Here is a 54,619-nt window from a genome sequence, read left to right on the forward strand (position 1 = left end):
TCCTGTCTCCTTTACTGGGCGGTGGGCCAGGGGAACGGCCGGGACGGTGCGGGAGACCATCCTGCCGGGGATAGAAAAAAAACCGCTTAGTCTGTATCTTATCAGTGCACGTGCATCGCAGGAACGGCTAGCCATCACATGACCCCTGGGGGGAGTTATGCCCGAAGCAGCAGTCTTGATCGATCCGGTGCCGGCTATGGATTCGGAGGCCGAGGTGGTGCATCCCGTGGGGATCGACATGGTGCACCGGACCAGGCCGGAGGACGCCTTTCCGCGTCATTGGGTGCGCCTGGCGAGCGATCGGTTCTCGGTGGCTGCGGTCCTGCCGCACGATCATCCCTTCTTCGCCCCGGTGAGCGGCGACCGGCACGACCCGCTGCTGGTCGCGGAAGCGATGCGGCAGGCGGCCATGCTCTCCTTCCACGCCGGGTACGGCGTTCCGCTGGGCTACCACTTCCTGCTGTCGGACCTGGACTACGTGTGCCACCAGGACCACCTGGGGGTCGGCGGCGCCCCGGTCGAGATCGACGTGGAGGTGTACTGCTCCGACCTGAAATGGCGGAGCGGCCTGCCCGTGCAGGGACGCGTGGGCTGGGCGGTGCACCGTGACGGGGAGCTGGCGGCGACGGGGACGGGGGCGACCCGCTTCATGAACCCCAAGGTGTACCGGCGGATGCGCGGTGACGTCCCCGCCGAGGGAATATCCATACCCGAGGCCGCACCGGTCGCCACCGCCCTGGCGGGCCGGCGCAGGGCCCAGGACGTGGTGCTGTCGGACACCGGCCGCGACGGCAGCTGGGAGCTGCGCGTGGACACCCGGCATCCGACGCTCTTCCAGCGCCCCAACGACCATGTCCCGGGCATGCTGCTGCTGGAGGCGGCCCGTCAGGCGGCCTGCCTGGCGGCGGGGCCGGGCGGAGTCGTCCCCGCGCAGGCGAGCACCCGGTTCCACCGGTACGCCGAGTTCGGCAGCCCGTGCTGGATCGGAGCGGCCGTCCTGCCGGGGGAGTCCGAGGACACGGTGACGGTCCAGGTGACAGGCCATCAGGACGGCGAGCCGGTGTTCTCCACGCTGCTGTCCGGCCCGCGGGCCGAGGGCTGAGAGGTTTCTCCAGTGATTCTCGTGACGGGTGCGACCGGAGCGGTGGGCCGTGAGGTCGCCGGACTGCTGGCGGCGGCCGGCCCCGTACGGATTCTCGCGCGCCGCCCCGAGCGGCTGACGGTGCGGGGCGCCGGGGTCGAGACCGTCCAGGGGGAGTACGGGGACCGCTCCGCCCTCGACCGGGCGCTGCGGGGGGTCACCTCGCTGTTCCTCGTGACGAACAGCCCCACGGAGCCCGACGACGAGCGGGTCTCCTCGGCGGCGGCCGCGGCGGGCGTCCGCCACCTCGTCAAGCTGTCCATGATGGCGGTGGAGGAACCGGGCGCCGACGACTTCATCACCCGGCGTCAGCGGGAGAACGAACAGGCCGTCAGGGAGTCGGGGGTCGCGTGGACGTTCGTCCGCCCCCGGACGTTCATGTCCAACACGCTGTCCTGGGCGCCCGGCATCCGGTCGGCGGGAGTGGTGCGCGCCCTGTACGGCGATGCGCCGGTCGCGTGCGTCGACCCGCGCGACGTCGCCGCGGTGGCCGTCGCCCTTCTCACCGGTACGGGGCACGAGGGCAGGGCGTACGCCGTGTCGGGCCCGGAGGCGATCACGGCGCGGGAGCAGACGGCTCAGCTCTCCCGGGTGCTGGGGCGGCCGTTGCGCTTCGAGGAGTTGGGCGTGGACGCCGCGCGCACGGCCCTGCTCGCGAAGTATCCGCGCCCCGTGGCGGAGGCCTTCCTCGAGAGCGCCGAGCGGCAGCGGACGGGAGCCAAGGCGGATGTGGTGCCCACCGTCCGGGAACTGACGGGCCGCCCGGCCAGGCCGTTCCGTATCTGGTCGTCCGATCACGCGGACGCGTTCGCGGCGGACCAAAGGATGTCCGGCCCGTCCTGACTCCTCGGTCCTCCTTCTTCTTCGCCCCGGGCCGAAAGTGCGACTACTGCGTCGACGCGTGTGGGTGGGGGTGGTGAAGAGGACCCACGGCATCCGTCGGACTCCTCCGTTTGCTGGAAATGAAACCGGTAAGTTGGTTTGATATCTCCATGATGCCGCTGTCCCGCCGCCCCGGCTGTTGCCGCCCCGCCCCCGAACGGAGGCCCCGGTGACCAAACAGGAGCGGGCCACCCGTACCCGCCAGGCGCTGATCCGTTCCGCCGCCACCGTCTTCGAGCAGCACGGCTACGCGCAGGCGCGGCTGGCGCTGATCAGTTCCCGAGCGGGCGTCAGCACGGGAGCGCTGCACTTCCACTTCGAGAACAAGGCCGCGGTCGCGGAGGCCGTGGTCGCGGAGGCGTCCCGAGGCCTGCGCGAGATGTCCAGCGCGATCCGGCGCAGGACGGACACCGCCCTGCAGGCGCTCGTCGACAGCTCGCACGCTCTCGCGGAGCGGCTGCGCGAGGATCCGGTGAGCCGGGCCGGATTCCGGCTGAGCTGCGACGGCGAGAGAGCCGGCGCCCCGGACCTGAGGGTGGAGTGGCACCACCGTGTGCGGGAACTGCTGGCCGAGGCGGCCGCCGCCGGCACGCTCGCCGAGGGCGTCTCCCGCGAGGACGCGGCGGCGGCCACCGTCGCTGCGACGGCCGGTTTCGAGGTGCTCGGCCGGCACGACCCCGCCTGGCTGTCCCCGTACACGCTCACCGGCTTCTGGCAATTGCTGCTGCCCCGGCTCGCCGCCGCGGAGGCCCTGGCGCTCATGGACCCGGCCGGCACGGACGCGGCGGCGACCCGGGGCCCCGCCCTCGCCGGATGCGCTGTCGGCGAGGGCGAGCCGACGGTGGAGGTGAGTTGACGGACCGTCGATCCCGGGGCGGGCTCAGCGCTCGTCGGCCGGGCCCCGCCGCGCCTCGCCGACCGGGTCCGTCCGGCCCGCGTCGGCGCCCCAGCTGGCCAGCAGGCGCAGGGCCTGGGCCGACTCCGACCCGGGCTCCGCGTGATAGGTCACCAGGTGCTGCTCCTCGTCGTCCGGGAGGTTCAGCGTCTCGTAGGACAGGGTCAGGTCTCCGGTGAGCGGATGCCGTATCAGCTTGCTGCCGTGGCCCTTCTCCTTGACGTTGTGGGTGGCCCACAGCCGCCGGAACTCCTCGCTCTTGACCGAGAGTTCGCCCACCAGCGCCGACAGCTCGGGATCGTCGGGGTGGCAGCCCGCGTACAGCCGCAGATAGCTGACCATGTCCGAGGCCTTGGAGTCCCACTTCACGAACAGGTCCCGGTAGGCGGGGGAGAGGAACACGAGCCGCGCCCAGTTGCGCTCGCCCGGCGGGAGGGCGCCCCAGTCGCCGAACACCGCGGCCGCCATCGGATTCCAGGCCAGGATGTCCGAGCGCGCCCCGGTCACATACGCGGGGATGCCGTCCATGCTGTCGAGGAGATACAGCAGCCCGGTCCGCACCCGCTGCACCCTGGCCGGGCGGCGCTTCTTCTTGTGCTGCGCCGGCCTGGCCAGGTGGGTCAGATGCGCGTGCTCGGCATCGGTGAGCCGCAGCGCGCGGGCGATCGCGTCGAGCACCTCGACGGACACATTGCGCCCGTTGCCCTGCTCCAGGCGCGTGTAGTACGCCACGGACACCCCGGCCAGCTGCGCCAGCTCCTCCCGGCGCAGACCGGGCACCCGGCGGGCCCGGCCGAACTCCGGCAGCCCCACGTCCTGCGGCTGGAGCTTGGCCCTGCGGGTGCGCAGGAATTCGCTGAGTTCGGCGCGCCGGTCCAGCGGCTCGGGAACGGCGGGCTCCGGCTGATGGTCCATGGCTTCCATTATTCCTGTGATTCCCGGTCGTGGGCGCCGGAGCCTGTCCCCGTCAGTGGTAGGACCGCTGGACGTAGGCAAAGCGGAGGCCTGGGTAAACCTCCGCTCCGGCGTGATGGTGGGAGACGTACCTACCGCATCACCCCTGAGGAGAACTCCGGCATGACCACCGTTGCCGCCTACGCCGCTCCCCGTGCCAAGGCCCCGCTGGAGCGCACCACCGTCGAGCGCCGCCCGGTGGGCGAGTTCGACGTCCTGATCGACATCAAGTTCGCCGGTATCTGCCACTCCGACATCCACCAGGCCCGCGACGGCTGGGGCGAGGGCATCTTCCCGATGGTGCCCGGTCACGAGATCGCCGGGATCGTCGCCGAGACCGGCTCGGGCGTCACCCGGTTCAAGGTCGGCGACCGCGTCGGCGTCGGCTGCATGGTCGACTCCTGCGGTACCTGCGACGCCTGCCTGATGGGCCGCGAGCAGCACTGCGTCGAGGGGAACACCCAGACGTACAACGCTCTCGACCGCGGCGGCGAGCCCACCTACGGCGGCTACTCGACGCACATCGTCGTGACCGAGGCGTTCGCCGTGGGCATCCCCGAGGGCATCGCCCTCGACGAGGCGGCCCCGCTCCTGTGCGCGGGCATCACCACGTACTCCCCGCTCAGGCGCTGGGGCGCGGGCCCCGGCAAGAAGGTCGCGGTCGTGGGCCTCGGCGGTCTCGGCCACATGGCTGTCAAGATCGCGCACGCGCTGGGCGCGGAGGTCACGGTCCTCTCCCAGTCGCTGCGGAAGAAGGACGACGGTCTCAAGCTGGGCGCCGACCACTACTACGCGACCAGCGACCCCAGCACGTTCCAGGAGCTGGCCGGCACGTTCGACATCATCCTCTCCACGGTCTCCGCCCCGCTGGACTTCGGCGCCTACCTCGGTCTGCTGCGCACCGAAGGCACCCTGGTCAACGTGGGCGCTCCCGAGGAGCCGATCTCGCTGAACCTCTTCTCCCTGATCCTGGGCAACAGGTCGATCGCGGGTTCGGCGATCGGCGGGATCAAGGAGACCCAGGAGATGCTGGACTTCTGCGCCGTGCACGGGCTCGGCGCGGAGATCGAGGTGATCGGCGCGAGCCAGGTCAACGAGGCGTACGAGCGGGTTCTCGCCAGTGACGTCCGCTACCGCTTCGTGATCGACACGGCGACCATCTGAGCCGCCGCCCGCCCGGCGGCCCCTCCGTCCCGGCGTCCGCCCCGAGCACCTCAGGTGCTCGGGGCGGACGCGTTCTCACACCGGGTCCGCCACGCCGGCCGACCGCCGCGCGCCCTCCAGGACGGCCGGCAGCAGCCCCGGGAAGCGCGCCTGGAGGTCGTCCTCGCGCAGTCGGCTCATGCGGGAGGTCCCCTCGTAGTGCTGGCGGATCACTCCGGCCTCGCGCAGCACCTTGAAGTGGTGGGTGGTGGTGGACTTGGTCACCGGAAGGTCGAACGCGATACAGGCCATGTCGCTGTGTCCGTCCGCCAGCTCGCGCGTGATGCGCAGCCGGATGGGGTCGGCCAGGGCGTGCAGCACCGCCTCCAGGCGGATCTCCTCCCGCTGGGGATGGGCGAGCTGTCGCCCGGACGCGGGTCCGCGGTCGGCGGTGGGCATGGGGGGCCTCCTCGGGGTCCGGTTCCAAAGTACGAAACTCGTCGTAGTTTGACAAGCGGCGTACTACGATGCCTATCGTACTGCCATCGGTGTCGCTGCCCCGCGGTGACGCCCCGACCTTGAGGAGACGTACCGGTGAGTGCTCTGTTCACGCCCCTGAACCTGCGGTCCCTGGAGATCCCCAACCGTGTGTGGATGTCTCCGATGTGCATGTACTCCGCGGCCTCCGACGGGCCGGAGGCGGGCGTTCCGACGGACTTCCACCTCACTCACCTGGCCGGCCGGGCCGCCGGGGGCGCCGGGCTCGTGATGGCGGAGGCCACCGGTGTGCGCCCGGACGGCCGGATCAGCCCGTGGGACCTGGGCCTGTGGAACGACCGCCAGCAGGAGGCCTTCACCCGGATCGCCGCGGCGATCACCTCGCACGGATCGATCCCCGCCATCCAACTCGCCCACGCCGGGCGCAAGGCCTCCACCGACAGGCCCTGGCTCGCCGACCGCCACGTGCCCGAGGCCGAGGGCGGCTGGACGGCCGTCGCCCCCAGCGCCGTCGCGTTCGCGGGCCTGCCCGTGCCGCACGAGCTCACCGAGGGCGAGATCCAGCAGCTGGTGCACGACTTCGCGGCGGCCGCCGAGCGGGCCCTCGCCGCCGGCTTCCGGGTCGTCGAGATCCACGGCGCGCACGGCTACCTGATCAACTCCTTCCTCTCCCCGGCCGCCAACCACCGCACCGACGCCTACGGCGGCAGCTGGGAGAACCGGCTGCGCTTCCCGCTCCAGGTGGTCGACGCCGTCCGCGCGGTGTGGCCCGACGATCTGCCGGTCCTCTTCCGCACCTCGGCCACCGACTGGCTGACCGAGAACCCCGAGGACCCGCGCGAGGGCTGGACCGGCGACGACACCGTACGCCTGGCCAAGGAGCTGACCGCCCACGGCGTGGACCTGCTCGACGTCTCCACCGGCGGCCTCGTCCGCGACGCCGCGATCTCCGCGCACCCCGGCTACCAGGTGCCCTTCGCCGATCAGGTCCGGCGCGCGACCGGCCTCCCCACCTCCGCCGTCGGCCTGATCCTGGACCCCGCGCAGGCCGAGGAGATCGTCGCCACGGGGCAGGCCGACGCCGTCATGATCGGCCGCGAGATGCTGCGCGATCCGCACTGGGCCCACCGCGCCGCCGACGCCCTGGCGGCCGGACCCCGCTGGCCCGACCCGTACGGCTACGCCCTGGTGCGCCGCACCGCCAAGGCCTGACCGCCCGCCGGGAACCGCCTCCCGCCCCCCCGCCTCGGGCGGTCCTGGCGGCTTCCCCTTGACGGGGACCCGGAACTACGGGAACGCTGACGAACTGCCGCACCCCCGGCGAAGGCCGAAGCCCGGCTCGCAGGGGGGCGGTTCGGCGCCCGCGGCCTGCCGGACGGATCCACGGGACGGGGCAGGGGGCGGGGGAAGACGTGGTGCGAGCGTGCTGGTTCTGCGGGGACGCGACCCCGGTGTCGTGGCACGACCGTCTTCTGGGCCTGCACCGGGGCGCCGACACCCGCATGACCCCATGGATCGTCGTCCTGCGCACCACCTGGCGCCGGGCAGTCGTGGAGGTGCCCCGCTGTTCCCGCTGTCACACCGGGCATCAGATCGAGCAGACCGCTGCGGGGCTCGCCCTCGCCGCCCTGATCGCCTACGCCGCCGGCGGGCAGCTGGACCGGCTCCTCGGCATACTCCCGGCCTCGACCGCGGAGCGGACGGGCGCGGCGATCTGGGCGGCCGTGGCCTGCCTGCCGGCGCTCACCTGGATCGCCATGAGGCACGGTCGGCTGCCGTGGCGGCGCCTGGCGCCCCACCGCCTGGGCCACGCCCGTCACCACCCGGAGTTCATCCGCCTCCGGGATGAGGGCTGGAAGCCCAGGCCGGGGCCCTTCCCCTACTGGGGAAACCCGTCGAGCCCCCATCGCCCTCCCACGCCCAGCCGCTTGCGACGCCTGGTCGGAGGCTTCATGGGCCTGGCCGGGGCGGCCTGCGCCGTCGCCGTCCCGATCAGCTACTTCCAGGGCTACGAAGAACTGGCCGGAGGGTTCATCGCGGCGACGGCGGGGCTGTTCTCCCTGGCCTCGAAGATCAAACCGGAGAGCTGACCGCCGCGGCCCGCGCCGATCCCCCTGCGGGCGAGGGGGGTTCGAGGGGCGAGCCGCCGCGCACGCCGGTCATCCCGCCGCGTCGAACAGCACGCCCGGATTGAGGATTCCGGCCGGGTCCAGGGTCCGCTTGGCGGCGCGCAGCACCTGCGCGAACGGCTCCGGGCGCTGCCGGTCGTATCCGGGCCGGTGGTCGCGTCCCACCGCGTGGTGATGGGTGACGGTCGCCCGGTGCTCGCCGAGCGTCCGCATCGCCGCCGCCTTGATCTCGTCCCACATGGCGACCTCCGACCCGCGCCCGCCCGGGGCGATCACCGTGAAATAGGGGGCGGGCCCGTCCGGGTAGACGTGTGTGAAACGGCAGTTGATCAGACCCTCCGTGCCGGTCGCCGAGCGGACGGCGGCCCCCACGTCCCGGCGCACCGCCTCGTACAGCTCCGGGAACCGGTCCCAGGTGCAGGCCGTCTCGAACGTCTCGCTGATCACGCTCATCCGGGCCAGCCCGTCCCGGACGTACGGCATCCGCAGGAACGCCGAACGCCAGACGCCCGCGGCGGAGCCGCCCGAGGCGGGGGATCCGTCGGCGGGGGAGCCGCCGTGGTCGCGGGCCAGGGCGACGAGTTCGGCGAGCCTGCCGTCCACCGGGTGGTGCGCCGACTCGACGCCCAGCACCAGGACGCTCCGGCCCCCGCCCGCCACCCCCGACAGCGCGGCCTCGCCCGGGTCGAGCAGACGGCAGTTGGCCGGGTACAGGCCCGCCTGCGCGATGGCGCGGACGGCGTCCACCGCGGCGGGGAAGCGGTCGAACACCACCGAGGCCGACGCCTTGTGGACGGGGCGGTCCTGAAGCCGCATCCACGCCTCCGTGATGATCCCGAGGGTGCCCTCCGAACCGAGGAAGAGCCGGTCCGGGGACGGCCCGGCCCCCGAACCCGGCAGGCGCAGCGACTCGCTCACCCCCGAGGGCGTGACCACGCGCAGCGAGGCGGTCAGGTCGTCGATGTGCGTGTGATGGGTGGCGTAGTGCCCGCCCGCCCGGGTGGCGAGCCAGCCGCCGAGGGTCGAGAACTCGAAGCTCTGCGGAAAGTGCCGCAACGTCAGCCCGTGCGGCCTCAACTGCGCCTCCAGGCCCGGCCCGAGGGCCCCCGCCTGGATCCGCGCGGACCGGCCGACCCGGTCGGTCTCCAGCACCCGGCCCATGCCCGAGAGGTCCATCGAGAGGACGCCGGTGTGGTCTCCGGCGCGGTACTCGACCCCGCCGACGACCGAACTGCCCGCCCCGTACGGGATCACGGCGACGTCCGACCCGGCTGCCCAGTCCAGGAGATCCACCACGTCCCGCTCGTCCTGGGGGAAGGCGACGAGATCCGGGGCCGCCGCCAGGTCGCCGTGCAGCGCGCGGACGACGTCGCGGAAGGCCTTGCCGTAGGTGTGGGCCGCGCGGTCGGCCCTGTCGTCGGAGACGAGATGGGTGAGCGCGCGGGGTGCGCTCACCCGGACGGGCGGCAGTTCCAGGGAGGCGATGGAGGGGACGGGCAGCGCGGTGCCGGCGGCCCCGGGAACCAGCGCCGCGAGCGCGAGGCACTCGGCGTCCGGCAGCGCCCGGCCGGGGTCGCCCCAGCCCCACCAGGACCGGGTGGGGGTGGCGTCGGCCCCGCGCGAGGGGGAGGTGCGGTCCGCCATGAGCGTATGACCTTCCAGTAATTTACCTCAGGGTAATTTACTGCAACGTATAGTCCAGGCATGAACACGGCAAGAGGTTCGTCACCCGCCGCTCCGCCCCCGTCCGAGTCCGTTCCGGCCGCGTCCGAGTCCGCTCCGCCCCCGTCCGGGCCGCGCCGGACCCGATCCGGCGCGGTCCCCGGCGCCGGGACGAAAGGGGTCCCCCGGGCGCGGCGCGAGGCGCAGATCCTCGCCGCCGCCATGGAGGAGTTCGGCCGGCGCGGACACGCCACCGCGTCGATGGCCTCGATCGCCCGGCGCGTGGGAGTGACCAAGCCGATGCTGTACACCTACTTCGGCTCCAAGGACGGGCTCTACCTCGCCTGCCTGGAGCACATCGCGCCCCGGCTCGTCTCCGCGATCGAGGACGCCATGACGCCGGATCCGCCCGGCGCGGGACCGGACGACGCGCGCGTTCCCCCGCGCGTGCTGGCGGCCGTCTTCGACGTCCTGGAGGAGCAGCGGGAAGCCTGGTTCGTGCTGTACGACCGGACCCTGGAGCCCGGCTCCGAGCTGCACACCGCCGCCCGCGCCCACCGCGCGGCCATCGACGGCCTCGCCGCGTCCGGCACGGCCCAGGTCCTGCGCGGACAGGGCAACGAGGACTCGCTGGACGCCGACGCGCTGAAGCAGGTGTGGACCGGCACGGTCGGCGCGCTCGTCGGCTGGTGGATCTCCCACCCGGAGCAGTCCGCCACGGAGATGGCCGCACGCTGCGCCAGGCTCCTGACCGCGATCCGCGCCCCGCACTGAACCCGCCCCGCCGGCCTCCCCCTGCTCCCGGGGGCGTACGGGCCGACTCCCCGCGGAGGATGCCGCCCGCCCGCCTCGCTCCGTACCGTCCGAATTCCCGGGCGAAGTCCGCCCGAGGGCGTCGGGAGGTTGTGGTGATGAGAGCTCTGCGAAGGGCGGTCGCCTGGGCCGTGGCCCTGCTGCTGCTCGTCCCCGGTACGGCGGCGGCAACGGCCGCGCACGGGGACGGGCCCCCGGGGATCAGGGTCACGGCGGAGCGCTGGATCGGCGAGCGGCTGCTCGAACTGACCGTGCGGTCGACGGCGTTGGACGGAACCGCGACCGTCCGGCTGCTCACCCCCGACGGCTGGGAAGAACGCGGGCGCGGCGAGCGGTGGCCGGTCCTGTACTTGCTGGCGGGCGGCCACGGAGACCCCGAGGCGTGGACCGAGGACTACGCGGTGGACCGGCTCCCGCAGCTGCGCGACGTGCTCGTGGTCATGCCGTCGATGCCGCTCTTCGGCTTCTACAGCGACTGGTGGAACCACGGCGAGGGTGGTGCGCCGCGCGTGGAGAGCTTCCATCTCGCCGAGGTGCGCCCGCTGTTGGAGCGCGGCTACGGGGCGGGAGACCGGCGGGTCGCGGCGGGGGAGTCGCAGGGCGGCTTCGGTGCCCTGGCGTACGCGGCCCGTCACCCCGGACTGTTCCGCGCGGTGGCGGGCTTCAGCGGCTACGTCCATCCGCTCCAGCACCCCCGCGCGGTCCGGGCGGGACTGGACTACCTGGGGCTCGACCGGCTGGCGCTGTGGGGCGACCCGGTGGCCCAGCGGCGGATCTGGCAGGACCACGACCCGTTCTACCGGCCGGAGCGGCTGCGCGGCGTCGAGGTGCACCTCTCCAGCGGCGACGGCCGGGCGGGAGTGCTGGACCCGCCGGGTACGGAGCCCGACCCGCACGTCCCGGGGCTCGAGGACCCCGGCGACCCCTTCCCGTCGGACGTCCTCTCCCCGACCGAGGCCATCATGGCGGCGGAGAACCGGGCGGTCGCCTCCCGGCTGCGGGCCCACGGGGTGCCGGTCACCACGCACTTCTACCGGGGCACCCACTCACCGCCGTACTGGGAGCGCGAGTTGCGCAGCGCGCTGCCGGCGCTGCTGCGCAACCTCGGGCCGGAGGGACGTCCAGGCGGGGGAGACTAGGCCGGGGCCGGCGCGCTGCCGGCCCCGTCGGCCGGATCCGCCGCCTCCGGCTGACGCGGCTCCTCCACGAGCTGCTCGCGGAGATAGTTCCAGACCACCCCGAGCAGCGCCGCCACCGGCACGGCGAGCAGGCTCCCCACCACGCCGGCCAGGCTGCCGCCCAGCGTCACGGCGAGCAGGATCGTGGCCGCGTGCAGCCCCAGCCCCCGGCTCTGGATCATGGGCTGGAACACATTGCCCTCCAGCTGCTGCACCACGACGATGATCGCCAGCACGATCAGGGCGTCCATCGGTCCGTTCGAGACCAACGCGATGACCACCGCCACGAATCCGGCGAACAGCGCCCCCACGATCGGCACGAACGCGCAGACGAAAGTCAGCACCGCCAGCGGCAGAACCAGCGGCACCCCCAGGATCCACAGGCCGAGCCCGATGAAGACCGCGTCCAGCAGACCGACGAACGCCTGCGACCGCACGAACGCGCCCAGGGTGTCCCAGCAGCGGGAGGCCACCTCGGGGACGTCGGTGGCGAGACGGCCGGGAAGCTGACGGGTGAGCCACGGCAGGAAGCGCGGGCCGTCCTTGAGGAAGAAGAACATCAGGAAGATCGCCAGAACCGCTGTGACCAGGCCGTTGACCACGGTGCTCACCCCGGTGACGGCGGTGGTGACCACGCTGCCGACACTGTCCTGGAGCTTGGCGGTCGCGGTGTCGAGGGCGCCGGTGATCTGGTCGTCGCCGATGTTCAGCGGCGGACCGGCCGCCCACGCGCGGACCTTGTCGATGCCCTCGATCACCCCGTCGGCCAGCTCCCCGGACTCACCGGCCACCGGCACCGCGATCAGCGCCACGATGCCCGCCCCCACGAGCAGGGAGAACACCGTCACCACCGACGCGGCGAGCGAGGGCCACCAGCCGAGCCGGCGCAGGAAACGGGCGAGCGGCCAGGTCAGCGTGGTGAGGAACAGACCGACTATCAGCGGCCATACGACCGACCACATCCGGCCCAGCACCCACAGCGCGACCGCCGCCGCCACGAGGACCAGCAGCATCTCTGCGGAGACCCGCGCCGACGTGCGGAGAGCAGCCGCGGTCTTTGTCGAACTCAATGGCGAAGACATGGCGTTACCCTATGGCTTCGCCCACCGTGTTCCGGCCACGGCCTCGGCCCGCCGACCACGGCGAGGGGGCCGCCCGGCTCCGTCAGCGCAACGCCGGGGGCAGTTCCTCCCGATGGACGATGCCCAGACGCTGGGTGGCACGGGTGAGCGCCACATACAGATCGCTCCTCCCGAACCCGGCGGGCTCCACCACCAGCACATGGTCGAACTCGAGCCCCTTGGCCTGACGCGGATCCAGCAGCACCACCGTCCGCGTGAGGTCGGGGGCCTCACCCGCGGCGACCCCGTCCAGCGGGGCGGCGATCTCCTCGTGCAGCGCACGCGGCGCGATCACCGCGAGGCGTCCCTCCCGGGGCGTCAGCTCCACGACCGCGCGGGCCACCGCGCCCGCCAGATCCTCCCCGGCGTCCCGCTTCCACGGCTTCTCGCCGGTCGACCGCACCGAGACCGGCGCGGTGAACGAGGGATCCCGCTCCCGCAGGACCCCGGCGGCCAGCTCCATGATCTCGGCAGGCGTACGGTAGTTGACCTCCAGCGTGACGTGCTCGAAGCGGTCGCCGACGTACGGCCGAAGAATCTTCTCCCAGGACCCGACGCCGGCCTCCTCGGAGGTCTGGGCCGGGTCGCCGACCAGGGTCAGCGAGCGGGTCGGCGCCCGGCGCATCAGCAGCCGCCACGCCATCGGCGAGAGCTCCTGCGCCTCGTCGACGATGATGTGCCCGAACGCCCAGGTGCGGTCGGCGGCGGCCCGTTCGGCGGCGGTGCGGTGGTCGGCCTCCTCGTGCCGCTCCGCCATCCGCTCGGCGTCGATGATGTCGTGGGCGGCGAGGACCTCGGACTCCTCGTCCTCGAACTCGTAGCTCTCCGAGCCGCGTGACAGCTCCAGCACACCCTGCGCGTAGCCGACCCGCTCCTGACGGGCGGCCTCGGCCGCGGCCCGCTGCGCACTGTCGTCGACGCCGAGCAGCTCGGCCGCCTCGTCCAGCAGCGGTACGTCGGCGGGGGTCCACGCCCCGGCGGCGGCCGGGCGCCGGATCGCGTCGGCGTCCTCGTCCGGTACGTAGAGGGGGTCGGCCAGATAGTCGGCGAGGAAGTCCTCGGGGGTCAGCGGCGGCCACAGCTCGTCGACGGCGGCGTGCACCTCCTGGCTCAGCGCGACGCCCCGGCCGAGCAGGGCCACGTCGTCGGGGCCGAGGAAGTTGGGCCCGCCGTAGGGGTCCGCGCCGATGCGCTCCACGAGCTGCGCGGTGAGGGCGTCGATCACCCGGAAGACGAAGTGCGGGCGGGCGAGATTGTGCGGCAGCCGGGTGTCCCGGGCCGCCTGCCGGGCCTCGTAGGCGATCTCCCAGTCCAGGATCAGATCCCCGCCGTCCTCGTGCGGGACGACCACGGCCGCCCCGGGCTCGGGCAGCCGCTGCCGGTCCCGTACGGCCAGGGCGAGCGCCTCGGCCATCGGCTCGCCGCCCTTGACGGCGGCGGCGCGCGGGGTGTCGGTGCCGGTGGCGTGCACACCGGGGAACAGCTCGGCCTGCGTGGCGAGCAGCACCCCGGTCTCGCCGAGCGCGGGAAGCACCTCCGCGATGTAGCGCAGGAACGCCGGGTTGGGACCCACGATGAGCACGGCGCGCTTGGCCAGCAGCTCGCGGTGCTCGTAGAGCAGGAACGCGGCCCGGTGCAGCGCGACGGCCGTCTTGCCGGTGCCGGGGCCGCCCTCGACGACGAGGACGCCGCGGTGCGGGGCCCGGATGATGCCGTCCTGCTCGGCCTGGATGGTCCGCACGATGTCGCCCATGCGTCCGGTGCGCGCGGAATTGAGCGCCGCGAGCAGCACCGCGTCGCCGTTCGGATCCTCGAAACCGGTGCGGTCGCGGTCCCCGATGTCGAGGATCTCGTCATGGAGCTCGGTGACCGTGCGGCCCTCGGTGGTGATGTGGCGACGCCGGCGCAGCCCCATCGGCGTGTGCCCCGTGGCGAGATAGAAAGGACGCGCCACCGGCGCGCGCCAGTCGATCAGAACAGGAGTGCGCTCGGTGTCGTCCTCACGGATCCCGATACGGCCGATATGGTGCGCGAGCCCGTCGGAGCGGTCGATGCGGCCGAAACAGAGCGATCCGTCCACCGCGTGGAGCGCGGCCAGCAGACCCGAGCGCTCCGCGACGAGGATGTCGCGCTCCAGCCGCGCCTGCTGGCCCGTGCCCACCGGCGTCAGCGCGCGGTCGACGCCGTCGGCCGCCACGCCGCGCAGGGCGTCGACCCGGGCGTGGAGCCGATCGATGAATTCCTGCTCTTCCCGCAATTCGTCGCTTTCCCGGTTTGACAAAACGGCTCCCCGCCAGATATATTCGTCCTCATAAGGCCCCCTGAGCGGGGCCTTTCTGCATGAGCGCAGAAGAATTCAATATACGCGGGATAATCCCCGGACCGCAATTGCGGTCCGGGGATTATTCGTTCCGCTGCGACTACCGCCCGGACGCGGCGGCCCGCGGCCGGGCGGCAGCGAGGAGCGGGGTGCCGGCCGCCAGGTCCCGCGGGGACAGCGCCAGCGACCGGGCCGCGGTCGCGCCCACGTCGGCGAGACTGCGCGCGTCCGGCAGCAGCTCCACCCCGGCCCCGTCGGGCCGGTGGATCAGCACCGGCACATACTCCCGGGTGTGGTGCGCGTGCCCGATCGCCGGGTCGTTGCCGTGATCGCCGGTGACGATCAGCCGGTCGCCGGGGTCCGCGAGCAGCGCCAGGAGCCCGGCGAGCCCCGCGTCCACCTGCTCCAGCACCTGCCCGTACCGCCCGGAATCCTGCTGATGACCCGCCAGATCCGTCTCCTGGACGTTCGCGACCACCAGCGCGTCGCCCCCTGCGCGCACCGCGTCCAGGGTGTGCGTCAGGACGTCGGCGGTGGCCACGGCCGGCCGCCGCTCCGCCTGTTCGCACACCAGGATGTCGGCGGCCTTCCCCACCAGGGTGACCGGGATGCCGGCCCGCGCCGCGAGACCGGGCAGCTGGCGGGTGTGGTCGAGCGGGGCGCCCAGATGCTGAACCATCAGGCCGCCGTTGCGGTAGAGGCCGGTGGCCGGGGTGTCCAGCCCGACGGTGCCCCCCTCACCACGGCGTACGAAGCCGGCGAGCGGGCCGTCCGCGTGCCCGCCCACCGCGATGACCCGGGCGACCGGGGCGACGGCCCGCACGGTACGGGCGACGGCGAGGATCCCGCCCGGCCCGTCGAAGGGCAGGTCGTCCAGGCGGCCGGAGGCGTTCCAGTTGATCCCCGGGTCGGCCTCCAGGTTGTCGTGGACCAGCACCGCCCCGTCGACCAGCAGCAACGGCTCCCCGTCCAGCAGCTCGGTCCGGTGGCCGGCCGCGGTGAGCGCGTCGGTCACCTCGTCGAGGTGGTCGGCGAGCCGGGCCACGGTCACCCGGCTGAAGTCGGCGCCCATCATGGTCTGGTGGCCCGCGAAGGTGTCCGCGCCCGGATAGCCGAGCGCGGCCCGGCCCGCGGCCACGGGCAGCGGGGTGCGGCGCGCCAGGTCCCGGTGCGGGTGGACCAGGCCGAGGCCCAGCGCCCCGAGCACCGGGAGCCGCAGCGGCCGGCCGAACGCGGTGCGGGCGTGGTCGAGGACGTGCCCGCAGGTGTCGGCGGTGAGGTCGCCGGGGCGCTGCACGCCCGCGTCGGGCATGGCGCCGACGCCGAATCCGTCGATGACGACGATGACGGTCCTGGCCATGAGGTGCTCCTTACAGGGCTCGGCCCTGGGCGTCGTAGAGCCCGTTCAGCCGGGGCGTGCCGGAGGCGAGTCCGGAGACGACGGCAACGGTCGAGCGGGTGACGAAGATCTGGGTGCGGAAGGCGAGCAGCGCGGTGTCCCCGAGCCGGACGTCGGCGCCGGGCGGGGGCGCGTCGAGCAGCCGGTAGTAGTCGATGTTCTCGGCGGGCGCGTCCTGCACGCCCAGCCGGGCGCCCGTGCGCGGCAACAGGGCGCTGCGGAGGTGGGAGCGGGCGTAGAACCCGCCGCCGAACAGCGCCGGACGGCCGTCGTCGAGGGTGTGGGCGACCTCGCTGACGTACACGTACGCGGGCTTCTCGGGCTGGGCCGGGTCCACCGCGTGCAGCGGCGTCGTGCCGGTGAGGGCATGGCCCGGCTCCCCGTGCGTGGCCCCGCGCTCGGCGAGCAGCGGGAGGGACGCCATCGAGGTGGCGCTGGGCGCGCTCAGCCTGAGGTCCCGGTGGCCGCGTGCGGCGAGGAGCTCGCGGGCCTTGAGCGCCAGGTCGAAGGTGGCCGTCGCGGTGGGCAGACCCGTTCCGGGGTCGCACAGCACGCACGGGAAGGCGGTGACGCCCGCGATCCGGATGCCCGAAAGTGCCTCGGCCGCCTCGGCGAAGGCGTCCAGCCGCTCCAGCGGGACACCGCCCTCCTGGCCGGGGTAGACGGTGCCGTCGGCCCCTTCGAGCCGGATCAGCACGTCCTGGACGAAGCCCAGTTCGCAGGCCGCGTCCGCGACGGCACGGGCGTTGGCCAGGTCGAAGACCGTCACGCACTCCGGGCGCCGGGCCAGCAGGCCGGGCAGCTCCCGCCGGGGGATCTGCACCAGGTGCCCGAGGTTGCCCGGCAGCGCCCCGGCCGCGTGCAGGGTCCGGGCCTCGGCCGCGTCGATGGCGGCGGAGCGCGGGATGTGCCGGGCGATGGCCCGGATCAGCTCGGGGTTGCGGCCGAGCTGTTTGACGACGAACCACAGGCCGATGCCGAGGCGTTCGGCCTCGGCCGCCAGCAGCGCGGCGTTGGCCTCCACGGCGTCGAGGTCCATGACATAGGTGTCGGGCGGGATCTCGCCGGCCCGGTGCAGGGCAGCCGCGGCGTCGACGAGCTCGGGGTTGCGGGTGAGCACGGTGTCGAGAAACACGGTCAGTGGTCCTTCGGGTCGTTCAGGGCGGCGAGCGCGTGGCGCAGGATGTCGATGACGAGGTCCGCGCCCGCCCGCATGGGGTTGACGCGCACCGTCCAGTCGGCCAGCTCCGGGGCGTCGTCCAGGGCGGAGCTGGACATCCGGTAGAACAGCGGTGCGATCTCGTAGCGCGAGTTGGAGCCGACGGGGTACGGGGCCGCGCCGAACCGTGCGGCGACCGCGGGCAGCTCCGCGGCGACCGGCCGGTCCAGACGGACCAGCAGACAGCGGTCCTGGGCGTTGGCGATGCGCACCTCGGCCACCCCGGCCACCTCACCGGCCGCGAGCCGCTCGGCGACCTCGGCCCCCACCCGGGACTGCACGGCCCACAGGACCGGCACGTGGGTGAGTGCGCGCAGGGCGTCCAGCGCCTGGTGGCCCTGGACCTGCCCGCCGCCGGAGTAGTTGTCGCGGCGGACGCCCTCGACCAGGTCGCGGGCGCCGACGACCAGTCCGACGCCCTCGGGCCCGTGGAGTTTGAAGAGCGAGAAGCAGGAGGCGTCGGCGCCCAGTTCGACCCCGGCGGCGGGGGTGCGCATGACGGCGTAGTTGTCGTCCACGATCGTGCGGACGCCGGCCGCCCGGCAGGCGGCGATGACCTCGGCCGGATCGTAGGAGTCGGCGAGCCGCTGCCGGGTGTGCTGGACGTACGCCCACCGGAACCGTCCGGACGCCAGCGCGGCGTCGAGTGCCGCACGGTCGTTGAAGTCCGCCTCCGTGGTCCGTACGCCGAGGCCCCGGAGCGTGACCTCGGTGGTGCGGTAGACCGGGGCCCGGTGGATCAGCAGATCGTCGCCGGCCCGTACGACGGCGTCGAGGGCGGCCCGGATCGCGCCGGTGCCCGCGCCCTGTACGAGGGCGGCGTCCTCGGCGCCGAAGAAGTCCGCGAGGACGGCCTCGACGCGGGCGGTGGTCCGGGGCCGGCCGAGGCCGGGGACGACGCCCGCGTCGGCGGCGAACAGCTGCTGGCCCTCGAAGTGCGCGGCGGTGGCCTCCAGCAGCCGGAACTGCCGGGCCACGGCGTCCTCCAGGGCCACCGTGGGCAGCGGGACGGTCTGGGGAAGCACGGGTGCGGGTGCGGGACTCATGTCAGTTCTCCTCCACGTTCGCGCCGGTCAGGAAGCGCAGCGGATTGCGGCGGGTCAGCAGGTCGATCAGGTCGTCGTCGGCCCCGGCCGCCCGCAGCCGGGGCAGGAAGCTCGCGAAGAGGTGCCCGTACCCCTGGCCGCCCTCACTCCGCAGATAGCCGTGACGGGAGACGTCGCAGCTGAGCAGGGCCCGGTCCGCGTGGCCCGCCTCGACCAGGGCGAGCAGCAGCCTCAGCCGGGTGTCGTCGCTCTGGTAGGAGGCCTTGCCCACGGTGTCGAACGCGACGTACGCCCCGCTCGCCGCCAGCTCCCGGTGGACCCCCGGGTCGTCGAGGAGATCCTGGTGGCCGATGCTCACCCGGTGGGCGGGCAGGCCCTCGCCGGTGAGCAGCTCCAGCTGGGCGAGGCCTCCCCGGCCGAGCTGGGCATGCGTGGCGAGGGAGAGCCCGGTGGCCAGCGCGGCCCGCGCGCCGGCCCGCAGGACCTTGGTCTCGGGCGCGGTGGGGAGGTCGCCGTGGCTGCCGATCTCGCCGAGGACGCCGGGCCGGACGCCGCTGCCGTCGATGCCGTCCTCGCACTCCCGGACGAGGAGCTCGGTGAGCTGTTCCACGTCGTGGGAGTCGACCTCCGGGGTGTGGAACGGTTCGTAGTACCAGCCGGTCGCGGCGACGACGGCGACCCCGGTCTCCCGGGCGATCCGGGCCAGGGTCCGGACATCGCGTCCCATGCCCCGACAGGTCAGTTCGATCACGAGGGAGAGACCGAACTCCTGTCGCAGTGCGGTGAGTTCGGCGGTGACGGCCGCCGCGTGGTGTCGCGGATCGAGGACGGCCGCGCCGTCGCCCACCTGGTCCAGGTCCAGGACGAGGTGCTCGTGGGCGAGGGCGGGGCCGCGCAACGAGGCGGCCGGGAGCTCTCCGGCGACGGTGCGCAGGGTGCGGGGTGCGGGGTGGTTCATCGTGGGGGTTCCTTCTCCGGGTACGGCGCGGCCGGATCCGTTCGGGTCTCAGCCCTTGACCGGGGTGAACAGGTCCAGCCAGTACAGGATGTTGAGCAGGACGCCGCCGACGATCACGGCCGCGGGCGCCGCGGCCATCCGCACGACGGGCCGGCCCATCGCCTCGTTCAGCAGGTAGAGCCCGCCGACGACGAGGATGCCGAGCCCGCCGCCCATGACGTTGGCGGCCATCAGCGAACCGAACAGGATCGCCAGTTGCAGGGTGTCCCCGATGGCGCTGCGCAGGTGCTCCGAGGAGTCCCGGACGCTGGGCAGCCTGCCGAGCACCTTGCCGATCCAGGAGAGCGCCAGCACCTCGACGGCGAACACGAGCGCTCCGACGACGGCGGCCAGGAAGGGGTTCGGCATCAGGTACCCGATCGGGTACACCAGGGTGAAGCCGGCGATGCCGTACGCGCCGGAGGCCAGCGCGGTCGTGGCGATCAGCGGGATGAAGCCGAACACCCGGTAGAAGTCGACCTGGGCGGCCTCGGAGTACTGCCCCTTGGCGATCAGGAAGCTGGTCGCCTCGCCGCCGCCGAATATGTGCATCTGGGCGAGCACGCACACTCCGGCGCCCAGCACCATGAACAGCGGCAGGAACCTGCGCAGCCGGGCCGCGCTGGCGCTGAAGAGGGACGCCATGGGGTCGTCCCCCTGCCCCACCTCCTCCACGACGCCCGCCGCCCGGTCCGTCCGGCGCTGCTTGACGTCCTTGGAGACGGCGAGAGCGATGAGCATCAGCACACCGACCGCCATGGCCAGCGCCCCGGCGAACATGTTGGGCCACAGCTTCATGGTCATGACGACGAGGGCCAGTTCGAGGACGCCCGCGAACCCGCCCCACCTGCGGCCGAACTGCTTGGTGATGGCGAGCACCGGGAAGAGCGTGAACAGGAACAGGATCGGCGTCGACATCTGCTGCATCGCGGTCAGGAAGTCGACCGGGAGGTCATGGGCGACGTTGTTGGCGCCGTTGAGGCCGAAGACGACCACCGCACCCCAGGCGCCGCCGAGGATCGGGGCGAGCCACTTCTTCGGCGACAGCATCCCGAGGATGTCCGTGGGCAGGAAGAGCAGCCACGGGTTCAGCACGCCGGTGGACAGGGCCATCGGGGCGCCGAGCCCGAAGATGAACCCGGCCGAGAGCCCGAAGGAGACGGCCGTGGTCGCACTGCGGGTGGTGCGTCCCTGGATGAAGTCCAGCAGGAAGGGGCGCACGCCGTCGTTGAAGACGGCCAGCGCCATGTGCGCGATGAACGCCGTGAGCGCGCAGAGGGCTATCACGGTCAGTTGCTGGGCCAGCGTGAAGTCGAGTTCGGCGCCGGCGGCGAGGGTGGTGCTCACGAGTCACTCCTTGGTGCCCGGGACGATGAGAAGGAGGCTGCGATCAGCCGCGGGCCGCGATGGCGCGGGCCATCAACGGGGCGATGACGTCGATCTGGTCCATCGAGAAGCCGAAGACCTTCTTGCCCTCGGCGAGCAGGGCGGTGACGTCCTCCTCGCTGGGGACGCTCCGGCCGAAGGTGTGGCAGGCGGCGCTGCCCATGAGGCCCACGAGCACGCCCAGGGACGCGCCCGCGCCGGTGTGGCAGGTGCCCAGGTAGTAGTCGGCCTGGCCGACCCGCAGTTTCATCGCGGCGTCCATGTCGCTGGAGGGGACGATCTCGAGGGAGTCGATGCCGAGCCTGCCGATGGCCTGGGTGACCTCGACCTTGCCGACTCCACCGGTGAGGATCTTCGTCATGGCTGATCTGCTTTCTGCGTGTTCCTGCGGGGTGCGGTACGGAGGGGGTGACGTGCCGGGAGCGGGACGCCGGGAGCGGTCAGGGCGGGGGCTGCCGGGCCAGTACGGCCAGGTGCATGCCGAGGAAGTTGATCTCGGATGCGGGGAGCGCGGCCCCCAGTTTCCGCTCGGCCCGTGCGGCGACCGCGCGGGCGCGGGCGACCGCTTCCGGGTGACCGGCCAGCTCGGCGGCGACCTGGTCGTCGGTGAGGAACTGCTCGATCGGCTCGCCGTCCAGCAGGCGGCCGATCGCCATCATGAGGTGGCTGGTCAGCATGCCCGCCGTCGCCTCGGTGACGATGTGTCCCTCGGCTTCCAGGGCGGTCAGTTCGGCGGCGACGAAATCGACGACCTCGGGTTTGATCCGACCGCCTTCGCGGAAGAGCTGGACCCGCAGTGCGAGCTGGTCGTCCATGGTGATCCTCCTCAATCAACAATAACCAGGATTCTGTATTTTGAAGGCGTACGGCGCTCCGGAATTCTGGGTTCCTGCCCGCAGGGGCGATCGGTCAGTACGAGGGGACGCGCTCACCCCGCAGCACTTCACTCTGCAGCCGCGTCACCGTCGACAGGTCGAGCGACTCGCGGACGGCGGCGAGCGCCTTCGCTCCCTCGGCCCGGCCGATCAGGGCCGCGGTGGAGTTGCGCAGCGCCAGCTCCCGGGTGACCTCGTCGCCGAGCGGCAGCACGTCGACGCCCACCCCGAGCCGGTCCCGCGCCTCGTCGAGATTCCAGACGGTCGCGTCCACCTCGTCCCGGGCGAACAGGTCGTGCAGCTGCATGTAGGAGGCCTCCCGCCACTCGATGTCCTCCCGGCCGGCGAACACCCGCTCCACGAGCATGCGCAGATCCTCCGAGGCGTGGTCGATCGCCACCCGGAGCCCCGGCGCGGCCAGGTCGGCCCCGTGCCGTACGAGCATGCCGTGCGCCCCGACGTAGGTGGCGGGGCCGAGGTCGGCCACGAGCTCCACCGGATGCTCGGCGATCAGCTGGTCGGCGGCGAAGCGCGACAGCACCACCAGGTCGACCTTGCCCTCCAGCAGGGCGGCGGTCCGGGCCCCGGCGCCCCGCATGAACGTGATCGCGAACGGCGCGCCCGCCTCCTCGAAGGCGCTGCGCAGCCCGGTCGCCAACCCCTCGTACCTGCGTGAGTAGGGGAGTGGCATGGCCGCGAGCAGGGTGCCGAGTCCGGACAGCCGCCACAGGACGGTGCGGTCCGAACGGACCAGGAAGGTCCCCAGGTGGCCGCGCGCGGTCGTGGCGATCGCCCCGGAGTCCTCCAGTAGTTGGAGGGCGGCCTGGACGGTTCCGTTGCCGCAGCCCAGCTCCTGCGCGAAGTCGCGCACGCGCGGCAGGCGGGTGTCCGGCTCGTGGTGCAGGAGCAGGATGGCCAGCTGCCGGGCGGCGAGGCCGTTGCGGGTGAGGAAGCGGTCGTCGAGGTCGTTCACGAATCAAACAGTAAACAGGATTCTGGATACTGACAAGGGTCGCCGTCCCCGGGCCCTCGCCGCGCGCCCCGCCCCGGCCCCGCCGCCGGGGTCTGCCGGGGTCCGCCGGGGTCTGCCGGGGTCCGCCGACAGGCTGACACCGCCCGGGTCCGGTAGCGTGGTCGGGGCGACGCGCTGACCGCGGTCACCTCCCCGACCGGTAGCCGTTCCCGTCGTTCCCTCCCGTGTGCGCCGCCCTTCTGACGCGGCATCACCTCACTGTTCCGGTCGGAATGCGCCGTCGCGTCCCACCAGACCGGAGAGCGCTATGAGCACACAGTTCGAAGCCACGGTCGACATCGACCGCCCCATCGAGGAGGTCTTCGCCTACCTCGCGGACGGCGAGCACGACCCCGAGTTCAGCCCACGGGTACAGCGCATCGAGAAGGCGCCGAACGGCCCGACCCGCGTCGGCACCGTCTTCCGCAGCACGGTCAAGGACGCGGGCATGACGTCCCGCCGCGACTTCGAGATCGGCGAGCTGGTCGCCCCGACCCGTATCCGCTGGCACGAGCAGTCCAAGAACCTCGTCACCGCGGCGGAGGGCGGCTACGACCTGGAACGCACGCCGGACGGCGGCACGCACGTGAGGCTCTTCAACGTGCTGGAGGGCCACGGAGTCGGCAAGCTGCTGGTCGGTTTCGCGGGAAGCGCGGCACGCAAGGACGCACCGGCCTTCGGGCAGCGCATCAAGAAGGCCGTCGAGGCGCCCTGAGCCGGCGTCAGTCCGGCAGGGGGACCCGGATCACGGGGTCGAACGGGTGCTTGTTGAAACCGCTGCGCACATTGCGGCAGTCCGGCGCCTCGCAGATGAAGAACTCCTCGACGCTGCGGCGGCCCGTCCGGCCCCTGAGCCAGGTCTTCTCGCCGGGGGTGAGGGAGCGGTGCTTCTCATCGGAATCACACGTGGAGCAGTACAGGGTGCGAGCCGGCACGGAGCCTCCTGAAGCGGGCGAACAGGCAGAAGGCGAAGCATATGAGGGCGTGTGCGCCGTGGGCGGGCTCCGGCGCGCCCGATCGCGGGGGTGTCGGCGCGGGCGCTCGCCGCTACGCGCTGTCCGGGGCCAGCCAGGTGCTGATCCGGCCGAGCGCGCCGGGCCCGTAGTCGGAGGTGACGTCGGCGGCGAGGTCGGCGACCGTGATCGAGCGGAGGGCCTCCCGCCAGGCGGCCTCGGCCCGGCCCATGGCGCGGTTGATGGCGCAGGGAGCGGTGCAGGCTTCCGGGGGAGTGGCCATCGGGCCGCGCTGCCGGATCTCGGTGCAGACGAACGCGGGCCCCGGGCCGTCGACCGCCTCGACGACGTCGAGCACGGTGATGAGGCCGGGGGAGCGGGTGAGGACGTAGCCGCCGGCCTTGCCCTGGACCGACTGGACGAGTCCGGCCCGCGAGAGGGCCTGCAACTGCTTGGCGAGGTAGCTGGGTGAGACGTCGTGCAGCTCCGCCAGCCGCGCGGCCGGCGCGGGTTCTTCGGTCGAGGTCAGCACGACGCAACAGTGCAGTGCCCACTCGACGCCACCAGACATTTTCACTTCTTCACTCTAATCCACGGCCCCCGATACCCGGACAGCTCGTATCCGAGTAGTGTCTCGGACAAGAGATGTCCGCGTTTGGTGACGGGTGGCGGCGATGCCCCCGGAAGCCGGACGCGACACGTGATCGAGGAAGGGCAGAGCCATGAACATTGCCGTCATCGGCGGAACCGGACTGATCGGATCCCAGGTGGTGCGGGATCTCGAAGCGTCCGGTCACCGCGCGGTACCCCACTCCCTGTCCACCGGAGTGGACGTGATCACCGGCGAAGGCCTGGACGCCGCCCTCGCCGGTGCGGACGTGGTCGTCAATCTGACCAACTCGCCGACGTTCGACGACGCCTCGCCGGTGTTCTTCCGGACCTCGATGGACAACCTCGTCGCCGCCGCCCGCGCGGCGGACGTCGGGCACTTCGTCGTCCTGTCGATCGTCGGCGTCGACCAGGTGCCCCAACTGGACTACTACCGGGCCAAGACCCTCCAGGAGGACATCCTCAAGTCGGGCCCGGTGCCCTACTCCATCGTGCGCGCCACGCAGTTCATGGAGTTCATCGACGCCGTCCTGTCCTGGACCGCCGACGGCGACACCGTGCGCCTCCCGCGCACCCGGCTCCAGCCCGTCGCCGCCGCCGACGTCGCCGCGACCGTCGCCGAGGTCGCGTCCGGCCCGCCGCTGCGGGGCACGGTCGAGCTTGCCGGGCCCGACGCCTACCCGCTGGACGAACTGGGCCGGATCACGCTCCGCGCCCGGGGCGACAGCCGCTCCGTGACCACCGACGACACCGCCGGGATGTTCGGCGCGGTCAAGGGCGACGTCCTCACCCCGAACGGCGAAGCGCGCATCGCCCCCACCGGTTACGCCGACTGGCTGGCGCGGCACGCCTGACCCGGACGCGGTGCGGCCGGGCGGTCCCCGTTCCGCGCCGCGACGACGCGACGCGGAACGAGGGCCCCTGCCGTACCGGTGTTCCCCCGTGGCCGCGTCAGCCGGCCAGGGTGAACGCCTGGGCCGCGGAGCCGGAGCAGGACTGCTGCGAGAGCCGGGCCCCGTCGGCCGTCGAGGAGTCGTCGACGGCGAGGCATTTGCCGCTGTGGCGGGCGACGAAGCGGTACTGCCCGTTGCCGGTCAGGGCCTCCGGCCGCCACTGCTGGTTGACGCCGCCCTCGTACGACCACAGATGGACCCTGGTGCCGTCGGCGGTGGCCCCGGATCCGCCGTCGACGTCCCAGGCCTTCGCGTTGTGCCGGTTCACCACCTGGTAGTGGCCGCCGTCGGTCGGCCTGAACTGCCAGCCCTGGTTGGCCCCGGTCCCGCAGGCCCACTGCTGCAGCGCGGTGCCGTTGTCCGTACCCCAGTCGGCGGCGTCGAGGCAGGCCCCGCTGTGGTCGTTGCGCACCTGGTACCAGGCGGCGGGGTCGATGGAGCCCGCGGGCGGGTCCGTCGTTCCGCCGGTCCCGTCCCAGGTGAAGGTGGCGACGGCCCCGGCGGGCAGGGTGTACGCGAGTGACTTGCCGTTGTCGGTCAGCGAGAACCGCTGCGACCCGGAAGCGGTGTTGACGACCACGGCCGCGCGGCTGCCGTCGCTGTTCTCGAAGGCGACGTTCTGCACCCCTCCGGCGCCCTGGCTGGTGGAGCCGATCCGGACCGCGCCGGCCCGGACGAACTTGGAGACATGGCCCAGGACGTAGAACTCGGCGTTGCGGGTCACCTGGCCGCCGTTGATCTCGACGATGCCGTTGCAGCGGTTGGTGCAGTGCCCCTGGTGGGGCCCGCCGTTCTGATCGAGGGCGAGGTTCCAGTTGATGACCGTCTCGCCGCCGTTGCGCATGTTCTGCACGACGAGGTTCTCGGTGTGCCACTTGAGCGTGTCGCCGAACGTGGTCGCGGGGTTCTCGCTGTCGGTGCCGGAGCACTCGGTGAAGAAGACCCGCTTCCCGGCGTCGGCGATCTGCTTCTGCGCCGCGGGCGCTCCGCCGTAGCAGTGGAACGCGGCCCCGATGATCCGCTGGATGCCGCCCGTCCGCGCGAAGACGTCGAGCGGGTAGTTCGGGTGGTCCCAGTTGTGGTCGTAGGCCAGGATGCCGGTCGGCAGGTTCGCGGCCGTGAGCGCGCCGTCCAGGACCCTCAGGAAGTCCGCCTGCTGGGCCGAGGTCATGCTCATGGACGGGTAACTCGTCGCGAACTCCGGCTCGTTCTGCGCCGTGAGATCCGTGAGGGTGATGCCCTCCTGCCCGTACGCCCTGATCGCCTTGACCAGGTAGTCGGCGTACGCCTGGTAGTGCTCGGTCCGCAGGCTGCCGCCGTTGAGCGAGTTGTTCGTCTTCATCCAGGCCGGGGGCGACCAGGGTGAGCCCATGAAGCGGATGGCCGGATTGACGGCGGTGGCCTGCTTCAGGACCGGGATGATCTGGTCCCGGTCCCGGTCGATGGAGAAGGCGCCCCGGGTGTCCTCGTACGTGTACGCGTTGCCGTTCGCGTCGAAGTCGGTGCTTCCCAGGGGCTGGCGCAGGTAGTTGAGCCCGATGCCGTCGCCCTCCGTGGAGAAGAGCGACTTCAGCACCGTGGTGCGCTGCGCCTGGGGGAGGCTCTGCAGGAGATGGGCGGAGGCGCCCGTCACCGAGGCCCCCGCGCCGGTGAACCTCTGGCCCTTGCTGCCCGCGTCGATGCGGATGTCCACCGGCTGCGGGGTCCCGGTGAAGGGGACGCTCCCGTCCGGGGTGAGCTTCTTGGAGCCGTCGGGCGTGGTGACCCACACCTGGGCGGCCGGGTCGGCCGCACGGGCGGTTCCGACGGCGCCGTTGACACCGAGTGCGGCGACGGTCACGACGAGCGCGGCGCCTGCCGCGCGCGCTCTGAAACGCAGGGGAGTGGAGCTTGGCATGGTTGCGGCTCTCCTTGGGTTCGTACCTGCTGACAGGCGGCACCCCGGCCGGCGGAGGGCGCGGCGGACGCCTCGCTCCGGGCGTGCCGGTCACAAGAGGGCGGGACAACGGCATGAAAGCACACCCACTAAGTGGTTAGTAAGTAGTCTGCTCCGGTGTTCTTCCCCGCCGCCCCGAAGATCTTCCCCGGGCCTCCGGCAGGCTTAAGGTGAACCGGTGAGCAATCAGTCAGTGGGCAGACAGACGCGCCGCCCGGCCAAGCCCCGTACGCCGCGCAGCCCCGAAGCCCGGCAGCGACAGCAGGACATCCTGGCCATCGCCATGGACACCTTCGCCGCCCGTGGCTACAACAACGCCTCGCTCGCCGAGATCGCGGACCGCGTCGGACTCACGCAGGCCGGAGTGCTGCACTACTTCCGCTCCAAGGCCCTGCTCCTCACCAGCGTGCTCGAACTGCGCGACCAGCGGGACATCGAGCAGCTCGGCCCCGACCGCCCCCAGGGGCTGGAGTTCCTGCGCCACCTGGTGAACACCGCGCTGCGCAACGCCGAGCGCGAGGGCATCGTCCGGCTGTACGCGGTGCTCTCGGCGGAGTCCGTCACCGACGACCACCCCGCCCAGGACTACTTCCGCGACCGCTACGACGGGCTGCGCGCCTTCGTCGCCGACGCCCTGCGCGAGGCCTGCGAGCTGCCCGCCGAGCAGGCGGACCTGACCCGCGACGCGGCCAACGCGATCATCGCGGTCATGGACGGCCTGCAGGTCCAGTGGCTGCTGTCACCGGAATCCGTGGACATGGCCGCCTCGACCGATCTCGTGGTCACCTCGCTGCTGGCGACCCTCGCCCCCGACCGTTTCGGCCCGGCCGCCGTCGGCTGACCCCGAGGCTCCGAACGCCCGATGGTGCGGGGAGTGCACCGGCTTCACCCACTGCACCAAAGGCTAGGCTGGCGACATGACCACCGCTGAACTCCCCGAGTGCGGCGTCGCCCGCTTCCTCGTCCTGCTCGGCGGCCCCTGGGCCACCCTGATCGTGCGCGAGCTGCTGCACGGGCCGCACCGCTTCACCGAACTGCGCGACGCCCTCCCGGGCATCAGCCCGCACACCCTCACCAGCAGACTGCGCCAGTTCGAGGCCAACGGTCTCGTCACCCGCACCGCGTACGCGGAGATCCCCCCGCGCGTCGAGTACCGGCTGACCCCCGTCGGCGAGGGACTGCGCGAGGTCCTCGACGCCATGGCGGCCTGGGCCGTATCGATTCCGGAGCCCGCCGACACCCCTTCATGACGAAGGGCCCCGGCCGGAACAGGCTCAGAATTCAAGCCCGTTGCGCGAGGCCAGCTGCAACAGGACCGGGATCAGGGCGGGTTCGAGCCCCAGCGCGGTGAAGGTCAGAGGCGGCCTGCCGTGCCGCTCCAGCTCAACCCGGTGGAAGGCCATGAGAAGCGACGCGCCACTCATCCTGCGCAGCCCGGTCACCTCACGCCACACCACCGCGTCCCGCACCCCGCCGAGCGGACCGGTGACGGCGATGCCGCCCCGGTGCAGCCGGCACTGGTTGCCGCCGAGCCGGGCCACGAGGGCGCGCCACACCAGCCTCAGCCCGAACAGGAGAAGCACCACGGCCGCCGCCACCGCGCCCTTCAGCAGGGCGGAGTTCGGCCTGATCCAGATCAGCGCGACGATCAGGACGACCACCAGCAGGGTGATGGTCCGCAGCGCGAACTGGGCGAGTACTCCGGGCACCCTCACGGCGTTGTACGTGCCGATCCGCTGCCCCAACTCCGGTCCGCTCCTGGTCTGCCACACGGTGAACCGCCCCTTCGCCATCGCTGCCACCAGCCCCGCCGTGCCCTCGGCCGAGCGAACGGCGGGCCCGGACGGTCGCGCGCCCTTCCCTCCGACGCCGCCGTGCGCCCGACGCTATGGGGGACCGCGACATGACACCAGCGACTGGATCGCATGGAACCCATGCGCGGAAGGAATGTGATCGGAGAGGATGCTCGTTGACCGCGCAACGCGCAACGCGCAACGCGCAACGCGCAACGCGCGACGGGCACAGCGGCAGGGCGGCAGGGGGAAGACATGTGGGACAACGCATCGCTCCAGTTGCTCGTCACCGTGGTCGAGACCGGATCGTTCACACAGGCGGCGGCCCGGCTCAACTACACGCAGTCCGCGGTGTCCCGGCGGATCGCCGCACTGGAACACCAGGCGGGCGGGCCGCTGCTCGAACGGCTCCCGCGCGGCGTACGGCTCAACCCCGCTGGCCGCGTGCTGCACCGACACGCCGTGGAGGTGCTGGACCGCCTGGCACGCGCCGAGCGGGACCTCACCGCGCTGCACGCCGGAGACGGCGGGCCGCTGCACACCGGGGCGTTCCCCACCGCCAACATCACCCTCCTGCCGGCCGCGCTCCGGGCCCTGGCGGACGCCCGGCCCCACCTAGAGGTGGCGGCGGTGGAGAGCCCTACCGGCACGCTGATGCGGCGTCTCGCGGACGGAACGCTGGACCTCGCCGTCGTGAGCGACTACCCGTACGGTCTGCCCCTGGCCGACGGCATCACGACGACCGCGCTGTGCGAGGACGAACTGCTCGTCGCCCTGCCGCGCCGGCACCCCCTGGCCGGGGCCGAGGCCGTCGACCTGTACGAACTGCGCGACGAGGCATGGATCCAGAGCGCGTACGGCGACCGCCCCACGATGCTCGCCGACGCCTGCGCCCGAGCGGGCTTCACCCCGAGAAGGCTCCTGCGGATCGCCGGATGGTCGGGGAAGTTCGGCTACGCGGCCGCCGGGCTCGGCGTGGCCCTGGTCCCCTCACTTGCGGCCCGTGCGGTCCCCGGAGAGCTCGTCCTGCGCCCCCTCACCGACCCCGCCCTGCGCCGGGCCGTGCACGTGGCCCTGCCCGCGGCGCCGCTCCCGGCGGCCCTGGCCCTGCGGGAGTTCCTGCGCGAGGCGGCCGAGAAGCACATCCGGCCCGGCTCACCGGGGTGAGCCGGCCCGCACCCCGTTCGCCGCCGGGGAGTCCGGCCCCGCGCCCGCCCCGTCGTCCCGCCCACCCCCGTGGCCGACCGTCGACCCCAGGTGTACGTCCAGGGCGCGGACGAGCCAGTCGTGCGCGGACCCCGGGGTCGGCTCGGGGCGGCCGCCCGGAGCGCTGATCACCTCGGCCGTCAGCTCCCAGTACCGGTCGATCCGCGGATCCGCCGCGAGCCGGCCGGCCAGCACCCGGCGGAAGCCGGCCGTGTCCCGGGTGTCGTACGTGCTCGCGTACGCGTCCACGAACCCGTCCAGCGCCTCCCCGGGACCGGGTGCCGAGCCGCCGCGCATCTCTCCGCCCGCCAGGTCGTAGGCCTGCGCGAGCCCCGCGTACAGCACGGACGAGGTGCGGGCCCCCGCGCCGCCGTGCGCCCTGGGCTGCCAAGGGCTGCTGCCCCCGCCGTCGCACGGACGGGTCACGAAGGCGTGCAACCGGGCGAAGGCGAGGACCTGGGTCGGCCGGGGATCATCGGGCGGATGCGGCACCGCCCGCTCCAGGAACGCGCCGACCGACCGGGCGGGCATCCGGGGCGGCAGCCACGCACGCCAGAAACGGGCCAGCGGGGCGGTGCTCGGCGGCACGGCGACCGCCCCGACCAGCCGCAGCCGGTCGGGCCGTTCGGCCGGCGGGCACTCCTGCACCAGCCGGAGCGCGGCCTCCCGCCAGCGCAGCGCGGCGAGCTCGGATCCCAGCGCGCGCAGCCGTCCGGCCACGGCGTCCTCCAACGCGTCCCCGGTCCCCGCCCCGCCCTGCGCGTCCTGCTCGTCGAGGATGCGGCGCACCTCGGGAACCGACAGATCCAGACCGCGCAGGGAGCGGATCATGCGCAGCCGCTCCACGGCCTCGGGGCCGTACCGCCGGTGCCCGCCCGTGCTGCGGGACGTCTCCGGCAGCAGCCCGCCGTCCGAATAGAAGCGGACGGTCTTGACGCTCACGCCCGCGTGCTCGGCCAGTTCACCGATGGTGCACAAGCCGTCGTAAGACGAGAACACTTGAACCTCCACCAGGGGGAGTTCCTACGGTACCGGCGAGCGCCGCCGGGGGATCGGGCCGGGGCGCGGAAGACCGTAGGACGAGGAGGGACCATGACCGTATTCATTCTGGTGGCCGGGGCGTTCACCGGCCCGCACGTGTGGCGGGACACCGCAGCCCGGCTGACCGCGCGAGGCGCCGAGCCGCACACGGTGGCGCTCACCGGGCTCGGCGGGCGCCCCGCAGAGCCCGGCCGGGCCGTCGACCTGGAGACCCATGTCGCGGACGTGCTCGCCGTGATCGACTCGGTGACGGCGGAGTCCGACCAGGAGATCGTGCTCGTCGGGCACGACTACGGCATCCACCCGGTGCTCGGCGCGGCCGACCGGCGGGCCGCTTCGGTCGCCCGGATCGTCCATCTGGACGCCGGAATGCCGCGGGACGGCGTCCCGGCTTTGGCAGTGGTGCCGGACCAGGGCCTGCGGAAGGAGTTGGCGGAGCGGGCCGCCAGCGGGACCGGAAGCGATCTGGAGCCCCCGGCCCGGGACGCGTGGTCCCGCTGGGGGAGCACCGCAGGGCTTTCCGGGGCCGCGATCGAGGGGCTCACGGCCCTGGCGTCGCCGCAGCCGCTGGGCACGCTGCTCCAGCCGCTGCGGCTCACCGGAGCCGTGGCCGCGGTGCCCGTGACCGGGGTGCTGTGCACCGGCAACGGGCCGGGCGTCGAGGTGCTCCAGATCATGGTGGACGTCGGCGATCCCGCCGTCCGGGCCCTGGCGGAGGCCCGGGTCGCCTTCTTCGAACTGCCGACGGGGCACTGGCCGATGCTGTCCTGCCCCGCCGCGCTGGCCGATGTCCTGATCGAGGCCGCGTCCGGCGGGGGCCACCGGCTGACCCCGGCCGACGCCGCCCGACCGCCCGCCCACCTGCGGCCGTTCCTGCTCGACGCTCCCGCTCGGCCACGCGAACGGACCGGGAACATCGATCTGTACCTGCCGGACGGGCCGGGGCCGCACCCGGCGGTGCTGTTCGTGCACGGCGGCCCGGTGCCCGCCGAGGCACGGCCCACGCCCCGCGACTGGCCGACCCTGAAGGGATACGCCCACCAGGTGGCGGGGCAGGGGGCCGTGGGCGTGACGCTGGACCACCGCCTGCACGCCGTGACCGACTACGAACGGGCCGCCGCGGACGTGGCCGACGCGGTGGAGCGGGTGCGTGCCGATCCGCGGGTGGACGAGGACCGGGTCGCCCTGTGGTTCTTCTCGGGCGGCGGCCCGCTCCTCGCGGACTGGCTGGCGACGCCCCCGCCATGGCTGCGCTGCGTGGCGGCGAACTACCCGATCCTCGCGCCGCTGCCGAGCTGGGGGGTGACCGACGCCCGGTTCCACCCGTCCCGGGCGATCGCTCGCGCGGGCGAGCTGCCGGTGGTGCTGGTCCGGGCGGGCCGGGAGAGCGCCGAGATCGCCGCGACCGTCGGGGAGTTCCTGACCGAGGCCGGGCGCTGCGGGGCGAACGTCGAGGTCATCGACGTACCGGAGGGGCGTCACGGCTTCGAGACGCTGGACGCGACCGACGCGACGCGCGCGGCCGTGCACCGGGCGGTGGGCGCGGTGCTGGCCCGCCTCACGGACTGAGCCGCCGCGCCGGAGGGTCCCCGGAGGCCCGCTCCGGGGACCCGCACCGGAACTCCGGGGTCGGTCCGCACGGGAGAGCTACAGCCCGATGTCCTCCAGCCATCCGCCGGTCGTCCGCGGAGCGAGGCCGAGCCGCTTCTGTGCCGACTGTTCGGGCGTGATCACGTTGTCCGTGAGCCTGCCGAGCGCCTGGTAGAGACCGGCCACTCCGGTGGCGGCCCCTTCGCCGATGAAGGGTGCGAGGGAGGCGCCGAAGGACGCGGGGGCGATCGCCTCGTAGGTCACGTTCTGTCCCAGCCGGGTGCCGAACGCCTGCGCCAACTGGGGGCCGGTCAGCGCCGGATACTGCCCCACGGCGATGGTGCCCGTCACGTCCGGGCGGTGGAAGAGGCCGGCCACGGCGTCGGCGACGTCCAGGTGCGAGGCCCACGAGACGGGGAAGTCGGCGCGCAGCGGGTAGCGCAGCACGCCCTCCTCACGGACCGCTCGGGCGATCGGCGGCAGCAGCAGGTTCTCCAGGAACAGCCGCGGTGCTACCACCGCGTGGGACACCTGGCTCTCCGCCAGTCCGGCGATCAGCACCGAGACCGCGCTGTCGGCAGGTTCGGCGAGAGCGCCCCCACCGGAGCCGCTGGTGGAGAACACCACCCGCGCCGGTGCGGCCTCGCGGACGGCGGCGACGATGTTGTGCGCGTAGCGCCGCCGGTCCTCCTCCTCGCCCAGGGGCAGATGGACGAAGACGCCCGCGGCGCCGCGGTAGGCGTCGGCGAGCCTTTCGGCCGAGGAGCAGTCGGCCGCGACCACGCGCGCGCCGCCGACAGTGGCGTCGGCGTCGCGGGTCAGGGCCACGACGGGCTCGCCCGCGGCGGCGAGAGCGGAGACGACGGGGGAACCTTGGGCGCCTGTCGCGCCATGGATCACATAGGACATGGGGCTATTAGTGCATGCGGTGCATCAGTTACATCAACTGCACCATTATTGGTGCGGTGCGGTGCGGTGCGGTGCGGTGCGGTGCGGTGCGGTGCGGTGCGGTGCGGTGCGGTGCGGTGCGGTGCGGTGACGCGAAGAGGTGGGGGGCCGGCCGGGAACGTCGTCGACCGGCCCCCGCTCTGCCTATTCGATGACCAGCTCGACGTCGATGTTGCCCCGCGTGGCCTTGGAGTACGGGCAGTAGGCGTGCGTGGCCTCGACCAGCTTCTGTCCGACCTCGCCCGCGAGGGAGTCCGGCAGCTCCACGCGCATGACCACCGCGAGCCCGAAGCCGTCGCCGTCCTTGCCGATGGAGACCTCGGCGGTCACGGAGGCGTCCTTGGTGTCGACCTTCAGCTCGCGGCCGACCGCGGCCATCGCGCTGGCGAAACAGGCCGCGTAGCCGGCGGCGAAGAGCTGTTCGGGGTTGGTGCCCTTGCCGTTGCCGCCGAGGGCCGGGGGCATGGCGAGGGGCAGGTCGACCTGACCGTCCGAGCTCACGGCACGGCCCTCGCGGCCGTTGGCGGTGGCGGCGGCGGTGTACAACGCGTCCATGGGTGACCCTCCTCTGGGGCCCCGACCGGGATGGTCGCGGCCACGGCCATAAAGATTGCACACAATTAAGTTGTGCGCAATGCAATGGCGTGGTCGGCGGTACGCTGGTTTCATGACCACCGCTCCGAGCGCCTCCCCCGACCTCTCCGCCGTCCCCGACGCGGACCTGCTGCGACTGGACCACCAGGTCTGCTTCTCGCTGCACGCCGCGTCGCGGGCGTTCGGCGGCTTCTACCGGCAGGCGCTGAAGGACCTCGGGCTCACCTACTCGCAGTACCTGGTGATGCTGGTCCTGTGGGAGCAGGGACCGCAGCCGGTCAAGGCCATCGGCGAGCGTCTCCACCTGGACTCCGGGACCCTCTCGCCGCTGCTGAAGCGGCTGGAGACGGCCGGACTGGTCCGGCGCGAGCGCAGCCGGGAGGACGAACGCTCCGTCCTGATCGACCTGACCGACGAGGGCACGCGACTGCGTGAGCGCGCCCTGTCCGTCCCCCGTGGCGTGCTCGCCGCCACGGGCCTGTCCCTGGACGAGGTCCTCGGCCTGCAGAAGGTCCTCGGCCGTCTCACCACCGCCCTGGGGGAGGCCGCCGACGCCTACTGAGCCGCCCTCGGCTCAGTCGTCGCCGTGGGTCAGGGCGTCGGCGATGCGTTCGGCGACGGCCCGCCGCAGCTCGGGGGTCAGTCGCTCCGTGGTCAGGGATTCGTACAGCCACAGGCCGTCGGCCGCGAGGCGGACGATGAACCGGTCGAGCGCGGCCGGGTCGCCGGCCGCCGATGCCGGGGACGGCGCCCACCGTTCCGTCACGGCATCCCAGACGGCCGCGTGCGCGGTGTTCGTCGACCCCTCGAGCATGAGCAGCAGTTCGGCCCGTGTGGCGCTCTGGATGGCGACCCGGGTGTAGGCGGCCAGCCGTTCGCCCCGGGTGGCCTCGGCGGCGGGCTTCCCCGCCGCCGCCACCAGGTCGGCTTCCCACTGGTCGGCCAGGTGCTGGTGGATCGCCTGGACCAGCTCCTCGCGCGAGGCGAAGTGGTAGAGCAGGCCGCCCTTCGTCAGTTCGGCCTCCGCGGCGACCGAGTCGAAGGTGACGCTCTTGACGCCTTCACGCTGGACGACCCGGGTGGCGGCTTCGAGGATCTGGGTTCGCTTGCTGGTGCGCATGGAGTGCTCCCGTTCCGTCGGGTCAGTGGTGTGCCGGGCCGGACAGCGCCGAGCCGGGGCCGTGGCGGCGCAGCAGGAGGCCGGTCACCAGGGCGCCGACGGCGAGAACGGCGGCGACCACGATCATCACGGCGAGATACGCGCCGTCGAACGCTTCGGACGCGGCGGTGACCAGCGGGGTGTTGGCCCCCGCCCCCTCGCCGGCCAGCGCGAGCGCGCTGTCGAGGCTGTCGCGCGCCCGGTCGGACACCCCTGCGGGGAGGTCGATGGTCGCGGAGTACACGGCGGTCAGCAGGCTGCCGAGGAGGGCGACCGCGACGAGGCTGCCGAATTCGTAGGACACCTCCTCGACGGACGAGGCCATGCCCGCCCTGCGGGCCGGCACGTTGCCCATGATCGCACTGGAGGCGACGGACATGGCCGCGCCGAGACCGCTGCCGGTAATGATCAGCCCGGTGACGAGGAGACCCATGCTGGTGGCGAAGTTCATCAGGACCAGCACAGTGCCCACGGTGCCGAGAGCGAGGCCTCCGGTGATGAGGGGCAGCAGGCCGACCCGGTGGAGGATCGCGCCCCCGAGCATCGCCGTGGGGAACGCGCCGACGGCGACGGCCGCGACGAGGAACCCGGCCCGCAGCGGGGTGAAACCCTCCACGAGCTGGAAGCGCTGGGTGGTGACGAGCTGGATGCCGGCGATGGCGAACAGGGAGAATCCGGCGGCCAGCACCCCCGCGAGGAAGGCCCGGTTGCGGAAGATCGCGAAGTCCAGCAGGGGATAGGGCAGGCGATGCTGACGCCGGGCGAACGTCCACCCGCCGAGCACGGCCGCGAGGACGGCGGTGGCGATGACCGCCGGGGCGGGGTCGGTCTTCGCCGTCTCCTTGATGGCCATGACGAGGCCGACCAGGGCGACGAGCGCCAGGAGCGAGGAGAGGAGGTCCCAGCGTTTCGAGGGGTCCGGGTCGTTCGGGGGAGCGAGGACCAGCGTGGCGGCGACCGCCGCGACGACGACGGGGATGTTGATGATGAAGACCGATCCCCACCAGAAGTGCTGCAACAGGATCCCGCTGATGATCGGGCCCAGCGCGCTGCCCACGACCGCCATGGTTCCCCAGATCGCGATGGCCATGTTGCGTTCGCGCTCGTCGTCGAAGGTGACGCGGATCAGGGCCAGGGTGGCGGGCATCATCGCGGCCGCCCCGACGGCGAGGAAGGCCCGTGCGGCGATCAGGGCCTCCGGGCTGGTGGAGAACGCCGCGACGAGTGAGGCCACGCCGAAGACCGCGAGGCCGATCAGGAACATCCGCCGGTGCCCCACCCGGTCACCGAGCGTGCCGCTGCCCAGCAGCAGGCCGGCCATCACCACCGGGTAGGCGTTGATGATCCAGAGCCCCTCGGAACTGCTCGCGCCGAGATCCTCCACCAGTGTCGGCAACGCCGCGTACAGGATGGAGTTGTCCAACGTGATCAACAGAAGCCCCGCGCTCACCACTGCAAGGAGCAGCCAGCGCCGCCTCGTGCTGATGATCATTTCCCTGCACCTCGCTGTGAGAACCGAACGGACCGGACGGACTCCATAACTGTACCTTTCGAAAGGTACAGTTATGGAGTCGGTCAATGACAGTTAATCCTGTCGAAACCATCAATGACAAAATAACTTGCCGTTGGTGCGGAGCCGCAGTTAAATGTGTCGCATGGACGATGTGAGGGCGATCCCGACCCCTGATCAGAGCGATGAGAACTTCTGGGCCACGGTCCTGACCCCGGTGGACCCCGCCTGGAACGAGCCCGGTGACGACGACACGTTCGCGATGGACGAGCACGTCCTCGACGCGGTCCGTGCGCTGGCGGAACGGATCTCGACCCGCGCACTGGCCTACCGCACCGCCGGCAAACCCTTCGACGCCGCACTCATGGCCGCCCCCGACGTGCAGTTGGCGGTGTTGCGGTCGCTCCACGAAGCCAAGCGGTCCGTCGACCGGCTGGCCGAGAGCGCGGCGACCGTCGCCGGGCGCGGCGGAGCCAGCTACTCCCAGCTCGGCGCGGCATGGGGCGGCATCAAGCGCCAGTCGGCCCGCCTCAAGTGGCCCCACGCGGTACCCAAGAAGTCCGCCAGCGAGTCCATCCCCCTCCACTACGCGGGCGGCGACGCCGTCATCCACCACGACCCGGGCGCCGACGCCTGGTGGTACACCGCCACGGGCGCGGACCGGCAGGAGGACGAGTCGGACGCCGTCCACGGCACCTCCGCCGAGGCCATCGCGCGGGCCACCGAGTTCCTGCTGACGCACGCCCGGCCCGCACGGCCCGGCACCGTCTGACCCAGGAGACGGCACGCTCACGCCCCCGGCGCGCCCCGGCAGGAGGGAACGGGGCGCGCCGAACGGCCTGGCGGGGATTCCCGCACCGCACTACCTTCTCCGGTGTGGATCTCTTCTCACACGCGTGGAAAGCGCTGCGCACGGCGGTCGCCGAACTGTCCGACGAGGACTTCGCGCGGCCGTCCGGCTGTGCCGGCTGGCTCGTACGGGACCTGGTGTGCCATCTGGTCATCGACGCGCAGGACGTCCTGATCACCCTGGTCACGCCCGCCGAGACGGAACCGACCCGTGACGCGGTGGCCTACTGGACCGTCGCCGCCGCGCCGCCCACCGGTGACGACCCGCTCGACGCCCTGACCGTACGGCTGGCCGCGGCGTACGAGGACCCGGCTCTGCTCACGTTCCACCTCGACGACGTCGGCTCCGCCGCCGGCCGCGCCGCCCGGCTCGCCGATCCGGACCTCCGGGTCAGCACCTGCGGGGAGGTCCTCACCGCGGGCGACTACCTCGGCGCGTACGTACTGGAGTGGACGCTGCACCACCTCGACCTGGTCATGCACCTCCCGGACGCGGTAGGGCCGCCCCCGGAAGGGCTCGCCCGCTCACGCGAGATGGTCGAGAAGATCGGCGGGGCCCCGTTCCCCGCGTCGTTCTCCGACGAGGACGTGTTGCTCGTCGGCACCGGACGGCGTGCCCCGACCGACGCCGAGACCGCCGAACTGGGGGAACTGGCCGCCGTCCTCCCGCTCGTCCTGGGCTGATGCCCCGGAGGAGCGGGCGCCTCCCTCAGTCCCCGTCGGCCGCGCAGGTGCTGTCGGCCCCGCCGGTCCCGCGGCTAAAGGACCACGCCTCGATGTCCCGGTAGCGGATCGGCCCCGGGCCGCGCCCGATGTTGCTGCCGACCAGGTGAAGGCGCCCGGCCTGCCAGCTCCGGCCGGCGAACGTGGTGAGCCCGGCGGCAGCCTCCACGGTGGCCGCGTGGTCGCCCCGGCGGGAGCGGGCCAGCGTGAGATGGGGCCGCAGCGGCCGGTCCGGGAAGGGGACGCCGCATTCCCTGACGACGGCGCGTACGGCGGTGGCGAGATCGCGCAGCCCCGCGAGGTCCCCCGCGATCCCGCTCCACAGCACCCGCTCGTCGAAGTGCCCGCCGCCGTGCAGCGCCAGCGTCAGGGGCCGTCGTCGCGCCGCGAGCCGGGCGAGCGGAGGCATCAGGGGCGGAACGGCGGTGACCGGGAGCTCGCCGAGGAACGCCAGAGTGATGTGCCAGTCCTCGACGCGGTTCCACCGCATGCGGGGGTAGGCGTCATAGGCCGGACGCAGCGCCCGCGCCAGCTCTTCCTTCGCGTCGTCGGGCGGAGCGAGCGCCAGGAACACGCGGGTCGTCGTGGCCCGGACGCGCGCGTCCGCAGGGGGGCCGGTCACGGCTTCGAGCGGTTCGTTCACCTGCCGTACCGTACGTGCCTGCCCTGCCCCCGCCACGACGCGGGGCGACAACGGCCTCGGGCCCCGGAGGGCGGAGCGGGCCGGATCTCACGCTCCGCTCAACCATGGCCAAGAGTTCGTCAAGGGAGAGCCAAGACTTGTCCGGCACGAAAAGGCTTACGTGGCCCAGGAGTTAGCGTCCGGGCGTGAAAACGACCGCACCTGTCTCGACGTCGGCGGAGCCCACCCGCCGCACGCTGCTCCGCGCCTCCGCCGCGGGAGGCGTGCTCATGGCCGGCGCCGCGCCGGTCGGCGCCGCCACCCGGACCACCGCACCGGCCCCGGCCACGCCCGCCACTCCCGCCGAAGCCCTGGCGGCGCTCGCCCAGGGCAACCGCCGCTGGCGCACCTTGCACCAGCGGCACCCGCACGAGTCGCGCACCGTGCGGCATTCGCTGGTGTCCGGCCAGAATCCCTTCGCGCTGATACTCGGCTGCATAGACTCCCGCGTTCCGCCGGAGCTGGTGTTCGACCAGGGGCTCGGCGACCTCATGACCGTACGGTCCGCCGGTGAGGTCCTGGACGAGGCGGTGCTCGGGAGCATCGCCTACGGCGTCCTGGAGCTCGGCATTCCGCTGGTTCTGGTCCTCGGACACCAGGCGTGCGGGGCCGTCGCCGCCGCCGTCCACGCCGAGGAGTCGGGCGAGCAACTGCCCGCGCACATCCAGTACGTGGCCGACCAGATCAAACCGGCGATCGACCACACCCAGCACGGCGACGCGCGCGTGGACGCCACGGTCAGCGCCCAGGTGGAGCTGGTCCGTTCGCGCCTGGCCGGCGAGCCCGACCTCGCCGCGAAGGTGGCCTCGGGAGAGCTGGAGATCGTCGGCGCGCGCTACGAACTGAACACACAGCTGGTCCACCGCGTCGGCGGATCCGCCAGGGCGGACCGACACCGCTCCAGGTGAGCCGAACCGCCGCCCGGTCGCACCCCGGCCCCGGGGCGCGACCGGGCGGCGGGGCCGGTGGCAGCCTGCCGCAGACCCGGGGGCCCCGCCCGGCGGCGTGGAAGGATGGGCGCATGGGGTCACGACTGCCGTGGGGGGACGCGTTACGCGCCGAACTGGGCGCTCCGAGGCGCTCGCGGCGGCTCAGCAGCAGCCCGCGCTCACGTGTGTGGCGTGTCGAGACGGCGGGGGCGCCGGTGGTGGTGAAGCAGATCGTCGGCGGCTCCGACGCCGACGAACGGTACGCCCGCGAAGTGGCCGCGCTGCGGCTCGCGGCCGGAACCGACCCGCCCGTGGTGCCCGCCCTGCTGAGCACCGCCCCCGAGGAGCGGGTGCTGGTCCTGGAGTATCTGGAGCACCGACGCCCCTCCGGCGACTGGATCGTCGACTACGCGGCGGCACTGGCCCATCTGCATGCCGCCGGCCGCCCCGAGCACGCCGACGTGCTGCCCCGCTGGCAGGGCCCGGACGAGGCCGACGTCGCGTCCTTCCTCGGGCTGGCCGCGGCTCTCGACGTTCCCGTCCCGCCCGCAGTCCCCGGCGAGCTGCACGACCTCGTGCACCGGCTCGGCCGGGCACCCGGCCACGCCCTCCTCCACGGCGACCCGTGCCCCGGCAACGACCTGCACACCACCGGCGGGACCAGGTTCATCGACTTCGAACAGGCCTCACTGGGCAGTGGGCTGGTCGAACTCGCCTACCTGCGCATCGGCTTCCCGACGTGCTGGTGTGTCACCACGGCACCCGCTCCGCTGCAGGAACGCGCGGAGAGCGCCTATCGCACGGCCTGGCGCACCGCGACGGGCACGGACCTCCACGGCGACCTCACCGACCCCTGCGCCGGCTGGCTGCTGCGCGGCGACGCCCTGGTCCAGAGGGCCCACCGCGGCAGCACCGATCACCTGGCCAGGATCCCGGAACGGGACTGGAAGTGGGGCACGGCGACCGCCCGGCAACGACTCGTCCACCGGCTCGGCGTCGTCGGCCCGATGACAGCCGGCCGCGACGGGCTGAGCGGGCTGAGCGCACTCTGCGCGCAGCTGCGCCGGACCATGCTCACCCGCTGGCCCACCCTCCGCCCCGTTCCCGCGCAACGCCCGTGAGGTGAGACCCGCCCACCGCACGGGGTGAGCCGCCCGGCGGCTGGAAGCCCGCTACGGGCGTCGCCGCGTGATCAGGACCGCCGGTGTACGGCGTGCACCGGTCCGGAGGAGCCCGCCCTGACCACGGCCTGAGCCGGTGCGCCCGGCCCGGCTCAGGAAACGGCTGCGGCGGCTCGTTCCGTGGCGTCATTGGCGTCCGGGGCGTCAGTCGCATCCGGGCCGGCGGGCCGCGAGGAGCTCGCCGAGGTGCGGGCGGGAGACAGGGGCCCCCGGGCCAGGACGTAGAGGAACAGGGCGGCCATGACGGCGACCCCCGCCCACATGGCGTTCTGCCAGCCGTCGACGAACGACTGCCGCGCGACGAGGACCAGTTCCTGCGCGTGGACGCCGGCGCCGTTCGCCGCCTCGACCGCGTTGGCGACGCCTTCGCGCGCGGCGTCGGCCGGGCCCTCGGGAAGGTCGGTGAGCCGGGAGTCGATGGCGCTGCGATAGCCGGCGGACAGCAGCGCACCGAGGAGGGCGACACCGAGCGCCGTGCCGAACTCCCGCGTCACGTCGTTCAGCGCGGACGCGACCCCCTGGCGCTCGCGGGGGAGCGCACTGGTGATGGCTTCGGTGGACGGCGTCATCGACAGGCCCATGCCGAGGCCCATCGCCAACATGCCGGGAAGCACGGACAGATAGCCGCCGTCCACGGAGACGATCCCGGCCATGAGCGCGAGCCCCGCGCCCGCCAGCAGGATCCCCGTGGCCATGGTCGCGCGGGCGCCGATCCGCCCGGCCAGGTGCGGCGCGAGACCCGAGGCCAGCATCATCAGGACGGCCATGGGCATGAGGGCCAGCGTGGACAGCAGCCCCGACCAGCCGAGAACGGCCTGGAGGAACGGGAAGAGGACCACGAAGATGCCCGCCTGGACCCCGAAGACCACCAGGAGGGTGATCGACCCCCCGGCCAGTCCGCGCTCGCCGAACAGGCGTACGTCCAGGAGCGCCGCGTCCCTGCGGCGCAGCTCCGCCACCACGAAGCCGACGGCGGCGAGCACTCCGACGACCAGGGCGAGCAGCGTCACGGGTGCGGTCCAGCCGCGCTCCGGTCCTTCCTGAAGGGCGAAGATGAGGCCGACCACGGCGACGACGGAGGTCAGCGCGCCGACGACGTCGAACCCGTGCCCGGACGCCTCGCGGGAATCGGGAACGGACCGCAGCGTCATGACGAGAGCGAGGGCGCCGAGTGCCGACGGCAGGACGAACAGCCACCGCCAGGTCGCCACGTCGACCAGCGCGGCGGACAGGAACATGCCCAGAACACCACCGCCTCCGGCGACCCCGGTCCACACGCCGATCGCCCGTCCCCGCTCCTTCTCGGGGAAGGTCGAGGTGATCACGGCCAGGGTGATGGGCATGATCATCGCCGCGCCCACCCCGCTGAGCAGCCGTGCGGCGAGCATGACCTCGGCCGACGGGGCGAGGCCGGCCGCCGCACTGGCCACACCGAAGACGATCAGGCCGGTCAGCAGCATGGGCTTGCGGCCGAGCCGGTCGCCGATCGCGCCCAGCGGCAGCAGGAGAGCGGCCAGGCTGAGGGTGTAGATGTTGATGATCCACAGAATCGTGCTCTGCGAGGCGTCGAAGGCGACGGCCAGGTCGGGCTGGGCGACGTTGAGCCCCGAGACCGAGGCGATGACGGCCATCAGGGCGATGCACACGGTGATCAGAATCGTGCGGCGCTGACGCGCGTCGGGCACGCCCTCACCGGACGCGCCCGGGACGCCGTCCGGATCGACGCTCACCGGGCCGGACTGGTTCGTACTCATGGATTCCTCTCGACAGGCGCGGAACATCAGGTGCGGAACAGCAGGCGCGGAACGACAGCAGGAGTGTCGGAGGCCGCCTCGATGGCCGCCTCGGTGCCGACGGAGCCGAGGTCGGTGTTCTCCGGTGCTCGGGATGCGGCAGGGGCACCAGCCATGGCGTTGCCTCCGTCCGTGCCGGGCCCTCTTCTTGGGGGCCGAACACGAACGACGCTAAACGCGGCTTGCCTCTATCGCATACGCTTATGCCTATGACGCAAGAAGATGGTGAGCTGGACAGCCTGGTACGCAAACGCATCCGCGCCCTGCGCGTGGCCCAGGGCTGGTCGCTGGAGGAGCTGGCCGCCCGCGCGAAGGTCAGTCAGTCCACGCTCAGCCGCATCGAGAACGGCCGGCGCCGCCTGGCCCTCGACCAGCTCGTCACGCTCGCCCGCGCCCTCGACACCTCGCTCGACCAGCTGGTCGAGACCGCCACCGACGACATCGTCTCCAGCCCGATGATCGACGGGGCCCGCGGTCAGATGCGGTGGCCGATCAAGGCGGAACCCGGCATGACCGTCATCCGTCAGCGCATGACCGAGCCGCCGCCCGACAGCCCCGCGCGTCTGCGCGCGCATCCGGGCCGTGAGTGGCTCGTCGTTCTCTCCGGTACCGCGACCCTGCTCCTGGGCAACCGGCGCCTGCGGATCGAGACGAACCAGGCGGCGGAGTTCCCCACGATGCTCCCGCACGCGATCGGCGCCGAGGGCGGGCCGTGCGAGGTGCTGGGCATCTTCGACCGGGACGCCCGCCGCGGTCACCAGCGAGGCGAAGGCGCGGAGAAGGGCAACCGCCCGGACCCGTCCGGGCAGAGCCCGGCGTGACGAGCGAAAGCGTGGGGTCGAAGACGCCGGTGCCGGGACCGGGGACGAGCACAGGGTGGGGCCCCGCCGATCACCAGGATCGGCGGGGCCCCACCCCGGTCCGCACGGTTCAGAGGCTCACGCGGGGTCGATGCGCGAGACGGCACCGCCGATGTTGAGTACGTACAACTCGCCGTCACCGCCCTCCACGAACGAGATGACCTCGCCGCCGCCGACTCCGAGGTCGCCGACGTCGGTCACCTCGCCGTTCTCGATCCGGAGCGTACGCAGGGTGCCGTCGCAGTAGTCGCTGAACACATAGCTCCCCTGGAGCTCCGGGAGCGCCTCGCCGCGGTAGACGAATCCGCCCGTCACCGAGCAGCCGAGGCCCGTGCGGTCGTACTCGTGGACCGGCGGGACGTGGTTCGCGGGCTCCGTGCCGCCCCGGAAGGGGTGCGTGCCCTCCATGGAGGACCAGCCGTAGTTCTCGCCGCCCTTGCTGTCCGCCGGGGCCCAGTCGATCTCCTCCCAGTCGCTCTGGCCGACGTCGCCGATCAGGAGGTCGCCGGTGCCCGCGTCGAAGGAGAACCGCCACGGGTTGCGCAGCCCGTACGACCAGATCTCGCCCTTCGCGTTCGCGTCGTCCACGAACGGGTTGTCCGCCGGGATCGCGTAGGGATCGCCGCCGCTCGGGTCGATCCGCAGCAGCTTGCCGAGCAGGGTGTCGAGCTTCTGCCCGTTGCCGTGCGGGTCGCCGCCCGAGCCGCCGTCGCCGAAGGCGATGTACAGATAGCCGTCGGGGCCGAACTTGATGTCCCCGCCGTTGTGGTTGGCGTACGGCTGCGTCTGTGAGAGGACGGTGCGCCGGGAATCCGGCTGGAGTTCACCACCCTCCACGGCGAACTCGTCGACCCTGCTGGTGCCTTCGAGGTCGGTGAACGAGATGTAGAAGTGCGCGAACGTCTTGTCGAACGCGACGCCCAGCAAGCCGCGTTCCCCGTCCGTGGTGGTCTCGTCGGAGATGTCGAGGACGGGTTCGCCGAGACCCGAGGAGTCCAGGACCCGTACGGTGCCCGCGCGTTCGGCGATCCACAGCGTGTCATCGGGTCCGGCCGTACCGGCGGACGGTCCCTGGGCCCTGGCCACTTCGGTCAGGGAGGCGGTCACCGGCTGAACCGGGGCGGCGGGCTCGTCGGCCGACGCCGTGGCCAAGGCCAGGGACGTGACGAGGCAGAGGGTGCCGATGATCGCCGAGCTTCTGGTGCGAAATTTCACCGTGGCCTCCTGGAGGCGGCGAATGGGGGGATCACCCGGCTGCTCGAGCGGAGTTGAGTGGGGGCGCGAGCCGGCAGGCAACCTGGGTGGGGGATGGTGTGGCACCGGCTACGGGTGAGGATAGAGGGACGGGTACGGTCTGGCCTAGACCAGGGCTGCGCCGCCTTCTTCTGCGACCCGCTCGCGCCTCTCCGCAAGGCGGTAGTCGGCCAATCATGGAAGCGGAGTCGACCGGGAACGTGCTCTTGCGGCTCCCTTCTCCATCGATGGGAGCGCTTCCATTCTCTCCAACTGGCCCTCCACGCAAGGTTATTGCGTTGGACTGCTTGACAGTCGTCGGAAGCCGCGCCACTTTGGGAGCGCTCCCACGGACACTCTTCCCCCACTCGAATCCCCTACCTCCTGAGCGTCACGGACCCCCAGAGCCCGTCCGTCGCTACCCACGACGGACGTATGAGAGGAGCACGGAGCCGCAATGAGAATCAGAGGAACCACCCCGCACGCACCGCGCAGAAGCGCAGTCGCCGCACTGTCCGCCCTGGTCATGGGCGCGGCACTCGCGGTGGCCGTACCCGCACCGGCGTCGGCCGCCGCCCGTGTCGACAACCCCTACACGGGCGCCACCGCGTACGTGAACCCCGACTGGTCCGCCAGGGCCGCCGCGGAACCCGGCGGCGAAGTCATCGCGGACGAGCCGTCGTTCGTCTGGATGGACCGCATCGCCGCGATCGGCGGCACACCCGGTGCGCGGGGCCTGCGCGAGCACCTCGACACGGCCGTCAGCCAGGGAGCCGACCTCTTCCAGGTCGTCATCTACAACCTGCCCGGCCGGGACTGCGCCGCACTCGCCTCCAACGGCGAACTCGGCCCCACCGAGCTCGGCCGCTACAAGGACGACTACATCGACCCCATCGCCGGCATCCTCGGCGACCCCGCCTACGCGAGTCTGCGCATCGTCACGCTCATCGAACCCGACTCGCTGCCCAACCTCGTCACCAATGCCGGCGGAACGGCCGGCTCCACGCCCGAGTGCGCCACGATGAAGGCCAACGGCAACTACGAGAAGGGCATCGGGTACGCCCTGCACACGCTCGGCGCCCTGCCCAACGTCTACAACTACGTCGATGCGGCGCATCACGGCTGGCTCGGCTGGGACTCCAACTTCGTCCCCGCGGCTGAGCAGTTCAAGAGGGCCGCCACGGTGGAAGGCGCCACGGTCTCCGACGTGCACGGCTTCATCGTGAACACGGCCAACTACTCGGCGCTCCAGGAGCCCCACTTCGCGGTGACCGACGCCGTGAACGGGGCCACGGTGCGCCAGTCCCGCTGGGTGGACTGGAACTACTACGTGGACGAGCTCTCGTTCGCCCAGGCCCTGCGCACCGAGCTGGTCCGCCAGGGCTTCGCCTCCGACCTCGGCATGCTCATCGACACCGCCCGCAACGGCTGGGGCGGCCCCTCCCGGCCTGCCGGTCCCGGACCTCTGACCAGCGTTGACGCCTATGTCGACGGCGCACGCACCGATCGCCGCATCCATGCGGGCAACTGGTGCAACCAGAGCGGCGCGGGCATCGGCGAGCGTCCCACGACCGCGCCCGCGCCCGGAATCGACGCCTACGTCTGGGCCAAGCCCCCGGGCGAGTCCGACGGCAGCAGCGAACCCGTCGACAACGACGAGGGCAAGGGCTTCGACCGGATGTGCGACCCCACGTACACCGGCAACGGCCGGAACGGCTACAACCTCACGGGCGCCCTGCCCAACTCCCCGGTGGCCGGGCACTGGTTCTCCGGACAGTTCCAGGAACTGCTGCGCAACGCCTACCCGCCGCTCGACGGCGGCCGCGTCGGCCAGTAGGACACACGAGGGCGCCGGGCCACGGCGCTCGAAGGGTGCGTGCCGCACCCGGCGGGAACGTTCCCGCCGGGTGCGTTCGCGTCGCGTGCGGCCGGGGCCCCGGGTCAGCGCACGTCGACCCGGCCGCCGGGAGGACGCCGGCGCCCACGGACATGACGGTCAGGGCCGCGAGAGCGGCCAGTCGGTGGCGGCGGGCGGATTCCAGCGGTGGGAGCGGGACGCCCCGGGGGAGACGCCGTACTCCTGCCTGAGCTGCTCGGGGATGGCGTAGTGCATCACCCGGCCGCGGGTGAGGGTGGAGAGTTCCAGGACGGTGGTGAGGTGGCCGAGGCGGTCCAGGGCCCAGGCGCCCAGCGGGGACCGGTCCTCGATGGTCTCCAGGACGCCGAGCAGGCGGGGGACGGCCTTGACGACGGTGTCCCACGAGGTGCGGGGCACCCGGAGCCAGTCGGCGCAGGTGTCACCGGTCAGATGTCGGATGAGCGCGGAGACGACCGGGTCGAAGAGGGTCCCGGGCACGACCTCCTCGTAGAGGTCGATGAGCTGTCGGGTCAGCTGCGCGCCCTCCTCGGAGGGCCCCATGTGCCGGACCATGTAGAGGTCCAGGAAGGAGCGGGCCTCGTCCAGGGTCCGGGGAGCGGCCTCCTGGTCGACACCGAGCATCGCGCCGACGACGCGCCAGGCGTAGTAATAGGCCTGCGCGCCTTCCTCCGACATATGGATGCCGAGGCGGTGCAGGCTGTCGAGCACGAGCAGCGAGAAGAACATCTGCCCGCCGATCATGTCCTCCTGACAGATCGGCCTACCGAGCGCCGCGGCGTCCCATCGGTTCTCCCGCAGGAGGTGATGGCGGATGGACGCGTGCAGGAGGCGGACCTTCTGGGCGGCGGGGAGGAAGCGGCCCCCGGCCTCGAAGGCGTCCGGCCGCATCAGGTAGACGGTGAACTGGCCTGTCTCCGCCATCCGTTTGGAGGGGTACTCCAGCCCGTGGGTGGCCGACAGAAGCTTCGCCACGTGCGGGACCACGTAGCAGGCCGGCATGGAGGCGAACGACAGCGCGGTGGAGATGTGCACGTTGTTGTCGATGAAGAACAGCCGGGCCCGCTCCATCTCCCCCCAGTCGACCCAGGCCGGCGGGGCACTGGTGGCCTGGAGGTACTCCCGGGCCACATCGGGGAGCCCGTCCGGGAGAGAAGCGCCCGCGGTGGAGACGTAACGCATCAGGGTGTTGAACTTGCCCACCTCCCCACGGTCGAAGAGCGCGGCGACGGTGGCGTCGGCCAGTTCGTCACCGCCCTGCCGCAGGGCGTTCATCGAAGCCTCGGTGTAGCTCATGACGGAGTTCCTTGTCCTCGGGCCGGGCCGGGCAGGGGTCAGGACAGCCGGGCGGTCGCCGAATGCGCCAGCGCGGTCAGGGCGTTGGCCGCATGCGTCGGTACGTCCAACTCGGCGAGCGCGCCGAGGGCCTCCTCGACCCGCGCCGCGATCATGTTCTCGACGAGGCCGGGGGTCTTCAGCCGTCGCATCACCGTGCGGACCGCGTCCAGACCGTCCTCGTCGAGGTCGCGCCGGCCCAGCAGGGCCCGGAGCCGGTCCCGGTCGTCGGCATCGGCGATCCGCCAGGTCTCCGCCAGCAGGGTCGTGGGCCGGTGACCGCATACGTCGTCGGCGGCGGCCTTGCCGGTGCGCCCGGGGTCTCCGAACAGCCCGAGCAGATCGTCCCTCAGCTGGAACGCCTCGCCCAGCGGCAGCCCGTAGGCGGAGTAGCCCTCGCGCAGCCGTCCGCCGGCCCCGGCCAGGGCGCCGCCGATCAACAAGGGCTGCTCGACCGTGTACTTGGCGGTCTTGTACCGGATCACCTTCAGCGAGGCCTCGGTGTCCGGCTCCGCTCCGGTACGCAGGATCTCCAGGCACTCGCCCGCGATCAGCTCCCGGCCCAGCACCGACCACAACGGGCGGGCCCGGCCCAGATAGGCGGCGGGCAGACCGCTGGTGGCGAACAGCTGCCCGGCCAGCCCCATCAGCAGATCCCCCACCAGCATCGCCAGCGACCTGGCGGCGGCGACGGAACGCGGCCGACGGCGCACGGCACCGCGCAGAGCGATGTGGGCGGTGGGGCGGCCGTGCCGCAGGGCGCTGTCGTCGATGAGGTCGTCGTGCACGACCGCGGCGGCATGGATCAGCTCCAGGGAGGCGGCCGCCCGCACCAGGGCGGCGCTGTCCGGCTGGCCCACCGCCCGCCAGCCCCAGTAACAGAACGCCGCCCGTAACCGTTTGCCGTCCGCGACGACCGCCTCCACCTGCGCGGCCACCGGGGCCAGGGACGGGTCGATCGCCGCGAACAGATCGGCCTCCCGGGCGACGAACGGGTGCAGCACCTCGTCGACCCGGGCCTTGAACGCGGCCGGGTCCCACCGGTCAGACGTCATCGGCGGCCCGCCGGGCAAGGGCGTGCCGGGCCAGGAGCTCCAGATGGGCCGGGGGCGCGGCCGCGTACCGGTCCAGCACCAGCCGCCCGCGCGCCATCAGATCGTGCTCGGCCTCCGCCGCCAGGTCGGCGGCGTCCGAGCGGCGCAGCAACCCCCGTACCGCCCCGAAGGCCGAACCCACCGCGCACACGGCCAGATCGGCCGCCCCCGCCATGAGCAGGACCACCCGCCCGTCCGGATCCCCGCGGCGTCCTGCCTCATGCGTCCTGTCCTGCGCCATGCCACTCCCCACCCCGAAACCGCCGACGGCGCAGGTCACGCGCCCTTTTCCCCAGCATCGCGACGCACCGGGCGCCGGAGGGGCGGAAGTCACGATCGAGTGAGCGACTCGCTCGACCGTACGGTTCTGTGCTGCTGCCGCGAAGAAGCCGGAGGGGAGGACGGTGAGCGCACGGCAGTACGACGAGATGGGCGAGGCGTTCGAGGGGGAGTTGTTCGGCGAAGAGGCCGGGACCGGACCGCGCGGCCGGATTCAGCGACCCGGCCCGGATCCCGCTGGAGGTGTCCGAGGCCGGCCGGCGTTGAGCCGGGCGGCCTGACGCGTCAGGTGGGCCCGCTCGGCGAGGGTGGGGGCCTTGTGGGCGGCCTCCGCGTACAGCCGCGCCGCCGTCACCAGGTCACCGTCGCGCTCGTGGAGATACGCCGCCACCGCCGTGTGCCGGGGCAACGCGTCGCTCAACGCGGCGAGTTCGGCCAGCCCGGCACGCGGGCCGTCGGCCTCGCCGACGGCCACCGCCCGGTTGAGCCGGACCACCGGGCTGTCCGTCAGGCCCACCAGCTCGTCGTACCACTCGACGATCTGCACCCAGTCGGTCTCCTCGGCCGCCCGCGCGTCGGCGTGGAGCGCCGCGACGGCGGCCTGGGCCTGGAACTCGCCCAGCCGGTCGCGGGCGAGCGCCGCCTGAAGGATCTGGACCCCCTCGGCGATCGTCGCGGTGTCCCAGCGGCCCCGGTCCTGCTCGGCGAGCGGCACCAGGCTCCCGTCGGGCGTGGTCCGGGCCGCGCGCCGGGCGTGGTGGAGCAGCATGAGGGCCAGCAGCCCCGCCACCTCCGGATGGTCGATCGCGGCCGCCAGCTGCCGGGTGAGCCTGATCGCCTCGGCGGCGAGGTCGACATCGCCCGAATACCCCTCGTTGAAGACCAGATAGAGGACGCGCAGCACGGTGGTGACATCGCCGGGCTGATCGAACCTCACACCGGAGACGGTGCGCTTCGCCCGGCTGATGCGCTGCGCCATGGTCGCCTCGGGCACCAGATAGGCCCCGGCGATCTGGCGGGTCGTGAGCCCGCCCACGGCGCGCAGCGTGAGCGCGACCGCGGACGACGGCGTCAGCGAGGGATGGGCGCACAGGAAGTAGAGCTGGAGCGAGTCGTCCGCCGCGGGCGCGGGTCCGGGCGCGGGCTCCTCGTCGACGAGGTCCTCCCGCCGCCGCCGGGCGGCCTCCGCCCGGGTCGCGTCCAGGAACCGCCGCCAGGCCACGGTGACCAGCCAGCCCTTCGGATCGCGCGGCCGGTCCTCCGGCCAGACCCGGACCGCCTCGATGAGGGCGTCCTGCACCGCGTCCTCGGCCGCCGCGAAGTCTGCTCCGCGGCGGACGAGGATCGCGAGGACGCTCGGCGTGAGGCTCCGCAGAAGGGCCTCGTTCATCGGGACGTCACTCCGTGACGGTGGGCGGCGCGGTCAGGAACGGGCGCACCTCCAGCCACTCGTGGATCGGCCGCCCGCCCGCTCCCGGAGCGGCCGACAGCTCCCCGGCCAGCTCGACGGCGCGCTCGTGGCCGTCGACGTCGATGATCATCCAGCCGGCGATGAGGTCCTTCGTCTCGGCGAACGGCCCGTCGGTGACCGGCGGGCGGCCCTCACCGTCGTACCGGACCCACGATCCCTCGGGGGCGAGCGCCTGACCGTCGACGAACTCCCCGGTCTTCTCCAGCCGGTCCGCGAAATCCTGCATGTACTGCATGTGCGCCGAGATCTCCTCGGGCGTCCACCGGTCCATCGGTACGTCGTTGACCGCGGCCGGAGCTCCGCGGTAGTGCTTGAGCAGCAGGTACTTGGCCATGGTGTTACTCCTTGGTTCCGTGCGACCCATTCTGGCCGCTCTCACTACGGGGACGGAGCGGGATCCGGGTTCTCGACATCGTCGCCAGAAAACTTCCCGACTTTTTTCGGCGGGCCGCGGACGGGCCCCCGCTCACTGCTCGCGCAGGCCCCACGGGGACCCGTACTCGACGAGCAGATCGAGGAACGGGCGCGGGTCCAGCGCCTCGGCTCCGAGCACCCCCGCGCCGCTCCAGACGCCGTTCGCCACGAGCTCCAGGGCGATCACCGGGTTGATCGCCGTCTGCCACACCACGGCCTGGGAGCCGTACTCCCGCATCGACCACTGGTTGTCGACCACGTGGTAGAGGTACACCTCGCGGGGCGCGCCGTCCTTCGTGCCCTTGACCCAGGTGCCGGCGCAGGTCTTGCCGTGCATGCGGTCGCCGAGCGAGGCCGGATCCGGCAGGCAGGCCGCGACCACGTCACGCGGCGACACGGCGCCGCCGGGCACGGTCACCTTGTCCGTGCGGTCCAGGCCGAGTTTGTGGAGGGTCTTGAGGGTCTCGATGAACTCGTCGCCCAGCCCGTACTTGAAGGTGACCCGCCGGGCCTCCACCCAGCGCGGGATCAGCAGGACCTCCTCGTGCTCGACATTGACGCATTCGACCGGACCGATGCCCTCGGGGAAGTCGAAGACCTCCGGCTCGCTGAACGGAGCCGTGGTGAACCAGCCCCGGTCCTTCTCCCAGACCACCGGCGGGTTCAGACATTCCTCGATGGTGGTCCAGATCGAGAACGACGGGGCGAAGTCATAGCCCTCGACGTCAAGGTTCGCACCGTCCCGAACGCCGATCTCCTCGATCGCGTCGAACAGCTCGTCCGCTGCGTAGCGGGCGAAGACGTCGGAGAGCCCCGGCTCGACGCCCACCCCGACGAGCGCGAGCCGGCCGGCCTTCTCCCACGCGGCGGCGCGCTCGAACTGCCCGTCGCCGAGCTTGACCCCGCACTCCTCGTACGGGCGCTCCGGATGCGGGGAGGAGAGGGACATGGCCATGTCCAGATAGTCGACGCCGGCGGCGAGCGCCGCGTCGAACAACGGCATCACGAACCGGGGGTCGGTGGCGTTCACCAGGATGTCGCACCGCTGCTCGGCGAGGAGCGCGGTGACCGCCGCCCGGTCCGAGGCGTCGACGCGCAGCGCCGTGAACCGGCCCTTCTCCCCGCCGAGCGCCGCTACCGCGGCCTCGGCCCGGGAGAGGTCGTAGTCGGTGACGACCATATGGTCGAAGAACGAGCGGCGGGCGGCGATCCTGGTGATCGCCGTGCCCACGCCACCTGCGCCGACGAGCAGTACGCGCATGGCGGATGTGCCTTTCGTCAGAGGGCCGGGCCGTGCGGGCCGGTGCCCTTGGATTCGTCCATGAAAGGGGCGTACTTGAGTAACGTCAACGCCGTTGGCATAAGGTCGGTCCGAACAGGTGAACGCCGGTGCCGGGACGGAAGAGGTGCTCCGATGGCGAAGGACGTGGTTCCGGAGGAAGGACGTCGGCGCAGGCGGCCGACCAGGCAGGGCGTGGTCGTCACCCAGCACCTGATCGTCGAGACGGCCCTGCGCATGCTCCACGAACACGGCAGGGACGGACTGACCGTGCGACGCCTGGGCGTGGCGCTGGGAGCCGACCCGAGCACGCTCTACCGCTACTTCCGCGGTATCGACGACCTGACCCTGGCGATCGCCGACGAGCTGATCGGACGCGCCATGCGGGGATGGCGGACCGGAGGGGAGTGGCGGAAGGACCTGCGCGAAGTGGGCCTGCGCATCCACACCGCCTACCTCGCCCACCCGGAGGCCGCGGTGCTGACCGCCAGCCGGGTCAGCGGCCGGGCCAACGAGATCGCCGCGGACGAGGCGGTCCTCGGCATCCTGCGGTCGACCGGACTGCCCGACACGGACGTCGTGCGCATCTACCAGGCGTTCGTCGACCAGGCACTCGCCTTTGCCGCGCTGGACGCTGCGAGCCTGGCCCTGCCCGAGGCGGCACGCGCCGCCGACGAGCGGGTCTGGCGCGCCACCTACGCCCGGCTGCCCGCGGAGACCCACCCGAACATCGCCGCCACCGCGCCGCTGCTGGTGGCGAGGATGAACGACAGCGCCTACCCCACAGCCCTGGAGATGCTCCTCGACAGCGCGGAGGCGAGCGTCCGGCGCGTGCGAGGAGCGAGCGGCCCGGACGACGTGGGCGGCGCGGGCGGCGGCTGAGACCGCTCGGACGAGGCCGCAGGCACTCCGCGTGCGGCCCCCGGGACCACGGCGCAGACTGGCCGGAGAGGACAGCATCCCGGAGAGGCCTGGGCCGATGGGTGAGTACGCGGACCTTCCAGGTGTCAGGACCTGGTACGAGACCGAGGGGATAGGCGACCCGCTGGTCCTGCTCCACGGCGGTTTCTGCACCAACGACACCTGGGGCGCGCAGCGCGCCGACCTCGCCGCCGCCTACCGCCTCCTCCTGCCGGAACGGCGCGCCCACGGGCACACGGCCGACGTCGCGGGCCCGCTGACGTACCAGGACATGGCCGAGGACACCGTGGCCTTCCTGGAGCAGGTCGTCGAAGGACCGGCGCATCTGGTGGGCTGGAGCGACGGGGGAGTCGTCGCGCTGCTCGTCGCCATGGCCCGGCCCGACCTCGTGCGCAGGATCGTGGCGATCGGGGCCAACTTCCGTCCCGGCCCCGAGTGCTTCGTCGAGCCGTCGATGCTCGACACGATGACGCCCCAGGGGCCCGACCTAGCCTTCTTCCGGGAGCTGTACGAGCCCGTCGCACCGGACGGCGCTGGCCACTGGCCGGTGGTGGCCGCGAAGGTGATCGAGATGTGGCGCACCCGGCCGACGCTCACGACCGAGGACCTGGCCCGTGTCACGGCGCCCACCCTCGTCATGGTCGGAGACGACGACCTGATGACGCTGGAACACACGACCGCCCTGTACCGCGCGATCCCCGACGCCGAACTGGCCGTCGTCCCCGGCGCCTCCCACCT

The 54,619-nt window shown here is 72.5% G+C and carries 55 protein-coding genes and 1 pseudogene (2 of these 56 cut by a window edge); 23 read left to right on the top strand and 33 right to left on the bottom strand.

What is annotated here, in order from left to right:
* Position 1, bottom strand: a 1-nt sliver of a protein-coding gene (locus tag ACH4UK_RS23145) for a ScbR family autoregulator-binding transcription factor (RefSeq protein ID WP_398359071.1). It extends 638 nt beyond the left edge of the window; only 1 of the gene's 639 nt is visible here; the start codon is cut by the window's left edge — 1 of its three bases falls inside, at position 1; its stop codon lies off the left edge, out of view.
* Positions 2–157: 156 nt separating this feature from the next.
* On the opposite strand from ACH4UK_RS23145, the gene ACH4UK_RS23150 reads away from it, so the two are divergent.
* From ACH4UK_RS23150 to ACH4UK_RS23160, 3 genes are all read left to right on the top strand, one after another.
* Positions 158–1,102 carry a ScbA/BarX family gamma-butyrolactone biosynthesis protein gene (locus tag ACH4UK_RS23150; RefSeq protein WP_398359073.1) on the top strand — a complete coding sequence of 315 codons (945 nt, stop codon included), beginning with the start codon at positions 158–160 and terminating at the stop codon, positions 1,100–1,102.
* Positions 1,103–1,114: 12 nt separating this feature from the next.
* Positions 1,115–1,984, top strand: coding sequence for an NAD(P)H-binding protein (locus ACH4UK_RS23155; RefSeq protein ID WP_398359075.1), 870 nt, complete (start codon positions 1,115–1,117; stop codon positions 1,982–1,984).
* 208 nt (positions 1,985–2,192) lie between these two features.
* Positions 2,193–2,879 carry a ScbR family autoregulator-binding transcription factor gene (locus tag ACH4UK_RS23160; protein WP_398359077.1) on the top strand — a complete coding sequence of 229 codons (687 nt, stop codon included), beginning with the start codon at positions 2,193–2,195 and terminating at the stop codon, positions 2,877–2,879.
* A gap of 24 nt (positions 2,880–2,903) precedes the next feature.
* On the opposite strand, the gene ACH4UK_RS23165 is transcribed toward ACH4UK_RS23160, so the two are convergent.
* A complete protein-coding gene (locus ACH4UK_RS23165) occupies positions 2,904–3,833 on the bottom strand; it encodes a helix-turn-helix domain-containing protein (protein WP_398359079.1) in 930 nt (309 codons plus the stop codon).
* 162 nt (positions 3,834–3,995) lie between these two features.
* Between ACH4UK_RS23165 and ACH4UK_RS23170 the strand changes: the two genes are divergently transcribed.
* A complete protein-coding gene (locus ACH4UK_RS23170; protein ID WP_398359081.1) occupies positions 3,996–5,036 on the top strand; it encodes an NAD(P)-dependent alcohol dehydrogenase in 1,041 nt (346 codons plus the stop codon).
* Positions 5,037–5,111: 75 nt separating this feature from the next.
* On the opposite strand, the gene ACH4UK_RS23175 is transcribed toward ACH4UK_RS23170, so the two are convergent.
* Positions 5,112–5,474 carry an ArsR/SmtB family transcription factor gene (locus ACH4UK_RS23175; protein WP_398359083.1) on the bottom strand — a complete coding sequence of 121 codons (363 nt, stop codon included), beginning with the start codon at positions 5,472–5,474 and terminating at the stop codon, positions 5,112–5,114.
* A 135-nt stretch (positions 5,475–5,609) separates the two neighbouring features.
* On the opposite strand from ACH4UK_RS23175, the gene ACH4UK_RS23180 reads away from it, so the two are divergent.
* Positions 5,610–6,725: an NADH:flavin oxidoreductase/NADH oxidase gene (locus ACH4UK_RS23180; RefSeq protein ID WP_398359085.1), complete on the top strand. Its 1,116-nt coding sequence runs from the start codon at positions 5,610–5,612 to the stop codon at positions 6,723–6,725.
* A 239-nt stretch (positions 6,726–6,964) separates the two neighbouring features.
* Entirely contained in the window at positions 6,965–7,603 is a 639-nt protein-coding gene (locus tag ACH4UK_RS23185; protein ID WP_398359086.1) for a hypothetical protein, read from the top strand.
* A gap of 69 nt (positions 7,604–7,672) precedes the next feature.
* Here ACH4UK_RS23185 and ACH4UK_RS23190 read toward each other — a convergent pair whose 3' ends face one another.
* On the bottom strand, positions 7,673–9,286 hold the full coding sequence (locus tag ACH4UK_RS23190) for an FAD-binding oxidoreductase (protein WP_398359088.1): 1,614 nt from the start codon (positions 9,284–9,286) through the stop codon (positions 7,673–7,675).
* Positions 9,287–9,346: 60 nt separating this feature from the next.
* On the opposite strand from ACH4UK_RS23190, the gene ACH4UK_RS23195 reads away from it, so the two are divergent.
* On the top strand, positions 9,347–10,078 hold the full coding sequence (locus ACH4UK_RS23195; protein WP_398359090.1) for a TetR family transcriptional regulator: 732 nt from the start codon (positions 9,347–9,349) through the stop codon (positions 10,076–10,078).
* A gap of 137 nt (positions 10,079–10,215) precedes the next feature.
* A complete protein-coding gene (locus ACH4UK_RS23200) occupies positions 10,216–11,256 on the top strand; it encodes an alpha/beta hydrolase (RefSeq protein ID WP_398359092.1) in 1,041 nt (346 codons plus the stop codon).
* Here ACH4UK_RS23200 and ACH4UK_RS23205 read toward each other — a convergent pair.
* The 10 genes from ACH4UK_RS23205 to yhfZ form a co-directional block, all read right to left on the bottom strand.
* Entirely contained in the window at positions 11,253–12,377 is a 1,125-nt protein-coding gene (locus ACH4UK_RS23205) for an AI-2E family transporter (protein WP_398359093.1), read from the bottom strand. The two genes, ACH4UK_RS23200 and ACH4UK_RS23205, sit on opposite strands and share 4 nt — an antisense overlap.
* 82 nt (positions 12,378–12,459) lie before the next feature.
* The gene (locus ACH4UK_RS23210) at positions 12,460–14,673 is read right to left on the bottom strand and encodes a HelD family protein (RefSeq protein WP_398359261.1); all 2,214 of its coding nucleotides are present in this window, start codon (positions 14,671–14,673) and stop codon (positions 12,460–12,462) included.
* Positions 14,674–14,836: 163 nt separating this feature from the next.
* A complete protein-coding gene (locus ACH4UK_RS23215) occupies positions 14,837–16,096 on the bottom strand; it encodes a phosphopentomutase (RefSeq protein WP_398359095.1) in 1,260 nt (419 codons plus the stop codon).
* Positions 16,097–16,106: 10 nt separating this feature from the next.
* Complete coding sequence (locus ACH4UK_RS23220) at positions 16,107–17,270, bottom strand: alanine racemase (protein WP_398359097.1); 1,164 nt, start codon at positions 17,268–17,270, stop codon at positions 16,107–16,109.
* A gap of 2 nt (positions 17,271–17,272) precedes the next feature.
* A complete protein-coding gene (locus ACH4UK_RS23225) occupies positions 17,273–18,400 on the bottom strand; it encodes an aminotransferase class V-fold PLP-dependent enzyme (protein WP_398359099.1) in 1,128 nt (375 codons plus the stop codon).
* Position 18,401: 1 nt separating this feature from the next.
* On the bottom strand, positions 18,402–19,358 hold the full coding sequence (locus ACH4UK_RS23230; RefSeq protein WP_398359101.1) for a phosphotriesterase: 957 nt from the start codon (positions 19,356–19,358) through the stop codon (positions 18,402–18,404).
* 48 nt (positions 19,359–19,406) lie between these two features.
* On the bottom strand, positions 19,407–20,744 hold the full coding sequence (locus tag ACH4UK_RS23235) for a YhfT family protein (protein WP_398359102.1): 1,338 nt from the start codon (positions 20,742–20,744) through the stop codon (positions 19,407–19,409).
* Positions 20,745–20,787: 43 nt separating this feature from the next.
* Entirely contained in the window at positions 20,788–21,144 is a 357-nt protein-coding gene (locus ACH4UK_RS23240) for a DUF2620 domain-containing protein (RefSeq protein WP_398359104.1), read from the bottom strand.
* 79 nt (positions 21,145–21,223) lie between these two features.
* Entirely contained in the window at positions 21,224–21,598 is a 375-nt protein-coding gene (locus tag ACH4UK_RS23245) for a transcriptional antiterminator (protein WP_398359106.1), read from the bottom strand.
* A gap of 94 nt (positions 21,599–21,692) precedes the next feature.
* Entirely contained in the window at positions 21,693–22,631 is a 939-nt protein-coding gene (gene yhfZ, locus ACH4UK_RS23250; protein ID WP_398359108.1) for a GntR family transcriptional regulator YhfZ, read from the bottom strand.
* 307 nt (positions 22,632–22,938) lie between these two features.
* Here yhfZ and ACH4UK_RS23255 point away from each other — a divergent pair, with 307 nt between their 5' ends.
* Complete coding sequence (locus ACH4UK_RS23255; RefSeq protein WP_398359110.1) at positions 22,939–23,385, top strand: SRPBCC family protein; 447 nt, start codon at positions 22,939–22,941, stop codon at positions 23,383–23,385.
* Positions 23,386–23,392: 7 nt separating this feature from the next.
* Here the strand turns inward: ACH4UK_RS23255 and ACH4UK_RS23260 are convergent, their stop codons facing one another.
* Complete coding sequence (locus ACH4UK_RS23260; RefSeq protein WP_398359112.1) at positions 23,393–23,605, bottom strand: hypothetical protein; 213 nt, start codon at positions 23,603–23,605, stop codon at positions 23,393–23,395.
* Positions 23,606–23,717: 112 nt separating this feature from the next.
* Positions 23,718–24,194, bottom strand: coding sequence for an RrF2 family transcriptional regulator (locus ACH4UK_RS23265; RefSeq protein ID WP_398359114.1), 477 nt, complete (start codon positions 24,192–24,194; stop codon positions 23,718–23,720).
* Positions 24,195–24,345: 151 nt separating this feature from the next.
* On the opposite strand from ACH4UK_RS23265, the gene ACH4UK_RS23270 reads away from it, so the two are divergent.
* Positions 24,346–25,086 carry an SDR family oxidoreductase gene (locus ACH4UK_RS23270; protein WP_398359116.1) on the top strand — a complete coding sequence of 247 codons (741 nt, stop codon included), beginning with the start codon at positions 24,346–24,348 and terminating at the stop codon, positions 25,084–25,086.
* A 97-nt stretch (positions 25,087–25,183) separates the two neighbouring features.
* Here the strand turns inward: ACH4UK_RS23270 and ACH4UK_RS23275 are convergent, their stop codons facing one another.
* Entirely contained in the window at positions 25,184–27,082 is a 1,899-nt protein-coding gene (locus ACH4UK_RS23275) for an RICIN domain-containing protein (protein WP_398359118.1), read from the bottom strand.
* Positions 27,083–27,299: 217 nt separating this feature from the next.
* Between ACH4UK_RS23275 and ACH4UK_RS23280 the strand changes: the two genes are divergently transcribed.
* Both ACH4UK_RS23280 and ACH4UK_RS23285 read left to right on the top strand, forming a co-directional pair.
* Positions 27,300–27,962: a TetR/AcrR family transcriptional regulator gene (locus ACH4UK_RS23280; RefSeq protein ID WP_398359120.1), complete on the top strand. Its 663-nt coding sequence runs from the start codon at positions 27,300–27,302 to the stop codon at positions 27,960–27,962.
* 76 nt (positions 27,963–28,038) lie between these two features.
* On the top strand, positions 28,039–28,371 hold the full coding sequence (locus tag ACH4UK_RS23285) for a winged helix-turn-helix transcriptional regulator (RefSeq protein ID WP_398359121.1): 333 nt from the start codon (positions 28,039–28,041) through the stop codon (positions 28,369–28,371).
* 24 nt (positions 28,372–28,395) lie between these two features.
* Here the strand turns inward: ACH4UK_RS23285 and ACH4UK_RS23290 are convergent, their stop codons facing one another.
* Positions 28,396–28,914: a hypothetical protein gene (locus ACH4UK_RS23290; RefSeq protein ID WP_398359262.1), complete on the bottom strand. Its 519-nt coding sequence runs from the start codon at positions 28,912–28,914 to the stop codon at positions 28,396–28,398.
* A gap of 255 nt (positions 28,915–29,169) precedes the next feature.
* Here ACH4UK_RS23290 and ACH4UK_RS23295 point away from each other — a divergent pair, with 255 nt between their 5' ends.
* Entirely contained in the window at positions 29,170–30,081 is a 912-nt protein-coding gene (locus tag ACH4UK_RS23295; RefSeq protein WP_398359123.1) for a LysR family transcriptional regulator, read from the top strand.
* On the opposite strand, the gene ACH4UK_RS23300 is transcribed toward ACH4UK_RS23295, so the two are convergent.
* Positions 30,070–31,119: a MerR family transcriptional regulator gene (locus ACH4UK_RS23300; protein ID WP_398359125.1), complete on the bottom strand. Its 1,050-nt coding sequence runs from the start codon at positions 31,117–31,119 to the stop codon at positions 30,070–30,072. The two genes, ACH4UK_RS23295 and ACH4UK_RS23300, sit on opposite strands and share 12 nt — an antisense overlap.
* Positions 31,120–31,212: 93 nt before the next feature.
* On the opposite strand from ACH4UK_RS23300, the gene ACH4UK_RS23305 reads away from it, so the two are divergent.
* A complete protein-coding gene (locus ACH4UK_RS23305) occupies positions 31,213–32,730 on the top strand; it encodes an alpha/beta fold hydrolase (RefSeq protein WP_398359127.1) in 1,518 nt (505 codons plus the stop codon).
* A 78-nt stretch (positions 32,731–32,808) separates the two neighbouring features.
* Here the strand turns inward: ACH4UK_RS23305 and ACH4UK_RS23310 are convergent, their stop codons facing one another.
* Positions 32,809–33,660 carry an SDR family oxidoreductase gene (locus ACH4UK_RS23310; protein WP_398359129.1) on the bottom strand — a complete coding sequence of 284 codons (852 nt, stop codon included), beginning with the start codon at positions 33,658–33,660 and terminating at the stop codon, positions 32,809–32,811.
* A 183-nt stretch (positions 33,661–33,843) separates the two neighbouring features.
* A complete protein-coding gene (locus ACH4UK_RS23315; protein ID WP_398359131.1) occupies positions 33,844–34,254 on the bottom strand; it encodes an Ohr family peroxiredoxin in 411 nt (136 codons plus the stop codon).
* Between the two features lie 112 nt (positions 34,255–34,366).
* On the opposite strand from ACH4UK_RS23315, the gene ACH4UK_RS23320 reads away from it, so the two are divergent.
* Positions 34,367–34,855, top strand: coding sequence for a MarR family winged helix-turn-helix transcriptional regulator (locus ACH4UK_RS23320; protein ID WP_398359133.1), 489 nt, complete (start codon positions 34,367–34,369; stop codon positions 34,853–34,855).
* Between the two features lie 12 nt (positions 34,856–34,867).
* On the opposite strand, the gene ACH4UK_RS23325 is transcribed toward ACH4UK_RS23320, so the two are convergent.
* Entirely contained in the window at positions 34,868–35,413 is a 546-nt protein-coding gene (locus tag ACH4UK_RS23325; protein ID WP_398359135.1) for a TetR/AcrR family transcriptional regulator, read from the bottom strand.
* Positions 35,414–35,435: 22 nt separating this feature from the next.
* Entirely contained in the window at positions 35,436–36,944 is a 1,509-nt protein-coding gene (locus tag ACH4UK_RS23330) for an MFS transporter (RefSeq protein ID WP_398359137.1), read from the bottom strand.
* A gap of 163 nt (positions 36,945–37,107) precedes the next feature.
* Here ACH4UK_RS23330 and ACH4UK_RS23335 point away from each other — a divergent pair, with 163 nt between their 5' ends.
* Together ACH4UK_RS23335 and ACH4UK_RS23340 are read left to right on the top strand one after the other, a co-directional pair.
* Positions 37,108–37,734 (top strand): hypothetical protein, encoded by a 627-nt coding sequence (locus tag ACH4UK_RS23335; protein ID WP_398359139.1) that lies wholly within the window; start codon positions 37,108–37,110, stop codon positions 37,732–37,734.
* A 104-nt stretch (positions 37,735–37,838) separates the two neighbouring features.
* On the top strand, positions 37,839–38,495 hold the full coding sequence (locus ACH4UK_RS23340; protein ID WP_398359141.1) for a maleylpyruvate isomerase N-terminal domain-containing protein: 657 nt from the start codon (positions 37,839–37,841) through the stop codon (positions 38,493–38,495).
* Between the two features lie 25 nt (positions 38,496–38,520).
* On the opposite strand, the gene thpR is transcribed toward ACH4UK_RS23340, so the two are convergent.
* On the bottom strand, positions 38,521–39,177 hold the full coding sequence (gene thpR / locus ACH4UK_RS23345; protein WP_398359142.1) for an RNA 2',3'-cyclic phosphodiesterase: 657 nt from the start codon (positions 39,175–39,177) through the stop codon (positions 38,521–38,523).
* A 185-nt stretch (positions 39,178–39,362) separates the two neighbouring features.
* Between thpR and ACH4UK_RS23350 the strand changes: the two genes are divergently transcribed.
* Both ACH4UK_RS23350 and ACH4UK_RS23355 read left to right on the top strand, forming a co-directional pair.
* Positions 39,363–40,124, top strand: a complete 762-nt coding sequence (locus tag ACH4UK_RS23350) for a carbonic anhydrase (protein ID WP_398359144.1) — start codon at positions 39,363–39,365, stop codon at positions 40,122–40,124.
* Between the two features lie 113 nt (positions 40,125–40,237).
* Positions 40,238–41,266: an aminoglycoside phosphotransferase family protein gene (locus ACH4UK_RS23355; RefSeq protein ID WP_398359146.1), complete on the top strand. Its 1,029-nt coding sequence runs from the start codon at positions 40,238–40,240 to the stop codon at positions 41,264–41,266.
* Positions 41,267–41,418: 152 nt separating this feature from the next.
* On the opposite strand, the gene ACH4UK_RS23360 is transcribed toward ACH4UK_RS23355, so the two are convergent.
* Positions 41,419–43,080 (bottom strand): MFS transporter, encoded by a 1,662-nt coding sequence (locus ACH4UK_RS23360; protein ID WP_398359148.1) that lies wholly within the window; start codon positions 43,078–43,080, stop codon positions 41,419–41,421.
* A gap of 26 nt (positions 43,081–43,106) precedes the next feature.
* Positions 43,107–43,235, bottom strand: a complete 129-nt coding sequence (locus ACH4UK_RS23365; protein ID WP_398359150.1) for a hypothetical protein — start codon at positions 43,233–43,235, stop codon at positions 43,107–43,109.
* Positions 43,236–43,328: 93 nt separating this feature from the next.
* Between ACH4UK_RS23365 and ACH4UK_RS23370 the strand changes: the two genes are divergently transcribed.
* A complete protein-coding gene (locus ACH4UK_RS23370; protein WP_398359152.1) occupies positions 43,329–43,940 on the top strand; it encodes a helix-turn-helix domain-containing protein in 612 nt (203 codons plus the stop codon).
* 117 nt (positions 43,941–44,057) lie between these two features.
* Here the strand turns inward: ACH4UK_RS23370 and ACH4UK_RS23375 are convergent, their stop codons facing one another.
* Complete coding sequence (locus ACH4UK_RS23375; protein ID WP_398359154.1) at positions 44,058–45,194, bottom strand: PQQ-dependent sugar dehydrogenase; 1,137 nt, start codon at positions 45,192–45,194, stop codon at positions 44,058–44,060.
* A gap of 475 nt (positions 45,195–45,669) precedes the next feature.
* On the opposite strand from ACH4UK_RS23375, the pseudogene ACH4UK_RS23380 reads away from it, so the two are divergent.
* Positions 45,670–47,034, top strand: a pseudogene (locus tag ACH4UK_RS23380) (glycoside hydrolase family 6 protein); the annotation flags it as partial.
* Between the two features lie 174 nt (positions 47,035–47,208).
* Here ACH4UK_RS23380 and ACH4UK_RS23385 read toward each other — a convergent pair.
* The 6 genes from ACH4UK_RS23385 to ACH4UK_RS23410 form a co-directional block, all read right to left on the bottom strand.
* Complete coding sequence (locus tag ACH4UK_RS23385; protein ID WP_398359156.1) at positions 47,209–48,384, bottom strand: oxygenase MpaB family protein; 1,176 nt, start codon at positions 48,382–48,384, stop codon at positions 47,209–47,211.
* 38 nt (positions 48,385–48,422) lie between these two features.
* Positions 48,423–49,478, bottom strand: a complete 1,056-nt coding sequence (locus ACH4UK_RS23390; RefSeq protein ID WP_398359158.1) for a polyprenyl synthetase family protein — start codon at positions 49,476–49,478, stop codon at positions 48,423–48,425.
* Entirely contained in the window at positions 49,468–49,758 is a 291-nt protein-coding gene (locus ACH4UK_RS23395) for a polyprenyl synthetase (RefSeq protein ID WP_398359160.1), read from the bottom strand. Before ACH4UK_RS23395 ends, ACH4UK_RS23390 begins: the two co-directional genes overlap by 11 nt.
* A gap of 252 nt (positions 49,759–50,010) precedes the next feature.
* Entirely contained in the window at positions 50,011–51,186 is a 1,176-nt protein-coding gene (locus tag ACH4UK_RS23400; RefSeq protein ID WP_398359162.1) for an RNA polymerase sigma factor, read from the bottom strand.
* Between the two features lie 7 nt (positions 51,187–51,193).
* Positions 51,194–51,601, bottom strand: a complete 408-nt coding sequence (locus tag ACH4UK_RS23405; protein ID WP_398359163.1) for a YciI family protein — start codon at positions 51,599–51,601, stop codon at positions 51,194–51,196.
* Positions 51,602–51,733: 132 nt separating this feature from the next.
* Positions 51,734–52,942, bottom strand: coding sequence for a saccharopine dehydrogenase family protein (locus ACH4UK_RS23410; protein ID WP_398359165.1), 1,209 nt, complete (start codon positions 52,940–52,942; stop codon positions 51,734–51,736).
* Positions 52,943–53,095: 153 nt separating this feature from the next.
* On the opposite strand from ACH4UK_RS23410, the gene ACH4UK_RS23415 reads away from it, so the two are divergent.
* On the top strand, positions 53,096–53,842 hold the full coding sequence (locus ACH4UK_RS23415) for a TetR/AcrR family transcriptional regulator (protein WP_398359167.1): 747 nt from the start codon (positions 53,096–53,098) through the stop codon (positions 53,840–53,842).
* A gap of 97 nt (positions 53,843–53,939) precedes the next feature.
* On the top strand, positions 53,940–54,619 hold the 5' portion of the coding sequence (locus ACH4UK_RS23420; protein ID WP_398359169.1) for an alpha/beta fold hydrolase. 118 nt of this gene lie beyond the right edge of the window; the window shows 680 of its 798 coding nt (coding positions 1–680); the start codon lies at positions 53,940–53,942; the stop codon falls past the right edge of the window.

It is taken from the genome of Streptomyces sp. NPDC020884, from assembly GCF_044333935.1.
Taxonomy (GTDB): Bacteria; Actinomycetota; Actinomycetes; order Streptomycetales; family Streptomycetaceae; genus Streptomyces.

What these genes read in the sequence shown, in the direction of transcription:
- ACH4UK_RS23320 (WP_398359133.1), top strand. Translation starts at nt 34,367, where the DNA reads ATGACCACCGCTCCGAGCGCCTCCCCCGACCTCTCCGCCGTCCCCGAC.
- ACH4UK_RS23150 (WP_398359073.1), top strand. Translation starts at nt 158, where the DNA reads ATGCCCGAAGCAGCAGTCTTGATCGATCCGGTGCCGGCTATGGATTCG.
- ACH4UK_RS23355 (WP_398359146.1), top strand. Translation starts at nt 40,238, where the DNA reads ATGGGGTCACGACTGCCGTGGGGGGACGCGTTACGCGCCGAACTGGGC.
- ACH4UK_RS23385 (WP_398359156.1), bottom strand. Translation starts at nt 48,384, where the DNA reads ATGAGCTACACCGAGGCTTCGATGAACGCCCTGCGGCAGGGCGGTGAC.
- ACH4UK_RS23170 (WP_398359081.1), top strand. Translation starts at nt 3,996, where the DNA reads ATGACCACCGTTGCCGCCTACGCCGCTCCCCGTGCCAAGGCCCCGCTG.
- ACH4UK_RS23395 (WP_398359160.1), bottom strand. Translation starts at nt 49,758, where the DNA reads ATGGCGCAGGACAGGACGCATGAGGCAGGACGCCGCGGGGATCCGGAC.
- ACH4UK_RS23195 (WP_398359090.1), top strand. Translation starts at nt 9,347, where the DNA reads ATGAACACGGCAAGAGGTTCGTCACCCGCCGCTCCGCCCCCGTCCGAG.
- ACH4UK_RS23205 (WP_398359093.1), bottom strand. Translation starts at nt 12,377, where the DNA reads ATGTCTTCGCCATTGAGTTCGACAAAGACCGCGGCTGCTCTCCGCACG.
- ACH4UK_RS23370 (WP_398359152.1), top strand. Translation starts at nt 43,329, where the DNA reads ATGACGCAAGAAGATGGTGAGCTGGACAGCCTGGTACGCAAACGCATC.
- ACH4UK_RS23215 (WP_398359095.1), bottom strand. Translation starts at nt 16,096, where the DNA reads ATGGCCAGGACCGTCATCGTCGTCATCGACGGATTCGGCGTCGGCGCC.
- ACH4UK_RS23390 (WP_398359158.1), bottom strand. Translation starts at nt 49,478, where the DNA reads ATGACGTCTGACCGGTGGGACCCGGCCGCGTTCAAGGCCCGGGTCGAC.
- ACH4UK_RS23305 (WP_398359127.1), top strand. Translation starts at nt 31,213, where the DNA reads ATGACCGTATTCATTCTGGTGGCCGGGGCGTTCACCGGCCCGCACGTG.
- ACH4UK_RS23175 (WP_398359083.1), bottom strand. Translation starts at nt 5,474, where the DNA reads ATGCCCACCGCCGACCGCGGACCCGCGTCCGGGCGACAGCTCGCCCAT.
- ACH4UK_RS23365 (WP_398359150.1), bottom strand. Translation starts at nt 43,235, where the DNA reads ATGGCTGGTGCCCCTGCCGCATCCCGAGCACCGGAGAACACCGACCTC.
- ACH4UK_RS23325 (WP_398359135.1), bottom strand. Translation starts at nt 35,413, where the DNA reads ATGCGCACCAGCAAGCGAACCCAGATCCTCGAAGCCGCCACCCGGGTC.
- ACH4UK_RS23275 (WP_398359118.1), bottom strand. Translation starts at nt 27,082, where the DNA reads ATGCCAAGCTCCACTCCCCTGCGTTTCAGAGCGCGCGCGGCAGGCGCC.
- ACH4UK_RS23165 (WP_398359079.1), bottom strand. Translation starts at nt 3,833, where the DNA reads ATGGACCATCAGCCGGAGCCCGCCGTTCCCGAGCCGCTGGACCGGCGC.
- ACH4UK_RS23360 (WP_398359148.1), bottom strand. Translation starts at nt 43,080, where the DNA reads ATGAGTACGAACCAGTCCGGCCCGGTGAGCGTCGATCCGGACGGCGTC.
- ACH4UK_RS23330 (WP_398359137.1), bottom strand. Translation starts at nt 36,944, where the DNA reads ATGATCATCAGCACGAGGCGGCGCTGGCTGCTCCTTGCAGTGGTGAGC.
- ACH4UK_RS23265 (WP_398359114.1), bottom strand. Translation starts at nt 24,194, where the DNA reads ATGTCTGGTGGCGTCGAGTGGGCACTGCACTGTTGCGTCGTGCTGACC.
- ACH4UK_RS23245 (WP_398359106.1), bottom strand. Translation starts at nt 21,598, where the DNA reads ATGGACGACCAGCTCGCACTGCGGGTCCAGCTCTTCCGCGAAGGCGGT.
- ACH4UK_RS23400 (WP_398359162.1), bottom strand. Translation starts at nt 51,186, where the DNA reads ATGAACGAGGCCCTTCTGCGGAGCCTCACGCCGAGCGTCCTCGCGATC.
- ACH4UK_RS23415 (WP_398359167.1), top strand. Translation starts at nt 53,096, where the DNA reads ATGGCGAAGGACGTGGTTCCGGAGGAAGGACGTCGGCGCAGGCGGCCG.
- ACH4UK_RS23225 (WP_398359099.1), bottom strand. Translation starts at nt 18,400, where the DNA reads ATGAGTCCCGCACCCGCACCCGTGCTTCCCCAGACCGTCCCGCTGCCC.
- ACH4UK_RS23315 (WP_398359131.1), bottom strand. Translation starts at nt 34,254, where the DNA reads ATGGACGCGTTGTACACCGCCGCCGCCACCGCCAACGGCCGCGAGGGC.
- ACH4UK_RS23240 (WP_398359104.1), bottom strand. Translation starts at nt 21,144, where the DNA reads ATGACGAAGATCCTCACCGGTGGAGTCGGCAAGGTCGAGGTCACCCAG.
- ACH4UK_RS23295 (WP_398359123.1), top strand. Translation starts at nt 29,170, where the DNA reads ATGTGGGACAACGCATCGCTCCAGTTGCTCGTCACCGTGGTCGAGACC.
- ACH4UK_RS23335 (WP_398359139.1), top strand. Translation starts at nt 37,108, where the DNA reads ATGGACGATGTGAGGGCGATCCCGACCCCTGATCAGAGCGATGAGAAC.
- ACH4UK_RS23190 (WP_398359088.1), bottom strand. Translation starts at nt 9,286, where the DNA reads ATGGCGGACCGCACCTCCCCCTCGCGCGGGGCCGACGCCACCCCCACC.
- ACH4UK_RS23285 (WP_398359121.1), top strand. Translation starts at nt 28,039, where the DNA reads ATGACCACCGCTGAACTCCCCGAGTGCGGCGTCGCCCGCTTCCTCGTC.
- ACH4UK_RS23290 (WP_398359262.1), bottom strand. Translation starts at nt 28,914, where the DNA reads ATGGCGAAGGGGCGGTTCACCGTGTGGCAGACCAGGAGCGGACCGGAG.
- ACH4UK_RS23270 (WP_398359116.1), top strand. Translation starts at nt 24,346, where the DNA reads ATGAACATTGCCGTCATCGGCGGAACCGGACTGATCGGATCCCAGGTG.
- ACH4UK_RS23405 (WP_398359163.1), bottom strand. Translation starts at nt 51,601, where the DNA reads ATGGCCAAGTACCTGCTGCTCAAGCACTACCGCGGAGCTCCGGCCGCG.
- ACH4UK_RS23310 (WP_398359129.1), bottom strand. Translation starts at nt 33,660, where the DNA reads ATGTCCTATGTGATCCATGGCGCGACAGGCGCCCAAGGTTCCCCCGTC.
- ACH4UK_RS23200 (WP_398359092.1), top strand. Translation starts at nt 10,216, where the DNA reads ATGAGAGCTCTGCGAAGGGCGGTCGCCTGGGCCGTGGCCCTGCTGCTG.
- ACH4UK_RS23230 (WP_398359101.1), bottom strand. Translation starts at nt 19,358, where the DNA reads ATGAACCACCCCGCACCCCGCACCCTGCGCACCGTCGCCGGAGAGCTC.
- ACH4UK_RS23410 (WP_398359165.1), bottom strand. Translation starts at nt 52,942, where the DNA reads ATGCGCGTACTGCTCGTCGGCGCAGGTGGCGTGGGCACGGCGATCACC.
- ACH4UK_RS23255 (WP_398359110.1), top strand. Translation starts at nt 22,939, where the DNA reads ATGAGCACACAGTTCGAAGCCACGGTCGACATCGACCGCCCCATCGAG.